This window comes from Sphingobacterium phlebotomi, assembly GCF_008180195.1.
GTDB classification, from domain to species: Bacteria; Bacteroidota; Bacteroidia; order Sphingobacteriales; family Sphingobacteriaceae; genus Sphingobacterium; species Sphingobacterium phlebotomi.
Genome location: NZ_VTAV01000003.1, coordinates 115,344 through 173,014 on the forward strand (window position 1 = coordinate 115,344; position 57,671 = coordinate 173,014).

At 42.4% G+C, this 57,671-nt stretch carries 55 protein-coding genes (2 of these 55 cut by a window edge); 34 read left to right on the forward strand and 21 right to left on the reverse strand.

Annotated features, from left to right (window positions below):
• The 15 genes from FXV77_RS06810 to FXV77_RS06880 form a co-directional block, all read left to right on the forward strand.
• Window positions 1–148, forward strand: the 3' end of a protein-coding gene (locus FXV77_RS06810) for a lipopolysaccharide biosynthesis protein (RefSeq protein WP_148918470.1). The gene continues 1,262 nt to the left of window position 1, outside the view; only the last 148 of its 1,410 coding nucleotides appear in the window; the start codon falls outside the window, past its left edge; its stop codon occupies window positions 146–148.
• Between the two features lie 180 nt (window positions 149–328).
• A complete protein-coding gene (locus FXV77_RS06815; protein WP_187444039.1) occupies window positions 329–1,333 on the forward strand; it encodes a glycosyltransferase family 4 protein in 1,005 nt (334 codons plus the stop codon).
• Window positions 1,330–2,616 carry a hypothetical protein gene (locus tag FXV77_RS06820; RefSeq protein WP_148918472.1) on the forward strand — a complete coding sequence of 429 codons (1,287 nt, stop codon included), beginning with the start codon at window positions 1,330–1,332 and terminating at the stop codon, window positions 2,614–2,616. The genes FXV77_RS06815 and FXV77_RS06820 overlap by 4 nt, the downstream gene beginning before the upstream one ends.
• Before the next feature lie 77 nt (window positions 2,617–2,693).
• On the forward strand, window positions 2,694–3,878 hold the full coding sequence (locus FXV77_RS06825; RefSeq protein WP_187444040.1) for a glycosyltransferase family 4 protein: 1,185 nt from the start codon (window positions 2,694–2,696) through the stop codon (window positions 3,876–3,878).
• A 33-nt stretch (window positions 3,879–3,911) separates the two neighbouring features.
• Window positions 3,912–5,252, forward strand: coding sequence for a polysaccharide pyruvyl transferase family protein (locus tag FXV77_RS06830; protein WP_148918474.1), 1,341 nt, complete (start codon window positions 3,912–3,914; stop codon window positions 5,250–5,252).
• Between the two features lie 2 nt (window positions 5,253–5,254).
• Entirely contained in the window at window positions 5,255–6,409 is a 1,155-nt protein-coding gene (locus tag FXV77_RS06835) for a glycosyltransferase (protein ID WP_148918475.1), read from the forward strand.
• The gene (locus FXV77_RS06840; protein ID WP_222867730.1) at window positions 6,336–7,862 is read left to right on the forward strand and encodes a right-handed parallel beta-helix repeat-containing protein; all 1,527 of its coding nucleotides are present in this window, start codon (window positions 6,336–6,338) and stop codon (window positions 7,860–7,862) included. The genes FXV77_RS06835 and FXV77_RS06840 overlap by 74 nt, the downstream gene beginning before the upstream one ends.
• Before the next feature lie 91 nt (window positions 7,863–7,953).
• Window positions 7,954–9,033 carry an acyltransferase family protein gene (locus FXV77_RS06845; RefSeq protein ID WP_148918477.1) on the forward strand — a complete coding sequence of 360 codons (1,080 nt, stop codon included), beginning with the start codon at window positions 7,954–7,956 and terminating at the stop codon, window positions 9,031–9,033.
• Between the two features lie 64 nt (window positions 9,034–9,097).
• On the forward strand, window positions 9,098–10,006 hold the full coding sequence (locus tag FXV77_RS06850; RefSeq protein ID WP_148918478.1) for an NAD-dependent epimerase/dehydratase family protein: 909 nt from the start codon (window positions 9,098–9,100) through the stop codon (window positions 10,004–10,006).
• 145 nt (window positions 10,007–10,151) lie between these two features.
• Window positions 10,152–12,089, forward strand: coding sequence for a polysaccharide biosynthesis protein (locus FXV77_RS06855; RefSeq protein WP_148918479.1), 1,938 nt, complete (start codon window positions 10,152–10,154; stop codon window positions 12,087–12,089).
• Window positions 12,086–13,066: an MraY family glycosyltransferase gene (locus FXV77_RS06860; RefSeq protein ID WP_148918480.1), complete on the forward strand. Its 981-nt coding sequence runs from the start codon at window positions 12,086–12,088 to the stop codon at window positions 13,064–13,066. The genes FXV77_RS06855 and FXV77_RS06860 overlap by 4 nt, the downstream gene beginning before the upstream one ends.
• Before the next feature lie 2 nt (window positions 13,067–13,068).
• Window positions 13,069–13,503, forward strand: coding sequence for a WxcM-like domain-containing protein (locus FXV77_RS06865; protein ID WP_148918481.1), 435 nt, complete (start codon window positions 13,069–13,071; stop codon window positions 13,501–13,503).
• A gap of 167 nt (window positions 13,504–13,670) precedes the next feature.
• Window positions 13,671–14,366, forward strand: a complete 696-nt coding sequence (locus tag FXV77_RS06870) for a polysaccharide biosynthesis/export family protein (RefSeq protein ID WP_246162319.1) — start codon at window positions 13,671–13,673, stop codon at window positions 14,364–14,366.
• Between the two features lie 33 nt (window positions 14,367–14,399).
• Window positions 14,400–16,808, forward strand: coding sequence for a GumC family protein (locus FXV77_RS06875; protein WP_148918483.1), 2,409 nt, complete (start codon window positions 14,400–14,402; stop codon window positions 16,806–16,808).
• A gap of 89 nt (window positions 16,809–16,897) precedes the next feature.
• Window positions 16,898–17,095, forward strand: coding sequence for a hypothetical protein (locus FXV77_RS06880; RefSeq protein ID WP_148918484.1), 198 nt, complete (start codon window positions 16,898–16,900; stop codon window positions 17,093–17,095).
• A gap of 113 nt (window positions 17,096–17,208) precedes the next feature.
• On the opposite strand, the gene FXV77_RS06885 is transcribed toward FXV77_RS06880, so the two are convergent.
• The 5 genes from FXV77_RS06885 to FXV77_RS06905 all read right to left on the reverse strand — a co-directional run bounded on the left by FXV77_RS06885 (window position 17,209) and on the right by FXV77_RS06905 (window position 20,507).
• Window positions 17,209–17,670, reverse strand: a complete 462-nt coding sequence (locus FXV77_RS06885) for an Hsp20/alpha crystallin family protein (RefSeq protein ID WP_148918485.1) — start codon at window positions 17,668–17,670, stop codon at window positions 17,209–17,211.
• A gap of 18 nt (window positions 17,671–17,688) precedes the next feature.
• Entirely contained in the window at window positions 17,689–17,982 is a 294-nt protein-coding gene (locus FXV77_RS06890) for a hypothetical protein (protein ID WP_148918486.1), read from the reverse strand.
• Window positions 17,983–18,086: 104 nt separating this feature from the next.
• Complete coding sequence (locus FXV77_RS06895; RefSeq protein WP_246162320.1) at window positions 18,087–18,419, reverse strand: hypothetical protein; 333 nt, start codon at window positions 18,417–18,419, stop codon at window positions 18,087–18,089.
• Between the two features lie 12 nt (window positions 18,420–18,431).
• The gene (locus FXV77_RS06900) at window positions 18,432–18,983 is read right to left on the reverse strand and encodes an RNA polymerase sigma factor (protein ID WP_148918488.1); all 552 of its coding nucleotides are present in this window, start codon (window positions 18,981–18,983) and stop codon (window positions 18,432–18,434) included.
• Between the two features lie 318 nt (window positions 18,984–19,301).
• Window positions 19,302–20,507 (reverse strand): ATP-binding protein, encoded by a 1,206-nt coding sequence (locus tag FXV77_RS06905; protein ID WP_148918489.1) that lies wholly within the window; start codon window positions 20,505–20,507, stop codon window positions 19,302–19,304.
• 385 nt (window positions 20,508–20,892) lie between these two features.
• On the opposite strand from FXV77_RS06905, the gene FXV77_RS06910 reads away from it, so the two are divergent.
• Entirely contained in the window at window positions 20,893–21,264 is a 372-nt protein-coding gene (locus tag FXV77_RS06910) for a hypothetical protein (protein ID WP_148918490.1), read from the forward strand.
• Between the two features lie 60 nt (window positions 21,265–21,324).
• On the opposite strand, the gene FXV77_RS06915 is transcribed toward FXV77_RS06910, so the two are convergent.
• The 5 genes from FXV77_RS06915 to FXV77_RS06935 form a co-directional block, all read right to left on the reverse strand.
• The gene (locus tag FXV77_RS06915) at window positions 21,325–23,796 is read right to left on the reverse strand and encodes a phosphocholine-specific phospholipase C (RefSeq protein ID WP_148918491.1); all 2,472 of its coding nucleotides are present in this window, start codon (window positions 23,794–23,796) and stop codon (window positions 21,325–21,327) included.
• 15 nt (window positions 23,797–23,811) lie between these two features.
• A complete protein-coding gene (locus tag FXV77_RS06920) occupies window positions 23,812–25,251 on the reverse strand; it encodes a SusD/RagB family nutrient-binding outer membrane lipoprotein (protein WP_148918492.1) in 1,440 nt (479 codons plus the stop codon).
• A 14-nt stretch (window positions 25,252–25,265) separates the two neighbouring features.
• Window positions 25,266–28,607, reverse strand: coding sequence for a SusC/RagA family TonB-linked outer membrane protein (locus FXV77_RS06925; RefSeq protein WP_187444042.1), 3,342 nt, complete (start codon window positions 28,605–28,607; stop codon window positions 25,266–25,268).
• Window positions 28,608–28,799: 192 nt separating this feature from the next.
• Entirely contained in the window at window positions 28,800–29,990 is a 1,191-nt protein-coding gene (locus FXV77_RS06930) for a FecR family protein (RefSeq protein ID WP_148918494.1), read from the reverse strand.
• Between the two features lie 64 nt (window positions 29,991–30,054).
• A complete protein-coding gene (locus FXV77_RS06935; protein WP_148918495.1) occupies window positions 30,055–30,648 on the reverse strand; it encodes an RNA polymerase sigma factor in 594 nt (197 codons plus the stop codon).
• A 529-nt stretch (window positions 30,649–31,177) separates the two neighbouring features.
• Between FXV77_RS06935 and istA the strand changes: the two genes are divergently transcribed.
• Together istA and istB are read left to right on the forward strand one after the other, a co-directional pair.
• A complete protein-coding gene (istA, locus tag FXV77_RS06940) occupies window positions 31,178–32,746 on the forward strand; it encodes an IS21 family transposase (protein ID WP_246162322.1) in 1,569 nt (522 codons plus the stop codon).
• 22 nt (window positions 32,747–32,768) lie between these two features.
• Window positions 32,769–33,506 carry an IS21-like element helper ATPase IstB gene (gene istB / locus FXV77_RS06945; protein WP_148918496.1) on the forward strand — a complete coding sequence of 246 codons (738 nt, stop codon included), beginning with the start codon at window positions 32,769–32,771 and terminating at the stop codon, window positions 33,504–33,506.
• Window positions 33,507–33,537: 31 nt separating this feature from the next.
• On the opposite strand, the gene FXV77_RS06950 is transcribed toward istB, so the two are convergent.
• From FXV77_RS06950 to FXV77_RS22035, 3 genes are all read right to left on the reverse strand, one after another.
• Window positions 33,538–33,999 (reverse strand): hypothetical protein, encoded by a 462-nt coding sequence (locus FXV77_RS06950; protein WP_148918497.1) that lies wholly within the window; start codon window positions 33,997–33,999, stop codon window positions 33,538–33,540.
• A complete protein-coding gene (locus FXV77_RS06955) occupies window positions 33,981–34,361 on the reverse strand; it encodes an AlbA family DNA-binding domain-containing protein (RefSeq protein ID WP_148918498.1) in 381 nt (126 codons plus the stop codon). Before FXV77_RS06955 ends, FXV77_RS06950 begins: the two co-directional genes overlap by 19 nt.
• A gap of 202 nt (window positions 34,362–34,563) precedes the next feature.
• Window positions 34,564–34,710: a hypothetical protein gene (locus tag FXV77_RS22035; protein WP_187444043.1), complete on the reverse strand. Its 147-nt coding sequence runs from the start codon at window positions 34,708–34,710 to the stop codon at window positions 34,564–34,566.
• A 340-nt stretch (window positions 34,711–35,050) separates the two neighbouring features.
• Here FXV77_RS22035 and FXV77_RS06960 point away from each other — a divergent pair, with 340 nt between their 5' ends.
• Window positions 35,051–35,983 (forward strand): RpnC/YadD family protein, encoded by a 933-nt coding sequence (locus tag FXV77_RS06960; protein WP_148918499.1) that lies wholly within the window; start codon window positions 35,051–35,053, stop codon window positions 35,981–35,983.
• A gap of 143 nt (window positions 35,984–36,126) precedes the next feature.
• Here the strand turns inward: FXV77_RS06960 and FXV77_RS06965 are convergent, their stop codons facing one another.
• A complete protein-coding gene (locus FXV77_RS06965) occupies window positions 36,127–36,588 on the reverse strand; it encodes a helix-turn-helix domain-containing protein (RefSeq protein WP_148918500.1) in 462 nt (153 codons plus the stop codon).
• A gap of 954 nt (window positions 36,589–37,542) precedes the next feature.
• Here FXV77_RS06965 and FXV77_RS06970 point away from each other — a divergent pair.
• From FXV77_RS06970 to FXV77_RS06980, 3 genes are read left to right on the forward strand one after another with little or no spacing between them, the layout of a single operon-like run.
• Entirely contained in the window at window positions 37,543–38,094 is a 552-nt protein-coding gene (locus tag FXV77_RS06970) for a TlpA family protein disulfide reductase (RefSeq protein WP_187444044.1), read from the forward strand.
• The gene (locus FXV77_RS06975; RefSeq protein WP_187444045.1) at window positions 38,087–41,287 is read left to right on the forward strand and encodes a SusC/RagA family TonB-linked outer membrane protein; all 3,201 of its coding nucleotides are present in this window, start codon (window positions 38,087–38,089) and stop codon (window positions 41,285–41,287) included. Before FXV77_RS06970 ends, FXV77_RS06975 begins: the two co-directional genes overlap by 8 nt.
• Window positions 41,288–41,298: 11 nt before the next feature.
• On the forward strand, window positions 41,299–42,657 hold the full coding sequence (locus tag FXV77_RS06980; protein ID WP_148918503.1) for a RagB/SusD family nutrient uptake outer membrane protein: 1,359 nt from the start codon (window positions 41,299–41,301) through the stop codon (window positions 42,655–42,657).
• 41 nt (window positions 42,658–42,698) lie between these two features.
• On the opposite strand, the gene FXV77_RS06985 is transcribed toward FXV77_RS06980, so the two are convergent.
• The 4 genes from FXV77_RS06985 to FXV77_RS07000 form a co-directional block, all read right to left on the reverse strand.
• Complete coding sequence (locus tag FXV77_RS06985) at window positions 42,699–43,055, reverse strand: hypothetical protein (protein WP_148918504.1); 357 nt, start codon at window positions 43,053–43,055, stop codon at window positions 42,699–42,701.
• Window positions 43,056–43,381: 326 nt separating this feature from the next.
• Window positions 43,382–43,711, reverse strand: coding sequence for a type II toxin-antitoxin system RelE/ParE family toxin (locus FXV77_RS06990; RefSeq protein WP_148918505.1), 330 nt, complete (start codon window positions 43,709–43,711; stop codon window positions 43,382–43,384).
• Entirely contained in the window at window positions 43,701–43,910 is a 210-nt protein-coding gene (locus FXV77_RS06995; protein WP_148918506.1) for a hypothetical protein, read from the reverse strand. The genes FXV77_RS06990 and FXV77_RS06995 overlap by 11 nt, the downstream gene beginning before the upstream one ends.
• Window positions 43,911–44,108: 198 nt before the next feature.
• Window positions 44,109–45,020: a helix-turn-helix transcriptional regulator gene (locus tag FXV77_RS07000; RefSeq protein WP_187444046.1), complete on the reverse strand. Its 912-nt coding sequence runs from the start codon at window positions 45,018–45,020 to the stop codon at window positions 44,109–44,111.
• 363 nt (window positions 45,021–45,383) lie between these two features.
• On the opposite strand from FXV77_RS07000, the gene FXV77_RS22505 reads away from it, so the two are divergent.
• The 10 genes from FXV77_RS22505 (at window position 45,384) to FXV77_RS07045 (ending at window position 51,493) form a co-directional block, all read left to right on the forward strand.
• Complete coding sequence (locus FXV77_RS22505) at window positions 45,384–45,512, forward strand: hypothetical protein (protein WP_262713619.1); 129 nt, start codon at window positions 45,384–45,386, stop codon at window positions 45,510–45,512.
• Window positions 45,513–45,591: 79 nt separating this feature from the next.
• On the forward strand, window positions 45,592–46,566 hold the full coding sequence (locus FXV77_RS07005) for a hypothetical protein (protein ID WP_148918508.1): 975 nt from the start codon (window positions 45,592–45,594) through the stop codon (window positions 46,564–46,566).
• A 114-nt stretch (window positions 46,567–46,680) separates the two neighbouring features.
• Window positions 46,681–47,748 carry a LytS family sensor histidine kinase gene (locus tag FXV77_RS07010; RefSeq protein WP_148918509.1) on the forward strand — a complete coding sequence of 356 codons (1,068 nt, stop codon included), beginning with the start codon at window positions 46,681–46,683 and terminating at the stop codon, window positions 47,746–47,748.
• Window positions 47,714–48,553, forward strand: a complete 840-nt coding sequence (locus FXV77_RS07015) for a LytR/AlgR family response regulator transcription factor (protein ID WP_148918510.1) — start codon at window positions 47,714–47,716, stop codon at window positions 48,551–48,553. Before FXV77_RS07010 ends, FXV77_RS07015 begins: the two co-directional genes overlap by 35 nt.
• An 8-nt stretch (window positions 48,554–48,561) precedes the next feature.
• Window positions 48,562–48,849 carry a helix-turn-helix transcriptional regulator gene (locus FXV77_RS07020; protein WP_148918511.1) on the forward strand — a complete coding sequence of 96 codons (288 nt, stop codon included), beginning with the start codon at window positions 48,562–48,564 and terminating at the stop codon, window positions 48,847–48,849.
• 178 nt (window positions 48,850–49,027) lie between these two features.
• Window positions 49,028–49,318, forward strand: a complete 291-nt coding sequence (locus FXV77_RS07025) for a hypothetical protein (RefSeq protein ID WP_148918512.1) — start codon at window positions 49,028–49,030, stop codon at window positions 49,316–49,318.
• Window positions 49,319–49,473: 155 nt separating this feature from the next.
• The gene (locus tag FXV77_RS07030; protein WP_148918513.1) at window positions 49,474–50,103 is read left to right on the forward strand and encodes a fibronectin type III domain-containing protein; all 630 of its coding nucleotides are present in this window, start codon (window positions 49,474–49,476) and stop codon (window positions 50,101–50,103) included.
• Between the two features lie 75 nt (window positions 50,104–50,178).
• Window positions 50,179–50,565: a hypothetical protein gene (locus FXV77_RS07035; RefSeq protein WP_148918514.1), complete on the forward strand. Its 387-nt coding sequence runs from the start codon at window positions 50,179–50,181 to the stop codon at window positions 50,563–50,565.
• Complete coding sequence (locus FXV77_RS07040) at window positions 50,484–51,053, forward strand: CHAP domain-containing protein (RefSeq protein ID WP_246162324.1); 570 nt, start codon at window positions 50,484–50,486, stop codon at window positions 51,051–51,053. Before FXV77_RS07035 ends, FXV77_RS07040 begins: the two co-directional genes overlap by 82 nt.
• Complete coding sequence (locus tag FXV77_RS07045; protein WP_148918515.1) at window positions 51,050–51,493, forward strand: hypothetical protein; 444 nt, start codon at window positions 51,050–51,052, stop codon at window positions 51,491–51,493. The genes FXV77_RS07040 and FXV77_RS07045 overlap by 4 nt, the downstream gene beginning before the upstream one ends.
• A 63-nt stretch (window positions 51,494–51,556) precedes the next feature.
• On the opposite strand, the gene FXV77_RS07050 is transcribed toward FXV77_RS07045, so the two are convergent.
• A complete protein-coding gene (locus FXV77_RS07050) occupies window positions 51,557–52,072 on the reverse strand; it encodes an RNA polymerase sigma factor (RefSeq protein ID WP_148918516.1) in 516 nt (171 codons plus the stop codon).
• Between the two features lie 922 nt (window positions 52,073–52,994).
• Between FXV77_RS07050 and FXV77_RS07055 the strand changes: the two genes are divergently transcribed.
• Both FXV77_RS07055 and FXV77_RS07060 read left to right on the forward strand, forming a co-directional pair.
• Window positions 52,995–54,161, forward strand: coding sequence for an ATP-binding protein (locus tag FXV77_RS07055; protein ID WP_148918517.1), 1,167 nt, complete (start codon window positions 52,995–52,997; stop codon window positions 54,159–54,161).
• A 155-nt stretch (window positions 54,162–54,316) separates the two neighbouring features.
• Entirely contained in the window at window positions 54,317–55,309 is a 993-nt protein-coding gene (locus FXV77_RS07060; protein ID WP_148918518.1) for a TolB family protein, read from the forward strand.
• A gap of 53 nt (window positions 55,310–55,362) precedes the next feature.
• On the opposite strand, the gene FXV77_RS07065 is transcribed toward FXV77_RS07060, so the two are convergent.
• Both FXV77_RS07065 and FXV77_RS07070 read right to left on the reverse strand, forming a co-directional pair.
• Window positions 55,363–57,117, reverse strand: coding sequence for a RagB/SusD family nutrient uptake outer membrane protein (locus FXV77_RS07065; protein WP_148918519.1), 1,755 nt, complete (start codon window positions 57,115–57,117; stop codon window positions 55,363–55,365).
• A 15-nt stretch (window positions 57,118–57,132) separates the two neighbouring features.
• A protein-coding gene (locus FXV77_RS07070; protein WP_222867731.1) for a SusC/RagA family TonB-linked outer membrane protein crosses the window boundary here: on the reverse strand, window positions 57,133–57,671 show its 3' end. It continues 3,022 nt past the right edge of the window; only the last 539 of its 3,561 coding nucleotides appear in the window; its start codon lies off the right edge, out of view; it ends in the stop codon at window positions 57,133–57,135.

Below are 57,671 nucleotides of genomic sequence, written 5' to 3' on the forward strand. Positions count from 1 at the left end.
TGCTTTGTATTTGGTATTTCTTCTCGATGACTTATATGGACTGATTACGTTCGCTATTGTTTCAACGCTTGTTTTTATTTTTATGAATAAATCACTTATTAAATCGATTCTATTAAAAATCCGAGTCGGGGTGAAAAAGGTCGCTTAATGTTGGGGGCATGAATAAGAAATTTTCTGTAGCGAGGTCAATAAACTATTTTTGTAAGGCGTGGGCTGAATATATTAATAATTAAAGTAATTTTAAAAGATAATGACAAAGATTTCGCTGGTTACTTTTACCGCAATTCCACACCATTCTGCGGAAAGCATACACATGGTCATGACTGCTATGGAATTAGCAAAAATATGTGACTTCGAATTAGTCTCGCCAGCTAAGATTTGGCGTAAGCAAACCTTTTCTAAGAATTTGTCGTCTTATGACGTAAATGGAAAGGAAATACGACACCGTAAATTGATACAATTGTATCCTAATGATACTTTCTTCTTGAGAACTATTGGGGGAAGTAAAAACAGAGTTATTTATTGTAGACAAGTTGTCGTTGCCGATTTCTTCTTGAAAAGAAATTTTTCGGTTTTGTTAGAGATACATTCTCTTCCAATAGAAGAAGATTTTAAATTTCTGAAAGATACCTTCGTCAATTCTAGATTCGTTGGATTGATTGTTATTACAGAGGCGTTAAAAGAAGATATTGTTCAAGTGGTGGGTGCAGAATATAAATATGCAATTCATGTATTGCCGGATGCGGCTGATGTTGACCGATTTCATTATAATGTGGCTAGTCCAGAAAAAGAGGAGCTTACAGCAGGCTACATTGGAAGCAATTTTCCTGGCAAAGGGTGGGAAATAATCGAAAAATTACCACAGAAAACAGAAACGAAATTTCATATCTATGGTTTTTCCAATGACAGTAATGCCTCTCCGAATATAACTTTCCACGGCAAGGTTCCTTTTTCGAAAATTCCTGATGCTTTAGATTCCTTTGACATAGGTTTACTTCCGAATCAACCAAGTGTTGTTGTTGCAAATCAATCTGAAATTGGGAAATATACGTCACCAATGAAATTGTTTGAATATATGGCTTCCGGGAAAGTAATCGTAGCATCCGATATTCCGGTCATTAGAGAGGTACTAAAAGATGGTGTTAACGCATTACTAGTGCCGCACGATAAGCCTGCAGCATGGATAGGCGCTATTAATAGACTTAATACTGATCGAGATTTATTTGCACGATTACAACGACAAGCATACAGAGACGTTTGTAGTTTATATTCTTATCAGGCACGCGCGCGGCAATTGGTTGACATTATTAGCGCGCATAAAGCTCAGCTATGAAAAATTTGTTGCCAGTATGTATGTTTTTGTTGATCTATTCGCCCAAAATAGGAGGAAGTATCGACTCTATGTCCATATTCTGTTCTTTGACATTCGTTATGTCTTTCTTAGTTGACCAACGAACAACAATTTTTAAAAACATTGGTAGACCAACGTTAATGTATATCTTATTTGGTGCTGTGATGGTTGGCTATGTACTCATACTTAAAGCCTTTTATGGTCTCACAGACAACTATCAGGTATTACGATTTGGTCGGGTGATCATCAACGTTTTGGGTATCTTTGGTTTAGTGCGGCTTTATATCTTTTATTTTCGTGGTGAAAATTATGGAGAGAGATTAATTTTTCACTTATGGTGTTGTGTTATAGCTCATAGTGTTTTAATGCTTTTAATGTTCTTGATTCCTGCTGTTAATAATTTTGTTCTCACCCAATTGGTCCAATTGGATGAGAATAATAGAACCTTTGAGACGAGGTTGTTGGGTCAAAGAATAGGTGGTCTGACAAGTACCTGGGACGCAGCTTCTGGGATTCAATCGCTAGGGATATTGTTGTTACCATTTATTCTTCATTACAAAAGACATTCCAAGAAGGCTAGAATACTTATTTATTTGTCGATTCCAATTAGTTTCATTGCGATTTTCGTTTCGGGGGTAACAGGGCTTGTAAACATTGTCGTTGTGTCAGTTTTATTGTTGTTATTTAACTTTCGTTATCTACAAAAATACATTGGCCGAGCAATAAAATTAGTTGTTGTTTTCTTACTACTAGCAATTCCAATCGTTACTTTTCTCAGGGCTAATGCAGATGCTGACTGGGTTCGTAATTCTTCGATAGGAAGGACTTTGTTTATGATTACACAAGATGAAACGATGTATCAAAGATCTAATAGATCTGTTACGGCAGATGAAACGCTAGAGCGCATTTCAAATAATATGTACTTCATTCCGGACGAGGACATAGTTTTTCTATTCGGAAAAGGGGGAAGTGGAAGAAGTGAAGATTACAGAATAAAAGCTGATCCTGGGCCTACATTGAACTTGCACAACTTAGGGATCTTTTTTGTTCTCTTAGTTTATGGTTACTGTTTTTCCATGCTTCTTAAAGCAATTCGTGTCACAAGGTCTGTTCGTTTACTGGGTATGGCTACTACAGCTATCTTATTGACGATTATGATAATTGATGCTAAAGTAATGTATCTTTTGGCACGACAATCACTCTCTATTATGTTGATTGCTTATTATACAATATTTGCCTGTTTATCCAGAACAAATAAAGCTTAGAACTAGATAAAATGATAGTGAAAATTGGTTTTTCCTCAAAATCTCATAGTTATATTATACAATAGATGTCACATACAATGGAAAAAAAAGCCCTATTTATACACGATCACCCATTTATAAAAGATAAAGCCACTGGACTATTATACACCTCTGGCAACTTAAATTCAGTTTTATGGGAACGTTATCTAAAACATTTTGATAGTGTCACCGTAATGGGCCGTTGTAAAACAGAAGAAGATGTATCGCGCTACCATCCCGCTGAGAGGGAGAAGGTGACTTTTAACCTTTTTACAGATGTAAGCGGTGGTGCAGATTATTTTAAGAAAAGAAAGAAAATTGAAAAGCAGTTGATTGCCGAAATCAAAAAGCACGATGTGATCATTATGCGTTTTCCAGCTACAATATCCGTATTTGCAGCAGAGTACTGTATAAAGAAAAATATAAAATACGTAGGAGAAGTCGTAGGTTGCTCTTGGGATGCGAATTGGAATTATGGCGGATTAGCTCCGAAAATAATGTCACCATATAGCTACCTAAAAATGAAAAAGGCTGTTAAGCACGCAAGTGCGGCTATTTATGTAACGGAAGCATTTCTGCAAAACCGCTATCCTACAAGCGCGAGTATAATTGCACATGCATCGAACGTAATTATCCCAGAGGTAGAAGCAGAGGCGCTGCCTAAGCGTATCTTTAAAATTGACCATTCTCAAAGTTCGGATATAATCAAACTCGGCATAATAGGGAATATCGCGGTCCGCTATAAAGGGTACGACGTCTTATTAAAAGCTGTTTCAGCACTACCTGCTCGGGTTAGGGAGCAGATACGATTGGATTTCGTCGGCGGTGGAGACCCAACGTATTTGAAAGGATTAATTGATCATTATCAGGTTGAGAAGCAGACTACCATTCGCGGAAAGCTAAAAGCCGGTAAGGAGATATTTGATTTTCTGGACAATCTGGATCTATATGTTCACCCCTCCAAACAAGAAGGTTTGCCGCGGGTTGTTATTGAGGCTATGAGCAGAGCTTGTCCTATATTAGCTTCTAGCGTTGCAGGAACGCCAGAATTACTTCCAATAGATTTCTTGCATAGACCTGGAGACGCAAAAAAGCTATGTCAAGACATCTTGAGGGTCACACAAGACACGGCTCTCCGGAAAAAAATGGCCGCAACGAATTTCGAACGATCTAATAAGTATGTCTTTTCCGTTCTTGAAAGACGAAGAGAAGAATTTTTCAAAGAAGTAAAAGAAGTGTTTTAGAGACTAAAATACGTAAAATTTAAAGATATTAACATGAAAAAAGCAATTATCGTAAACGGTATTACAGACATGAACAAGGGCGATCAGGCTTTAGTTTGGGAAAGTTACCGAATTATTCAAGATACGGGATTATACGACGATATAAAAGTGATTTCTTTAGGAGATACGCCTGAAGAGTTTGATGCTCTATGTGGCCAAACGATTAATCGAGGAATGTACGTTATCCAAAATCTGCTGCAGCATCCGAGACGGGGCAAGCACCACAAAGATCAGTTGCAAAAAGAGGGCTTGGGATATTTGCTTTTTCAAGTAAAAAACGCGGTCGGTGATTATTTACACCTCACCCGTCTGAAGAAGATTATTTATGATGATCAGAAGATAAAAAGGTATTTTAATCCGCGCGAGATAGAAACTATACAGGCTTTTCGTGAAGTAGATACTGTATTTGTTAAAGGGGGGGGGTTTTTGCATGCCCACGGAGAAAAAACAGCTCCTTATGTGATGTGGTACTTTTTGTACTATATGAATTTAGCAAAACAATTGGATAAGGAGTTGGTGTTGTTGCCAAATTCTTATGGACCTTTTGATGGGTGGACTGTCGAGAGTCAACTAAAGAAAGGATTGGAGCAAAGTGATCTTATTTTTGCGCGCGAGCATGTCTCTTCTATAGCACTTGGCAAGTTATTGAAAAGAGATATACCTGTCGTGCCTGATTTGGGTTTCTACCTACAAATGCAACCAAAGGAGGTCGGTTTTGCTATTTTGGAAAAATATGGCTTTAGAAAAGCAGATAAAATCGTAGGGATGACTGTTCGTCCTTGGCGATTTCCAGGGAGCGATAGTCCTGAGCAGTTATTTGATCGATATTTAAATTCGTTAAAAGACCTCATAATATATCTGAAGGGGCAAGGGTATAAGGTTGCGCTCTTTAATCAATCCATCGGCCCGAATGTGCATGAAGATGATCGGAATGCCATAGAACGTTTGATTCAAATATGCGATAACGATAAAACGAAACTTTTCACCTGGGTAAACGAAGATCCAACCTGTGATGTATTAAAAGCGGTATATGCCAATATGTACTTTTTCGTAGGAACACGCTTTCATTCTTTGATATTTTCGATGACTTCAGAAGTGCCTTCAATTTCCATCGCTTATGGTGGAAATAAAGGTGTCGGCATTATGGAGGAGTTTGATTTGGGAGAATATGTAGTGAAAATAGACGACGTAACAACAGAAAAATTAATACGGCTGTTTGATAAAGCAATCGCAAATTATGAGGGAATCAAAGGGAAGCTGGCGGCAAAATTACCGTATTTGGAAGAACAGCGGCAAGAAACCATTGAAATGATTAAGAAGGCAGTGAGGCATTAAGTATGAAGATCGCATTAATAATAACTGATTATGGAAGCTTTAATAATTTCTTGGGTGACTTGGCGATTCGTCTCGTCAAAGACAAACATGAAATCTCGGTGATAACCTCCGAACTTCGGGTTATTAACATTCAGGATAAGTTTGATTATGAAAAAGAAGGTGTCCGGTTCTCTTATGTGGATTTTCCACGGGGATTTAACCCATTGGCGCATTACAAAGCTTCGAAGAAAATACGGCATGCTTTAGCTGGCATAGCACCAGATTTGGTGCATATCCATTTTACAACGGGTATTTTCACCACTTTGTTTTCCCGCCGCTTGCCGTATAAAACATTAGGGACATTTCACGGATTGGGATTTCCGGTATTAAAGGGCATAAAGAAAAAGATATTCGGTGCAGTGGAAAGATTTTGCTTTAATCGATTAGATACGATTTATGTGTTAAATGAAGTAGATTTCCAAGCTGTGCGCGAATTAGGTTACGGGAACGTGGAAAAATATGAAACATTGGGCCTGGGGTGTGATTTGGAAGTGTTTGATCCAAAAAATTACTCTCAAGAACAAAAATTAGCACTAAAGACGGAGCTTGGCATTTCACAGGATGATTTTGTTTTCGCCTACACTGGTCGGTTTGTCGAATTTAAAGGGTACGACAAGGTTGTTCGTTCTTTCTTATCCCTCTATCAAAGATACCCTAATGCAAGATTGTTATTGATTGGCGGAAACGATCCTATTCACCCAACTGGTCTAAATGAGCAAGAGGAACAAAAAATGAAAAGCTGTTTAGGAATTGTGCCAATAGGCTTTACAAAAGACGTTGCTAGCTATCTGTCTATTACGGATGTGTTTGTGTTCCCGAGTGTCAAAGAGGGCATGCCTGTATGTATTATAGAAGCCCTGGCAATGACAGTTCCGGTAATTACGGCGGATTCTAGAGGATGTAACGAAATTGTCGAAAATGAGCGGAATGGCTATGTAGTCGATGTAGGTGATGGTTGGCAATCCGTCGCCGATAAAATGGAGAGTTTGTTATTGGATAGAGAACGTATTAGTAAATTTAAAGCCCAGATCGGGCAAGATAGGCATGAATATGATAGAAATAGATATGTTATTTGTGAGAAGAATCGATATGAGCAATATTGTTCCACAAACAAATAAGACAGAAATGAAAAAATCCACTTTATTAGTAGTTGCTGCAATTGTATTATTGACGGTTGGTAGTTTTTTTTATTTTCGTTCAGGGACAGAGGTCGAAAGTACCCGATTCACGGAGCAAAATACTAACGTCGACTCTGATATTGAGGAGCAAAAGCCTTTAAATGCATACGGAAAATTGGACGATTCTTGCGATGTTAAAGGAATAAATGGGGGGGGCGAGCTCGTCAGCGGGTCACAAGTTGCAAACCTAGCCCAGGGAGATACAATTAATTTGCGAGATTTTGGCGTCATTGGTAATGGGAAAAATGAAACTGTTGGTTTCCAAAAAGCATTAAATGCGGCAGTTGGCAAAGTATTATTTATCCCTAAGCAAAAAGGCAGCTATTATCTGACAAGACAGCTGCTGATTCCTAGTAATTCGACTTTAGTGTTCGAGTCGGGAACCATTGTTCAAGCTACCGATAACTTAAAGCAATCTCATGCAAATTTTGAGGCGCTTTTTAGAATCCAGAATGCGGATAACGTGATAATTAAGGGTAACAGTGCGTTATTGCGAATGAACAAGTCCGCGTATAAGGGTGAGCACAATCATATTTTTATGATTAATGGATCTTCAAATGTGACTATAAATAATGTAAAGGCCAATAACAGTGGTGGAGATGGATTTTACATCGGTGCATACAAAACAAAAAGAAGATTTTCCGAAAATATAAAGATACGCAATGTTTCTGCAGACAACAACAGACGACAAGGAATAAGTGTTATATCCGCAAGAAATTTAATTGTTGAAGACTGCGAGTTTTCAAATAGTAATGGAGCTCTTCCTGAGGCTGGGGTAGATGTAGAACCTAGTCTTCCGTCTGATATAATTGAGCAAGTCCGTTTTATTAACTGTATTGCTAAGGGCAATAATGCATGGGGCTTTTGTGTCGCTTTAATAAAAGCAGATAATACTAGCAAGCCCGTAGATATCATATTTGAAAATTGTAAAGCTATTGATAATAAGGTTGGGTTCACTAATCGGTATTTTAGTGAAGCGTCGAGTGGGCTTGTTCGCTTTATTGACTGCGTGGCGGAAAACTCGCATGAAGCGGGATTTTGGGAAGTAGCATGCGCGGCTTCAGGTGCAGCGAAAGAATATAACCGCTGTATCACGATTAACAGCAACATAGGCAGTACAGCGACTGATATGTATAGACAATATGCTGGTTTCAGGATCTCAAATTTGAAAAGTAGGACAAAAAAAGTCCTTGGTAATTCAACATTCACGGATTGTCGGGCAATAAAATCTAGTAAGAACTCAAGGATGGATTACGGGATAAGTACGTTAGATAAGGCTTCTTACCAAAAGGTAAGGATTAGCAATTTTGTTTCTCAAGGACACGACAAAAAAGATATTAATCTTGGGGTAAAGGATTTTGTTTCTAAAGAAGGTATATCTGTTATACGGTAATAAACATTACATAATTTACTCAGGCTTTCATCTGAATTTTATTGAAGGCGAGATAGGTAGTAATATAAAATAAAGTGTAATAATAAAAAAAATGAGTAAGTTACGTTTTGATTTCTTGGACGGTTTTAGAGGTCTCGCCGCCATGTGGGTTGTTTTTTTTCACTCTTTGCATTTCAATGGATATTCCATTGACAAGAAACTGCAGTTATCGGAGGACATTTTGTTGTTAAGATACTTTGAAACATTCCTGTCTCTAGGCCAGCTGGCTGTTGCTATCTTTATAGTACTTTCGGGATTTTGTTTAGCTATACCTGTTGTAAATAGTAATCTTGAACTAAAGGGGGGCTTCAAAAGGTATATATCAAGGCGAGCAAAGCGACTAATTCCGCCGTATTACATCGCTCTGGTAATATCATTAGTAATGATAGCAGTGTTCCCTTTACTACAGGTTCCACAAAATACAGCTTGGGATAGTAAGATTCCCGTAACAGTACAAGATATAATAGTACACGTTCTGTTAATTCACAACCTCGATTCGTCCTGGATTCATAAGATAAACGGAGCACATTGGAGCATAGCAACAGAATGGCAAATATACTTTCTTTTTCCAGTAATGTTATTTTTATGGCGAAAATACTCTATGTACCTATCACTGTTAGTTTTTGTCGTTATAACGTTGATATTACAGTTTATAGTCCCCTTTGCTGTTCCTGAATTTATTTTATTGTTTTTTATGGGAGTTATTAGTTGTTATTATTCATTTAAGGCGAATAAGTCCAGAAAAAAACTAATTTATATGGCGACGTTAGTTTTTATCGGTAGTCTGGCTCTTCAAATAATCAAACCGATGGGGGGATTTGCTTCTAATATAATTGTGGGATTTGCGTTCTCATTCTTAATATACACATTGACTTCTTACAAGAGGCTTCATGCAGAAGTCCGTTATTTACTATTAGAAAATCCCTCAACCCTTTTCTTAGGAAGGATTTCTTATAGTCTTTATTTAATTCATGGTCCTTTTCTTGCTTTAGGAAACCTTTACTTGTTAGAAAACTTTGAGATGTCGCGAGATAATAGACAATTGTTGTTATTTGGGTTTATCCTATTTGTAATTTTACCTATTACCACAGTATTCTATCATTTAGTGGAAAAGAAATTTTTAAATAAATAACTTATAGTCACTTCTAAAAAGCGTTGTTCGCAATTATATAGATTCTATTTGAAATCTTAGAAAAATGAAAATCACCATCACCGGCGCCTCCGGCTTTGTAGGGCAAAACTTGGAACAATATCTAAAGGAGAGACGATATGACATCAATAAACTTTCGCTGCGTAATATCAACTGGCATAATCATATAGAACAGGGTGCCATTGCTATTGTTCACCTCGCAGGAAAGGCACACGATACCGCCAATACATCCGCAGATGAAGAATACTTTAAAGTCAATCGGGATTTAACGGTAGAACTGTTCAATCTTTTCCTAGAATCGAATATCCGTGACTTTTTTTACTTCAGTTCCGTAAAAGCGGTGGCCGATACGGTAGAAGGATTGCTGAATGAAGAGGTACAAGGCAAGCCCTATACACCATATGGAAAATCGAAGCTGGAAGCAGAGCAGTATCTTCTTGCACAAACTTTGCCAGAGGGCAAGCGTCTGTTTATTATTCGCCCATGCATGATCCACGGTCCAGGCAATAAAGGTAACCTAAACTTGCTATATAAAGTGGTAAGAAATGGTATTCCTTGGCCATTGGCGGCATTCCATAATCAACGCTCTTTCTTGAGTATAGACAATCTTAGCTATTTGTTAGAGCAGATGTTGGTAGATGAAGAATTACCTTCTGGCGTGTACAATTTTGCAGATGACGATGCCTTGTCTACGAATGAGCTGGTAGCATTGATTTCCGAAACCTTGGGTAAGAAACCCAAACTCTGGCCCATATCCGCGGGATTGATCAAAGCTGTGGTGAAAACCGGGGATGTGTTGCCCTTACCCTTAAATTCCGAACGACTAAAAAAGTTAACAGAATCGTACGTGGTTTCTAATGCTAAAATCAAACAAGCTTTAGGAATCGATAAATTACCTCTGACAGCAAAAGAGGGATTAGCGAAGACGATTAAAAGCTTTGCGATCCGTGAATAGTGATTACACGATAGGTAGCAGTGTTCTAGCAGGTGTTTTTTGATGGTTGTTTAATTAATTAATTAACTAAAGTAATGTTAATCTGATTTCGCGCCAAATTGGTGTGAAATTTGCTTACAACAAAGCAACCTTTTGAAAAAAATAAATGCTTAAAGACAAACTGAGAGCCGATAAGCCACGATGGCTCATTCTATTGATCGATATGTGGGTGGTGTGGAGTACCTATGTGTTGTGCTACTATCTGGTGTTCAAGCAACGAGGGGATATTGTTTGGGAACCATTGTCGGCCCAACTAATAACTACAACCATTGTCTATTTCATTTTCTTTTTAGTTTTTCAACCCTATCGTAGTATTATACACCGTACCGGGCTGCGTGATCTGCAGCGTATCGCCAGTACAGTATCCTGTGCATTTGTCATCTTGGCCATGATCGGCTGGTTGTTTGAGCTAGCACCGTTACGTAATTCCCTTTCTCCCATTTTTGGAAAGTTTTCCCATACACAATTGCTGCTACATGCTTTCATGGCAGGTTTTTTCCTTTGTTTTATGCGGATTATCTACCGTTCCCTTTACCATGCGCTTTTTTGGAATAATAAGGGGAATGCTATTCCGGTTATTCTTTTCGGAGCGGGTAATATGGGAAACACCACGTTTTACTTTCTGCGTGCCAGTACGCGTAACAAATACCGGGTAGTGGCTTTACTGGATGATAATCCTTCGCGTATCGGCAAGCGTATACAAGGGTTCAAAGTACAGCACATAAGCGCCTTGGATGTGGACTTTATGGAGAAGCATGGGATGCCGCGTGAACTGATCATCGCTATCGATGACCATCGACCCGACCGTCTACAAGCTGTTTTTAAACAAGCGGAATCTTTACCCCTAAAGGTTAAGATTATTCCGAACTCTGCACGCATGCTGGCCGGCGAGGTAGCTACGCGGCAGATACGGACGCTGAAAGTAGAAGATTTACTAGGGCGTAAACCAATCGAATTAAATAACGCTACGGTTGCACAGGAATTGAAAAATAAGGTTATACTCGTTACCGGTGGAGCAGGATCGATAGGGTCCGAGTTGGTCCGTCAGATCGGCCGTTCGGCGTGCAAGCAGTTGGTGGTACTGGATCAGGCAGAATCGGCGCTATACGATGTGCAACAGGAGCTGAAGCCTTATGGTGGCTTCGAGCGCTTCGAGTTTATTGTTGGCAACGTGCGTGACGAGGTGTTTATGGAATCCGTTTTCCAACAATATAGGCCACAGTTGGTCTTTCATGCAGCAGCTTACAAGCACGTACCACTGATGGAGGCGAATCCTTACGAAGCGATCCTTACGAATGTGTGGGGCTCTTATAATGTGGCATCGTTGGCAAGTAACTATCGTGTGGAAAAATTTGTGATGGTATCGACCGATAAGGCTGTGAATCCCACCAATGTGATGGGGGCTACGAAGCGTATAGCAGAGGTTTCGGTGGCTGCGCTTAATAGGATTTCCAACACGAATTATATTGTAACCCGTTTTGGAAATGTGTTGGGCTCGAATGGATCGGTCATCCCGTTGTTTGAAAGACAGATCAAGGCGGGAGGCCCCTTGACGTTGACACACCCCGATATTACGCGCTACTTTATGACCATACCCGAAGCCTGTCAATTAGTGCAAGAAGCGGGTGCAATGGGGATCGGCGGAGAGGTATTCGTATTCGATATGGGGAAACCGGTCAAGATTATTGATCTAGCGAAACAGATGATCCGATTGAAGGGATTGGAATACCCTGCCGATATAGACATTAAGATCGTGGGATTACGGCCTGGAGAGAAAATATTTGAGGAATTGTTGGCGAACGACGAGAATACAGCGAAAACCCATCATGAGAAAATCATGATTGCAAAAGTGAATACCGCAGATGTGATCGATAAGATGAAAAAGATCGAAATGCTTTGTGCATTGGTAAAACAGCTGCATCCACAGGAACAAAAACAACAATTGGTGTCTTTAATGAAGGAAATTGTACCCGAATTTAAATCACAAAACTCTATTTTTGCAGCATTAGATAACGAAAAGATAGAAGTTAGTAACGAATCATGATCTATATACTTATACTCCTTGCCTTGTTTATTCTGGAACTGCTGTATTTTAGAGTAGCCGATCGTTTTAATATCATTGATAAGCCCAACGAACGTTCCTCCCATACAATGATCACCTTGCGTGGGGGAGGTATAATCTTTTATTTGGGAGCTTTAGTTTACTTTTTTCTTTCGGGTTTTCAATACCCTTGGTTCTTCCTCGGTCTGACCCTGATGACCGTCGTTTCTTTTATGGACGATATCTTCACGCTTTCCAACAAAATACGTTTGTTGATACACTTCTCGTCCGTATTACTGATGGCCTATCAGTTGGATGTTTTTGAGATGCCCTGGTATTTTCTACTGATCACTTTTGTTGTCGTCGTGGGTGTAATCAATGCCTATAATTTTATGGATGGCATTAACGGCATTACGGCCTGCTACAGTCTGGCGGTCGGAGGTTTATTGATGCTGGTGAACAGCGAAGTAGGCTTTGTCGCGCAGGATTTATTAGCGTATACAATGTTGGGCGTGTTGGTATTCACCTTTTTCAATTTTCGAACCAAAGCGAAATGCTTTGCCGGCGATGTAGGTTCTGTAGCTATCGCTTACATTTTGCTTTTCGCTTTAGGAGCATTAATTATTAAGACGGGTAATCTGCTTTATTTCCTTTTCCTAACCATATACGGTATCGATGCAGTATGGACGATCATCCGTCGCTTATATCTAAGAGAGAATATCTTTGAAGCACACCGCTCTCACCTGTACCAATTCTTGGGTAACGAAGCCGGTGTCAATAAATTGTTAATCTCTTTTTTATATGGAGTTATCCAGTTTCTGATCGGTCTGGCTGTTATCCACTTCGCCGATAAGGACATTACCACGCGATGGATATTTGCACTTGTGCTATTAGGTGGGTTGAGTATATTGTATCTGGTTATCAAAACGTGGGTGATCCGTAGGTACTTCCGTGTCGAAAAGATAACCTTAAAAGCATAAACATGGAAGACAATATTATAACATCCATCATTGGAGGAATCGCTAAGGACCATCGAGGACAGATCAGATTTGTTAATGATTTTGACATGACGCAAGTCAAACGTTTTTACATCATTAAGAATACAGATACAGAGTTGATTCGCGGTTGGCGAGCACACCGTATGGAACAGCGGTGGTTTTATGTATTGTCGGGATCGTTTGCAGTGGACTTGATACAGATAGACAATTGGGAAAATGCGTCGCCGGATTTACCTGTCGAAAAACGAATATTAAAAGCAGAGAAACAACAAGTGTTACATGTACCGGTAGGCTATGGTACCGCTTTTCAGGCGCTTGAATCGGAGAGTGAGCTGTTGGTCTTTGCGGATTATGGCATCGAAAATGCGAAGAATGACGATTACACTTGGTCGGTGGATTATTTTAAAAATAGGACTTAGTAAAAAAAATACTATTTTTGTGCAAATTTGAATATATTGTGGAGAGATTTTTGCTTATGCAAGTTCAACGAAATAAAAATTCTATGTCTAAACATATCTCTGGTGTGCTTCTTTCCTTGCTCACCATAACTGTATTATTTTGCACTTCCTGTGCGAGCAAAAAAAATATGGTTTATTTTCAACCCGATTCGTTGGAATTGAATACCCTTTATGAATTGAACGCCCCAAAATTACAACCGGGCGACATTTTGGCTATTTCGGTAACGGCGGATGATGTCAGAGCTACAGTACCGTTTAACCAAGTCTCACCATATCAGGGTGGAAGTGGAACGATCCAAGCGACAAATCCGTTTATTCCCACATATGCCATAGATGCCAATGGTGAGATTGATTTCCCTAAAGTGGGTAAGATTAAGCTTTCAGGAAAGACACGTACCCAGGCCATGGATGTATTGCGGCGGGAAGTGGGTAAATTTATAGTCGATCCGGGTATCTCGATGGTGGTTCGTAATTTCCGCGTGACGGTGTTGGGTGAAGTGGCCCGTCCAGGAACTTTTACGATTGAAAACGATCGGTTGACTATTATGGAGGCACTGGGTTTAGCTGGGGATATGACAATTTATGGTGAACGTAACAATGTGTTGGTGATTCGGGAGCAGGATGGCAAGAAAGAAGAGTTTCGATTGGATTTGAGAAAGAGAGAATCGATGAATTCGCCGGCTTATTATTTGACACAAAACGATGTGGTGTATGTGGAACCTAATGGTGCACGTATCCAGAATTCAAAATATACGGCCACGACATCTATTTTTGTATCGGTCGTCGGTTTGATCGTCACCGTGATATCCGTCGTGACCCGCTAACTAATTTATCGAAGAGAAGAAGCAAAAGCATTTATGGAGAATAACGCTTATCCCCAAGTAAAAGAATCGGACGACCAGGAACTAAACCTCAAGCAAATTTTTGAACAATATGCCTTTTATTGGAAATGGTTTGTCTTTTCCGTTTTGGCATGTTTATTTGTAGCCTTTGTCTACTTACGATATGCACAAAAAATCTATAACACTAGTGCAAAAATCCTTCTGCAGGATGAGAAGAAGGCATCAGGTGATATGGCGGGGCTTGCTGAGTTAGCCACGATGACCGGTATGGGGAGTTCTTCTGCTGCTTTCGTAAATGACCAAATGGAGGTGATTCGCTCTAGACGTTTGATGCGTAAAGTGGTCGATACGAACCGGCTTTATCTTTCGTATTACATGAAAGGGAATATCAAGTCGGCTGAAGTACTGGAAAGTCAGTCTCCACTAAAAGTGATGTTATTAGACCCAACCCATACACGTTTGGATTCGGTAGGGTATTCGTTCACTGTAACCAAGAAAGGCGAGACGTATAAGATCAAGGATGAGGAGGAGGGAACAAGCGAGTATACGTTAGGTAGTAAGCTTGTGACACCAATCGGCCCAATTAGTTTAGTGCCGCAGGAAAGCAATAAGTTTTGGGAAGGTGATTTGCAGATTACCTACCGCCCGGCGGATTATACGGTAGATATTTTACGCAGTGCAATACAGATAACACCGAACACAGACGCTCAATCGTTTTTGGTCAATTTCTCGATGGATTATCCGTTGATTGCGAAGTCGGAGTTGATTTTAAACTCGCTTATCGATCAATATAACCAAGATGTCACCTATGATAAAGCACAGGTAACCCGAGCTACCTCCAAGTTTATCACGTCTCGGCTAGACCTGATTTCCCGGGATCTGGCAGAAGCAGATTCCAAGGTAGCTGATTTTAAAGACCGAAATAGCTTGATGGATATGCAAGAGGAAGCGCGCTTGTATATGCAGAATGCGACAGAAAATGAGCGGAAATTGGTGGAATATCAAACGCAGTTGAGCATTGCCGATATGATCCGAGAGGAAACTGCGTCATCAGATTTTAAGCTGTTGCCATCCAATATCGGTCTATCAGATCCGTCCATACAGGCGAATATTGAAAATTACAACGCTTTAGTCCTAGAACGCGATGACCTGTTAAAATCGGCTACACCGGATAACCCAGTCGTACAGCAGTTGAACAACAATATTGCCCAAATAAATAAGACCCTACAAATTTCGCTCGACAATTATAGAAAAGTATTGCAGGGTAATGTAGATGCACTACAAGGGCAGAAAAGCAAGTTTGAGGGCAAGCTCAACCAGTTACCAAACCAAGAGCGTGGTTTTAAGGATATTTCTCGCCAACAGCAGATTGTGGAAACACTGTATTTATTCTTGCTACAGAAACGGGAAGAAACAGAGATTAAAGCAGCGGCTACGCCCGCAAACTTAAAAATCGTCGATGAAGCTTATGGCTATAAATTACCAGTTGCACCACGGAAAGTGTTAGTGATGCTTGGAGCCTTGATAATGGGTTTCTTAATTCCTTTCGGTATTCTATATATTCGATTCCTGTTGGATAACAAGATACACTCGCGCAAAGATATCGAAGAGATGTTCCATGCACCGATTTTGGGTGAGATACCGACTTCGGAGCATCCTATTATCGAAGATAATGATCGATCATCTTTGGCGGAGGCGATTCGTATTCTGCGTACCAATATTGCTTTTATGCTTGGAGCCGGCAAGAAGGATGAATCCTCGGTTATTTATGTCACCTCTACGACGTCTGGAGAAGGAAAATCTTTTATCGCAACCAACTTGGCGAAGATTCTATCCATGTCGGGTAAGAAAGTCTTGTTGATCGGTGCGGATATACGCTCACCGAAGGTCTTAGATTACTTAGGGCTATCGCATTTACAGCATACAAATATCGGTATCACCCAATATTTGGTGAATCCGGAGATGTCCGTGTCGAATATTGTGATCCAGAAACCGGCTCCGTATAACTTCGATATTATTTACTCGGGATATATCGCACCGAATCCGGCGGAATTACTCATGAATGGCCACTTTGCGGATCTAATCGCTTATGGTCGTATGCAATACGATTTTGTGATTGTGGATACAGCACCGGTCAGTATGGTAACGGATACCCTGCTGATTGCTGAGCATGCGGATATGACCATTTACGTAGCACGTGCGAATTATTTAGATAAACGCTTATTAAATATACCGAAAGAGCTTTACGAAGACGGAAAATTGAAGAATATGGCCGTTGTGATCAACGATGTGGACTTCAAGCGTGGTTATGGCTATGGTTACGGATACGGCTATGGTTATGGCGAAACACAGGAGGTTTCGTTACGCAAACGTCTTTGGAATATTATTAAAGGTAAGAGCAATAAACCGAAGCTCAGAGGCTAAAGATAAAAAATCATATAAATAAATACCATCCCGATGTTTTAAAGGCATCGGGATTTTTTGGCAAGCTGTTTTATTAATGAAAGAACCGTATGCTTAACGATAAACAAATCAAAGAGATTGCTGATTCGCTTCTGCCAACTTTTATTCCGAAGAACGAAGTAGAGACAGAATTGACCTTTAATTTCACCGTCCCGCCAAAGCACACATACAAGGTTTGGTACGAAAAACGCCAAAAAGCTTGGTCGTTTGTTAAATCTGAAAAAGTGCAGATTTTGGATACTTTATAAGTTCAATAAAATGGACTCGGTATTCTATAGTAATCGTCGAGGAACATTCAAATAGAAATACCCGCACGCTGTTCTTATGGGAAGCGATACGAGTATTGTTTTTAGTTTATGTGTTAGGACACTAAAACTTCTTGTCCCGCAGGCATTTTATCCGGATCTTTTTTCAAAATAACCGTCAAGATCCCTTCTTCATAGCTCGCGTGCACATTTTCAAGTCGTAAATCGTCTTGTAATCGAAATGCACGTTTAAAAGCACCTAGGTGTTGTTCTTGGTAAACATAGTTTAACCCAGGTTCTATTTCCGCTTCTTTGCAAGTAATCGTGAGCACCTGCTCGGTGATATTTACTTGAAACTGATCTTTTTTTCGACCTGCGGCAAATACTTGTATTTGATAGAATTCATCATTCTCCGCGATATTTACCGGAATATAAGCTTTCTGATCATCTTTGCTGGCAAAAGGAGCTGAATCGTTGAATAGGTGATGTTGTATTTTTTCAAACTTTCTTCTAAAATCGCCACGGCAGTCCCTGCCTAGGTCTTGATTTACGCTGTGGTATGCATTTTTTCTAAACATTTTTTTTCTTTTAATACGTTAATAAATAGGAACAATTTTCGGGGTATTCGCCGGTAAAGAATTCTCTAATGGCGTAACTGCATGTTGCGGATTGCTATGCGCATATAAGCCAGGCTGTATTGCTCCTTGTGGCATAGAAGCCGCTCTCATTCTGCGCTTCTGGATCCGTGTGTACACTAAAGTACCGATTGTAAATAATGCCGTTGCGAGCAGGAGAATTTTAAATATCGCCCCTATCACGATGGTAACTAATCCAGCTACTGCCGTTATGACGAGTAATCTGGGGAGCAAAAATTGAAATTTATTTTTCATGTTTTTTAAATTATTTATTTAGTAAAGGCCTTTGTCGTAGTAGACGTACAATAGGAAGCTTTTACTTTAAACTTTTTGAAATTTTTTCCAATTTTTTTCCAAGCCTAAAATTTACAATGTGAATCAAAGCGTCGCTTCCACTCCTCACGCAATCGCTGACGGTCTTCTTCCGAAATGTCTTCCCTATTCATATTGCGATTTTTAAATCTCCTTCTGAAACCACCCGGCCTGCCGAATCCCCGTCCAAATAATAATTTAGATAATAGGAATAACCCAAGGGCTTGCCAGTAACTAATCGCTTTAAACCCAAAGATTTCAGGGACTAAAGTATTCCATAAAAATTGGAGCAGGGCAATTACCAGGAAGAAGAAGACTACGATGGCGAGTCCTATAAAAATCTTTTTACCCTTTCTTTTACTATTCATAAATCTTTTCATCACTGTTTAATTTTAAGCATTTAACTCCTCATACAACCCTCTCAAGCGAAGACGCAAATGTTTAACAGCATAGCTTTTTCGACTGATAATGGTTTTAAGGTTCTCATTTTCTTGATTTGCAATCTCTTGGAGGGTCATATCCTCGATTTCATTCATTACAAAAACTTTCTTTTGCTTCTCCGGCAACTCTTCCAGGGCTTTCATCAACTCATCCCAAAAAATCTCTTTGAACATCTTGATTTCCGGATTACTGGATTCATCAGCCATTAGGAGATGGGCAATGGGGAATGATTCATCATCTCCTTCATCAGTGAGTTCTTCTAATGATTCATTCTTCTTCTTTCGATATGAGTCTGTAATTTTATTTCTAGTTACCGAGTACAGCCACGCCCCAGCATTGCCCAGATCGTCTATATTGGTAACCCTAGAAAACTGATACCAAACTTCTTGCAGAATGTCTTCAGCTTCAGCAGTACGCTTGACTCTCGCTTTCACGAAGCGCAGTAATTGGGCACTATAAGTCTTGACGGTTTCTGTAAAAGATTTTGTATCTCTTGCTGACATTATTTGTTGCTCTGCCCGGTCCATGTATACGTAGACGAATCCAAAAGCATTTTACTTTAAATAAGCTGCATATTATTTAAATATATAAAATTTATGGTGGGCATTTCAAAAATTATTCCCATAACTATAACTTTCGGCATTTCTAAATAAGTTGTAGGTTTGATTATAATTCTATACATTTTTTGCTAAAGTTAAACTTATAACTATAGAAAATGGATCGCACACAAGCTGATGTTATTTCAAGGCCAATATATCGCAACCGTATTAAACCTTTTATCGGTAAAAACTTGATAAAGGTCATGACTGGGCAGGAAGTGACTAAAGCTCCGTCATTAAAAAATCGATAAGGTTTTTTTGTAATATCCCGCCGTGATTGTTTCCTAGTATAGGATCGTTAAACGTAACGACATATTTTGGATAATTGTCGTCAATCTCTCTTAGATTTCCGAACTCACGTGCTATTGTATCTTCGTGCATAAGTGTTAAACAGGCCTGCACATAGACCTTTGCTCCATTTCGCTCGCCCATGAAATCAATCTCTCTGTTCCCTAATTTACCGATATATACCGTGAAACCTTGGTGGATGAGATGCAGGTAGACCACGTTTTCCAATAGTTTATGCAGGTCTGCTCGTTGGTTGAAGCCAATGACGGCGTTCCGTAAGCCTATATCCTCAAAATAATATTTTTCGCCTATCTCAAATATTTTTAAACCTCCTATTTCTGACCGCAATACTTTATGAACAAAAAAAGCATTTGCTAGTGCTTTGAGATAATTGATGGTCAATTGGGGCGAGATATCTACACGCTGTGATTTCAGATATTTACTGATGTTGCTGGCTGAGAAGAGCGCTCCAATATTGTTCGATAGGTACGATACTAAATTTTCCAAGAAGGAAACGTTGCGTATATTTTCTCGCGCAATAACGTCTTTCAGTAGAATGGTTGAATATACATTCCGCAAATATTCAAAAGGTATGTCTTCTTGTAAACCTATGTTTGCCAAAAATGGCATACCTCCATATTTCAGATATTTCACCAAGCTTTCTATTGAGTTTTCAAGTGAATGAAACAGTAAAAATTCTTGATAGTTTAAACTGTGGATATGGAAGGCGACATACCGCCCTGATAGATGTGTCGCTAATTCTCCAGATAGCATATTGGCATTACTGCCTGTGCAGTATATATCACAAGTTCCTTTTGCAAGTAAACTGCGTAGCGTGCGTTCAAATGAAGTAACTTCCTGTACTTCGTCAATAAAAAAGTAATTCGGTTTATCATCAATCCACTTGTCTTCCAGGTACTTGTTTAGTTCGATGTTGCTTTTGATGTGGGCGAAGTCCTCCATCTCCATATTAATATAGACGATATTGGCTTCTTGATCCGTTTCCCGGATATGGTTCATCAGTTGCATCATAACATAGCTTTTTCCAACCCGCCGCTGTCCGGTTAATACTTTTATTACCGGTTTATCGATAAACGGTAGGATACGACTAGTATAGCGGGGACGATCTATTAGTTTCATGTATATCGTATATTTATAGCAAAAATAACAAAAGTTTCATGTATATCGTAAATATGTTTTGTTTTTTAACAAAGTTTCATGTATACCGTAATAGTAATAGTCTTCTTCGGCAACCTGTGTTAGCCAGAAACCGACATCGGTAATGTGCGAAATCTGACATTTCGGCTGTGAGACAATTTTATTGTCTATAAGTGTTAAAATTGGTGAAAAAGATTACTCTCTGGAAATCTTGATGAGCAAATATGGACTAATTGAAGAACTCCCGTCAAGCATATATAGCAAAGGGAACTTCGGTTCTATTTTTTTGGAAAAAATATTTGTTAGTTGTAAATAGCAACAATATTTTTAAAATAAATCCCATTTCTTTTGGCATAATAGAAAAGACGTGCAGATAGAGGCTGTGAAGGCTATTGTTTCGGGAGAATTGCTTCTGGAAGAAGCTATGAAAAAATATGACGTAAAAGATAAACGGACTATTTTGAGCTGGATGAAAGCCCTTTCGCCCTTAATTGAGCATGATGCAGGATGCCGGGATACAATAAAAGAAGAAATTGAACCCCCTCCCTATGTTCACGAATATGTCGTTAAAGAAAATCAACTATTAAAAAGGGTGATCGTTCTACAAGATCAATTGCGCGAGCTTGAAGAGAAAAATGCGCAGATTCAAGCGCATCGTAATCTCTTGATCGACAAAGTAACCCGATTGGAGCTCAAATTACAAACTCGAGAAAATAGGGAAGCAACGCCGGATGTTTAGCTTGATCTATTTATTAAACTTCTTTAAAAGCATCCGTTGGTGAGCGGGCGAACTGGTGTATTACGGGCTTGTAGGGCCAATCAAAGGATCGCTCTTACCTTGTTTGTCAACCTCAATGCGGCCTGCGAATTGCTCTGAGAACGCGGAAAAGTCTGCACAGCTAACTCGAAAATCATACCAGTAATCTTGTTGGGCGATATCAAAATAAAGGGTAATAGTTTCCTTTGCGTCCAACTTTTGCATTCTAATACCCTGTCCGTAACTGAGGTCTTCGAAAGAAAGGTGTAAAGTCGTATTATCTTGATTTTTACAGTAAAAAAACAGCCGCCCGGTAAAGGATGTTTTCGACTTGTTTGTCTCATACCCACATTGTATTTGAAGTCTCGGATTATTCGTATCCCCCTGGAAAGCGCGATAAAAGCCATTGGGGCCATGTACACGTAAATCATATTTTCCTGCGTCGAAAGCGTTAATCGGCCAGCTATCCGTCAGGTGGTCGCCGGCAGTTACGGCGTAATTGCGCGAAGTTCCTGCTTCGCAGAGATAGGGAGTTCCATGGTAAACAATAAATGGCGCACCGGCAGCGTGTGTAGTAAAGACGTTGTTGGCAGCCTCGAAGCGAATCTGGTAGCTTCCTTCCTGCCATTTGCCATCCACATAGAGCTCGTAGGGAATACGACAGGATGCGCGTTGGCCAGGCTCTTGTTTTGGGAAGTAGGGCGAATTGGTCGGGTGGGTAGCGATCATGCCGATATCTTTCGCCGTCAAGGCTTTGTAACCAGCTGGCAAATCCTTAAATTTCGCTTCATGGATTTTTTGGATGAATGCGCGTTGTTCCAACACGACAGGTTTTTCTATAGGCTCACCACGGTAAGGTCGAAAGGCAGAGGTTAGGTCGCCACAGACTGCCCGGCGCCAAGCACTTACATTGGTTTCCCGAAGCTCTTTTTTAACTTTATGCTGCACGAATTTTTCCAGAAATTGTAAGCTGGACGTATGATCGAATACTTGGGAATTGACCCAGCCTCCTCGAGACCATGGTGATGCGATGATCAGCGGTACGCGATAGCCTAGACCGATCGGCCCTTCGCGACCGCTCTCAGGATGGTATTGCTGGTCTCGATCAACGAACTCCTCTTTGGGGTCTATGGCAGGCGATACGCGGCCATTATCAAGCTTATGCGGATTGGGCACGGTAAAAGGGGGGATATGATCGAAATAACCGTCGTTTTCGTCGTAGGTTAGGATAAAGATGGTTTTCTTCCAGACCTCCGGATTTTGCGTCAAAATATCCATAATCTCGCTGACGTACCAGGCCCCAAACCAAGGGGAATCCGGATGGTCGGAAAACAGCTGCGGTGGAACAACCCAAGAAACGAGAGGTAACGTGCCGGATTCGACATCTTTGCGGAACTGATACAGGACATCGCCCTTGGGTACCTGTAGCATCCTCGATGCGGAACCCGATTGATACGCCATGGTTTCCAGCGCCATGTAGTCTCCCTGACCACTGTTGGTCACGAAGGCACGGCGATGTAGTTCTTTGGTTTTTTCGTCGAGTTTATCGAAGTTTTCAGGCGAATATTGTTGCAATTCCTCTAGGGTATGTTGTAATTGTTGCTGGAGTTGGGTCTGTTCTTCCGGATTCGTCATCTGCGCTATTTTCTGTTCCAGCAGGCTTTTTTTTTCGTTTAGGAGATGCCGGTACCGGGGGCTGTATTTCACTTCGTATTGCGGGAAGTATTCCATCGGGTTGCAACCGAAATTGGTCAGCCAACTGTTCGCTTCGCCGCTGTATCCCGCACTGCTGGAGGAAATTTCGTTCTGGTAAATCTTCCAGTCAACACCGAGCTCCGTCAATCGCTCAGGAAAAGTCTTCCAATTGGCTTTGCCGCTGAACTCGGAATCTCCATTCCATACCAAGGCTTTACCAGTTTTGTTTTCCCGGATATTGCCGGTCCAAAAATAGAGACGGTTCGGATTAGTGCCAGTAATACTCGAGCAGAAATGCTGATCGCAGATCGTAAAGGAGTCTGCCAAGGAATAATAGAAAGGGATGTCTTCGCGGGTATAATAACCCATGGTTAAGGGAAGCTCGGCGAATTCCTTAAAGCCAGACTTTTTAACGTCGAGCCAACGGTTCATTTTGCCTTCGTTGCGGGCATCTGTTTGATCCGTCCAGTTATGGGGCAGACACCCCATCCAGGTGATTTTGGAGTCATTGATGTCCAAGCGGAAGGGTGCATAGGTTTCGCCAGATTGCTTTGTTTGAAACCAAACCGGTTGTCCGTTGGGTTGTAATATGGCTCTGGGGTCGCTGAATCCGCGGACGCCGCGCAAGGTGCCAAAAGCATGGTCAAATGATCGGTTCTCCTGCATCAACAAAACAACATGCTCGGCATCGTAAAAGGTACTGCCCAGTTTCGGGTTTATAGCTAGAGCCCTTGCGATAGGGGTTGGTAAGACGTGCGAGAGGGATGCGCCTCCGGCAAGCATTGCCGCTTTTTTTAGGAAATCTCTTCGTGTATCCATCGTTCTTCGTTTTTATTATTTGATCAACCACATGGTGGCATTTACATTGTCACCTTCGGGATACTGGCGTTTAATAGCGGCGTCCAGATTATCTTCATTGTATTGCGATTCGGCAAGAGGGTATTGCCAGCGTTTAGGAACTTGTCCCCCGTTCAGTGTTCCAGGCCCCACACGCAAGGATGGAACGCCCGTACGTCGTTGCTCTAAAAATGGCTCCCATCCCGAATTCATGTAAAACGCGATATATTTTTGCGTTAATATTTTCGTTAAGGCATCACCGCCGGATAGATCGACTTCGTCTCCTTGAAGATAGCTGTCCACAGCTTCGTCATTAATTTGGTAAAAGGCCATAGATGCGCGTACGCCGTTTTGGTAATGCGTATTCCTGTCGCCTGTGATCCACCCCCGCTGTATTGCCTCAGCAATAAGAAATTCCTGTTCGGCATAGCTCAAGAATATCATAGGTTCATTGACCGGGTTGAGCAGGTCTACGTATCGTCTGGCAATCAGCGAGGATTGTGCCGCGGTCGCTTGCTGGTCTGCCGGTGAGAGTCCCGCATCAACACCTTTGTAGTTGGAAAATACCCCGGCTGTCATGCCGGCAATAGGATCTGCGAAAGCAAATAAACGGGGATCTTTGCGCAGCTGCAACATTTCTACAAACGACTTTTCGAGCGATACCAGTGTCGATACACTGAGGTGTCCTGCGGTAGGATAGTAATTTGAAGGATCCGAATTATTAAATTCTAGTTGCGCATTATCATCGATTCCAGACATCAAGGGATATTTAGTCGGATCTTGGATAATTCGCTGAAATTGTTCTTGTACATCAATTGCGGAGTCTCCTGCTCTTCTGGAAAGATGGATCAAGAGACGTAGGCGAAACGCATTGATGAATTTCTTCCATTTGCTTACATTGCCTCCGAATACAATATCGCCATCCACTGGGCCATTCGCTTCATCCAACAGGTTGTTCGCGTCCTCCAATTCCTGTAGCAAGCCGATGTAGATATCTTCTTGTTTGTCGTATAAGGGGGTGCGTCCGTCATCTTCTGCCTGCAGGGCGCCCGCGTAGGGTATATCGCCAAAGGTTTCCGTCATCTGACTAAAATAGATGGCTCGGAACAGATGGGCAATCCCTTGGAGATTTTGGTTGTCCACACTAAGCTCTTGTAGTTGTTGGACTTGTCTCAGACCATCATAACCAGCATAGGAGCCTCTGTTCCAGTTGTAGTTTACCGATTCGCTAGGGCGTTCGTAGTAGGTCAGGTGCCTTGAAGCATAGGCCGCATTGATGGGGTTGTTGTTAAAGATATTTTGACAAATATACGTCATTAACAAGGCTGGAGTAGCTTTGGTAGGCTTGTTGGGGTTGTCTTGGTAGTAATCAAATTTTTTGCAGCCACTAATAAGTGCGGTCAAGCTAATGGTCAATATAATAACTATTTTTTTCATGGTATGTTCTCGATTTAGAATTGGAAATTGACATTGAAACCTATATTGCGCACGGTAGGCTCTGCAATCTGTAGTCCGCTATAACCATCAGGATCCATATAAGGAACTTTTGACCACAATAATAGGTTGCGGCCTACTAACGACACCGTGGCAGATTTTATGGGGGTGCGGGAAAGTAGCTTTGCCGGCATGCGGTAGCTTAGCGTCAGTTCTCGGAGTTTTACGAAAGTGCGATCATACAATACCGATTCGTCGATACCATTGGTATAGGTGGCAAAAACCCAATCGATGTAATTGACCGCTGTGGTGTTGGCTTCGAAAGTACGTGTGTCGCTAATGATATTTCCTTGCGCGTCGTAGCTTACATCTCCCCCCGTCTGTACAACTCCGCCGGCTAAGTAGGTTTTCTCACCGAGATACGCCTCGTCGCGGTAGTGGCTTGCAGTGGTGGGATGCATGCCTCCTTCAAACATTTTTGCTTCCAGTCCATTGTTCATCTTGCCGCCTATACGACCGTCGATGGCAAACGATAGTCCAAAGTCTTTGTATTGGAAGCTGTTGAGGAAACCGAATTCCCAGTCTGGCAAGGTGTAGCCTAAATTCACTTCTTGGTTGATATATTGCGGAATACCATTTTCATGGATAATTTGCCCATCAGGAGATTTCTGCCAGGCCCATCCACGGTAGATGTCCATACGCTCACCTACCTTGACGCCACCGCGTAGCTCTTCGCCGCCATAATATTCGAGTACTGTGTTGCGTAGTCGCGAGTAGTTAATTGTCGTATGCCATGTAAGGTCAGCCGTTTGTATCGGCGTACCTGTCAACACGACCTCTATGCCTTTGCGACGGTATCTGTCTCCGTTGAGTTGCAGGCTGGAGAAACCAGATGCTTGTGACAAAGGTACTTCGACGACATTATTGGTACGGTCATAACTGTAGTAGGTAAAGTCGACACCAATCTTGTTTTGGAATAGGCGTATTTCAGCACCGTATTCCTGGGATATGGTTTTATTCGGTTTCAATCCGGGCTGGCGCAACGTACCTGGTAGGTATAGGGACGGTGTTCCATTCCAACGGTTACCGATTTCGTAAGAGAACAGGGCACTATATGCGGCTATATCGGTGGTGGCATCGGTAACCGCACCCCGAAGCTTGAAAAACGAGATGGCTTTTGGAAAATGAAAGATTTCGGATAGAATGACACTTAATGATGCGGAAGGGTAAAAATAGGAATTATGAGGTGCTTGTAGAGCCGAGGTCCAATCATTTCTACCTGTCAAGCTTAATGTTGCCATGTTCCGGAAACCTAAGTCTACGTATCCGTACAATCCATAAACCTGCTTTTCTGTACGGCTATTGCTGGAACGGACCGGGTCTCGGGAATTGTCCAGATTGTACCACTCAGGAACAGAAAGACCTCCCGTTGTCTGAGATTCCAAACTATTATAGTGGTCGAGGCGAGCACTCGCTCCAACACTTGCAGTAAGACTAAAATCCTGCGAGACTTGTTTATCGTAGGTCAGCAAGGCGTCGCTGATGAAACGCATGCGATTATTGCGAGATACACTATAGTTACCATAAGGAGCTGCATCCGTTCCGTAGTTGATATAACTATATGGGGTACGGCTTTCGCTGTTTGCAAAATTACTCGTGATCCCTCCCCGGACGAGTAGTTTCAAGTCGTCATGGAAGGTGTAGTTGAGGTTACCTTGCGACACGATAACGTCGTTGTTGTATAGCCTTTCTTTTTCGTAGGCCAAAAACCACGGATTATTGTACCAACTGTAATTGTACGTTAGCTGCTCTAAGCCTTCACGGCCAGCTTTCCAATATTGGCGCATGTCGCGAATGTCCACATCCGGGCCCATCCACAAAACGATGTTGTAGAAGTAGTTGTCTGGGGAATATTCGCTGTTAGGGTAATTAGGTGAGTATTGTTTGTTGTATGAAAGGGTCGCCTCCGCGCTAAGCTTATCGTTCAATCGGAGCTTGCCCGCCAGGCTGACTGTGGTCGAATTGAGTTTGGTGTTGGGTACTTGGCCTTTTTGATAAATATGGGATACAGACATTCGATAGTCGGATTTTTCCGTCGATCCGGCGAGGCTAACGTTGTGTGTCGTAATAAGTCCCTTATCGAGGAAATTGTTCAGGTTGTCCTTACCGCGGCTGATCCAAGGGAGGGCTACCAATTCGTTGGTTTGAGGGTCTTCCGGGCTGTTATATTGCGTGATTTCGGTGTAGCCGCTGCCGGTCGTTGGATCCAGTTGGTCAAGTTTGGGACCCCAGACATAGCCATATGCATCATTGATGCCGCCTCCTTTACCGTCGACAAAAGCATACTGCCCGTTGAACCCCATTCCATATTGCTTCTGTGTTTCGGGAATGCGTAAGAAGCCCGCTTGAAATTCTGTGCTTGAATTGTAGTTGAGCTCTATGCCTGCTTGTCCTTTCCTTCCTTTTTTAGTAGTGATCATTATGGCGCCATTTTGTGCCACCGAGCCATAGAGGGCCGATGAAGCCGTGCCTTTCAAAACGGTTATATGCTCGATGTCGTCGGCATTTAGGCTCCACATATCGAAACCATCGGGTGCGGGTACGCCGTCGATAACTATTGTTGCCGTACCACCACGCAAACTGATTTCGGGGTTTTCAAATAGCGTACTTTTTGTTCTCACGGAGAGGCCGGCGACCTTTCCTACTAAGCTTGATGCAACATTGGCTTCTCGCGTAGTAGTGAGGCTTTCGCCCTGGACATCTTGAGCAGCGTAGGCGATTTTTCGCTTTTCTTTATTGATGCCCAGAGCAGTCACGACGACCTCTTCCATCGCGCTGCTTATTCGGCTCAACCTGACTTGCATACCCGTTGTGGTCGTTGGTATTTCCTGAGTCTCGTAACCTAGAAATGTAAACACCAACACGGAATTTGCAGGAACGGCAAGGGAGAAACGCCCTTGGTCATCCGTTTGGGTAGCGATATTTTTGTCGCTCTTTAAGTATACGCTGACACCGGCAAGGGGACCGTCTTCATCATGTACACTGCCCTGAACTTGTAATTGTGTTGCAGCCGGAATAACCGTAATGGTTCTGGCCATTTTCTTGTAGGCCATTCCTCGAGGAGTTAGTATTCGCGCTAACGTTTCCTCCAATGAAATATCTTTTACGTCAATATCTACAGGGGGTACACTTTTTACCAAATCGTTAGCGTAGAAAAATTTGTAATTCGTTTGTTTGCTTATTTGCTTGAATACCGTTTCCAATGGAGCTCGCCTAACGGACAGACTAATTTGTTGCCCAACGGTTTTGGCTTGAAGACCTATGGCAAACAACAGCAGGAATATGGCGGTTAATTTCATTTTTCGCAGCATTAATTGATTGACTTGACTGTAGTGACAGCGTCGCTTATTTTTTTTACGATCACAGTAATATTTCATAACTTTGAAAATAGGGTTGTTTAATTTTTTTAACAGCTTTGTTTAATCTTGGAGCGGAGGTGTTTCCACCACCTTCGCTTTTCATTTTGGCGTTATATCTTTGTCTTTGTCATTTTATCTATTGTTTTTTAGTTTAACAGTCAGGTGGTTTCCATTACGTTCGAAGTCAAGGCCTGCAACTGCAGAAAGCATGTTGAGTACACCGCTTAGATTGCTATTTCGGTCGATACTCCCACTATATCGCGTATCAGGAAGTGTACCGCCAATGCTGATCGTGAGATCATACCAATTAACTACGTCTTGTAATATTTTTGCTAGTGTTTCGTCCTTGAAATAGAAGTATCCTTCTTTCCACGCCGTTGCACTTTCTATATCTATACGGCGCAGCTTCAATCTGCCGTCGGAGGCAATAAAAACGTTCTCTCCGGGGCTCATCGTCAGCGTTTGCCCCTGATAATCAAGTTGTACGCGGCCTTCTACTAAAGTCGTAGCTATATGGGCTGGTTGATATGCGCGCACATTGAAAGATGTTCCCAAAACGGAAATATGGAGATCACCGGTTTGCACCTTGAACGGTCTTTTTTTATCTGGTCTTACCTCGAAAAATACTTCTCCTTCTATTTTTACAGAACGCTCGTTTTTCGGGAACCGGTTTGGAAAATAAAGTTTGGAATTGGCATTAAGCCATACTTTGCTGCTATCGGGTAGTTGCATCGCGAATGTTCCCGCTTTGGGTACATCCAATACGTTCCATTGTAAGGCTTCATCTTCGTTGCTTTCGCAGTAAACTAGTTTTCCATCCACGTAACGGAGTATAGTATTGTCTTTGCCCTGTATCGGATCATCGCTGTTGCCGAATTCATATTGCTCGCCGTTATATAGGGTTAGTCGCGCTTGTTCTTTTCCAGGAAGAATTTCTCCTGTGGAATCCGGTATTCCCTGCGCTACGAGTGGAAGAGGTGATTGCTTTTCTGCGTTTTGCCAGAAGGCAATGCTCGCGAATAGTAAGCATGCAGCGGCCGCACTCCAACGTATTATGTGTAGGTTTCTCTTCTTTTTTTTCTCTTCATTCCGCAGGGCTTCAAAGGTGCTGGACATACGGCGATCGACCTTATGGACAATTTTATCGATAGACCGGGATGATGAAGAGTCGGACAGTACAGCAAGTTCCTGTTCGATCATTTTTCGGAGCTGGGCATAGCTGGACGGATGACCGAAATATACCATGAGACGGTCAATCTCGTGTTCAGTGCAACGATTGTCGACGAATTTTTTAAAGAGCTGATGTATGTTTGTCTTTTCCAATTTGTGCTTTTATAGGTATTACGGTTTCATCGCAAAAAGTCACTACAGGAAAATGATTTTTTTTTTATCCGGCCATAGAAAGAAGGATAAAATAGGTAAGATTTGCCGGATTTTGTAGGAATAGCTGAATTTTCTTGTTGGCTCTCGCCAGGTGATTACTGATGGTGTTGGGGGAAATATGGAGCAAATCAGCTACTTCTTCATAGCTGCGACCCTCCATTTTGCATAGTTCGAATACCGTTCTGCATTTAGGAGGCAGGTCCGCGAGTGCTTTATCTATTAATTCTCGCTGATGTTTGTTTTCCAAAGCCTCTTCAATGTGCGAGTAATCTGTTTGTTTTAAGGTGACAAGGTATTGTCTATAATTTTGGTCGTTACTGATCTGCCGATAAAAATCCGCCACACTATTGGCTGCAATACGGTGCATATAACCTTCAAGCGAACGATTGGCATCGATCTTCGTACGGTTATCCCATAATTTGACAAATATATCGTGAAGTATGTCCTCTACTATATCGGGTGATTTCAATAGGCGAAGCAGTTTTTTGGCAAGCTGATATTTGAACGAGTTGTACAGCCATTCAAGAGCAGCAACGTCACCCGCATTTAGACGATTAATCCAGGAGCTATATTCTAAGTTTTCTTTGTTACTCTTCATGCCGCGAAACTATTGACTGCATATAAAATGGTTATTATGTTTTTGTCATCATTTTCTTAAGCTATGACATGTTCAAATCAAGGCCGGAATCGGTTGAATGGATCTTTTGGATCTTATCAAGTAGTAATTGTAACAATATTTTTTTAAAAATGCAAAAAAATACGTTTTCTTCATACATAAGTATTAAACAGGTCCGGCACCAGACCTTCGCTCCATTATGCCCACCCATGAAATCAATCTCTCTGTTACCTAATTTACCGATAAATACCGTGTAACCCTAGTAGATAAGATACAGCTAGACCACGTTTACCAACAATTGTCGCTGGATACTACGGTTCGATTTGTGCCAGTCATTTCGGTCAGATGATGCCAGCTGTTACGGTTCAAAAGATGCCATTTTAGTTTGATATTTATGGTTACCGTTACGGTTCGAATGGTGCCAATATCAATCAGGTCTTTTGCAGAACAGTGGTTTTAAGTAAATGATTACGTTTCGATTTGTGCCACTATAAGAGATCAAGAAACTACCTTGCCGCTTGAAAAAAAATATAGCGACATTGCCCATATCCTTGATCCGATGGACTTAAAACAAATAATTACATTACACTTAGACGGAGCGAGCAACCGAAAGATAGGCTCGACGCTTGGGATCTCCCGTAATACGGTAAACAATTATATGCAGCTGTTCGCAGCATGTGATTATTCGCTGGAAGAACTGCTTGCCATGGATACAGCAGGGCTATCCGAACTGTTTTCCTCGCATACGACCGTGGATACGGCACGGCACAACGAACTGATGCTTTACTTCGAAGGGGTGAACAGATCGCGGGACCATCCCGGCTTCACATTCCTGCACCATTACCAGCAATACGTAGCCCAGGCCCGGGAACCGTACAGTTATACACAGTTCCTGGAACACTACCGCCGTAAATATCCGCGCGAAAAAGGCTCGATGAAACTCGATCACGTTGCCGGCGATGAGATGTTCATTGATTTTGCCGGCAAGAAGCTCCATATTACCGACAGGGAAACGGGGGCACTTACCCCTGTGGAGGTATTCGTAGCGATCCTTCCCTGTAGCCATTACACCTATGTGAAGGCCTGCATGAGCCAGAACCGGGCCGAGCTGATTGCGTGCTGCGCAGATGCGCTGCACTTTTACGGGGGCGTTCCCAAAGCGATCGTTTCGGACAACCTGAAGTCTGCGGTCAACAGGGCCAGCAGATACGAAGCGGATATCAACAGAAGCTTCAAGGACTTTGCCCGCCACTACAACTGTGTGATCAGCCCCACACGGGGATATTCCCCACAGGATAAGGCCCTGGTGGAGAATGCCGTACATCTGGCCTATCAACGTATCTACTATCCCCTGCGGGAGATGGTCTTCTTTTCGCTGGAAGACCTCAACAGGGAAATCGGCATACTGCTACAGGGATATAATAACCTGCTGCTGCAGCGGAAGGAGTCCAGCCGGACTGAACTTTACCAGTCGATCGAGCGGCAGTATCTCAAACCGTTGCCCGGTACACCTTATGAGCTGAAGGACTATAGGAGGGCGAAAGTACAGAAGATGGGCTATGTCTATTTTTCGCCGGACAAGAGCTATTACAGCGTTCCCCACCGGTATAAGGGCAAGGAGACGCTGATCCATTACACAGCGGGCAGGATCGAGGTATTCCATAACCACCAAAGGATAGCGCTGCACCCGCGTAACCCTGTCCGGGGAAGCTATACCACCCAGAAGGACCATCTGGCCAGCACACATCGCTTCTACGCCGATTGGAACCCGGAGTTCTTCAAAAGAAAAGCTGCGCGGCACGGCGAACATGTGGTGGGATGCGTAGAAAAGATACTGGCATCACAGGACTACCCCGAGATCGGCTACAAACGTGCGCTGGGGGTCATCCAGCTATACCGCGCCTACGGATCCCAGCGGCTCAACGATGCCTGCAAAAGGGCACTGGATACGGATGCCTGTTCGTACACGCGCATAAAGAACATCCTGAAAAATAATATGGACAGGGTGCCACAGCCGGAACAGGGTGTACCCCATATTCCTTACCATGACAATATACGCGGCGCCTCCGCTTATGAATGACAATAACAGATAAAAAATAAAAATGAACAATCAGACAATTGAAAAACTGCGGAGCCTTCGCCTGGGTGCGATGGCTCGCTTACATCTGGAACATGTCCAGCAGAACAGGTTTGGGGAGATGACATGTGATGAATACCTCTCCCTACTGACCGACCACCAATGGGAAGACAGGGAAAACGCAAAGATTGACCGCCTGCTGAAACAGGCTGCCTTCAGGCAGAATGCCAGCGTTGCGGACATCAGTTACTCAGGCGATAGAAATCTGGACCGGAATATGTTCGCCAGGCTCGCTACCCTTGACTTTATCTCCCGGAAGGAGAATATCATTGTATGCGGGGCTTCCGGTACAGGAAAGAGTTACCTCTGCCAGGCATTGGGGCATCAGGCATGTATGACGGGGACAAGGACGTTATATGCCGTTACTGCAAGGATCTTTAAAAAACTTAGGTTGAGCAAAGTAGACGGAACTTACCTCAAGGAGCTGGAGAAACTGACAAAAGTGGACCTGCTTATTCTTGATGACTTTGGCCTGCAGGCGTTCGATACCCAGGATCGGGAAACATTGATGGACATTATAGACGACCGACATGCTAAAAGATCAACGATAATATCCTCTCAGATCCCCGTATCGGCCTGGTACGAAGTTATCGGTGGAGAAGGAACGATTGCCGATGCCATATTGGATCGGATCGTCAACTCTTCACACCGCATAGACCTTAAGGGCCAATCGCTCAGAAAAGGAATATTGAAACAGGAATAATAATAACTTTTTTATATAATTGTATGGTCTTTTATAGTGGCACGGTTTGACCGAAATCGCTGGCATGGTCCCTCCGAAATATCCACGGATATTCTTTACTGGCGCCCGCTTTGTTTTTGCCTTCATATTTGATTATCCTAATTGCTTTACGGGCAAGACCATCAAATTTAGATAAGTCCTTAGCAGCAGATATGGCTCCAAAGTTGGTTATGTAATACCCCTTACCATCTACATCTATGATCATTTTTTCATCCTCCAGCCATTTTAGGATTTCTTTAAGATCACCAGGGACCGGCCTTCCTAGAAGCTCTAGAATTTTGTCATATTCTAGTAATGTAATTACTTCAATATCATTGAGAAGTTTTGATGCGTGCAGCTCTTCCCAAGGGGGAGATTTACTATTTAACATTAGAGCACCAACTTCCTGACACGATGCTTTCCGAGTTGTACCTCCACTTCTAATAAAGGTGTCTTCTATGGTTTTATTTGCCAAGTGCACAGTTTAATTGCACTCTCATAAATATGAATGAAGAGTAATGATTGTTCCTTATACGTCTCGATACTGTGATCTATCCGTACAAGAGGGCTTACTCCATCTCTACATAAAGAGGAAAGTTTGTCTACAATTTCTGTAGCCTTAATCCTATCTATACCGATGAGTTCGCCAGTCTTATCATTAACCCCAAATACTAAAAAACCACCCCCCGGAAGATTTGAAAAAGAAGATATATGTTGGCATAATTTGTCGTTTTTTGGAGATAAGCTTGCTTTCCAATCTATTTCGTTCAATTCTAAAGCAACTTTACCCAAAGATTTATCTAGATATGTAATAGCCTTATTAACCCAGTTTTTCATTTTTTTTAACTCTAATTGGTTGTCTTCTTGTTTTCTATGATACTGCTCAATATCATCCCCCTCCCCTTAAATTTCCTCTTTCGTTCTCTCGATTTGTCATTGCTAGCCGTTCTTTCGCTCTTATTTCAATGTGGAAGAGGCCTTAATCCTACTCTGCTATAGCTGTCATTTTATAGAATTAACTGTCTGTAAAGATATTTTTTTACTCTCCTCCCCCCAACTGCAAGACTTTCTTGCCTGCTTCTGTAGTGTAATATTTTTGATCGTTAGAATTCGGTTGATCCTGTTTTTCGCGTTCTACCTTGAATTGTTCTAGCCTAGCCTGTAGGCGGGTTAGTTTATTCTGCATAGCTAATAATTTTAAGCTTCCAAAAACGAAGAAGCCCGCATTACGGGCGCTCTGCAGGCTTCTAACTGAATTATGAATTCCTAATGTCGTGAAATTTTTTTAAAGATGCAAGTTTTGAGGCGAAAAAGATACTTTTTATCACTAAACGCCTACTACCGGACGCTCGCCATCGCTATAAAAGTACTCGAAAAGTTGGCTGGGTTTTAGATTTTGCCACTTCCTTTCGTAATTGTTAATATCAATAAAATTCCGTAAGGATTTCCCTGATATTTGCTAAAATAATTAGCTTAATTAAGTATTGTTTGTTATCTTTGGTTTCTAATCATAAAATAACAGAATTATGGCAAATTCATCAAGGCGTATCGACGATCCGCTATGGAAATCAATTTTGGAGCAGACCTTTTCCCATTTTTTGAAGTTCATCTTTCCAGACGCGGAAAATGTCTTTGACCTAAGCAAACCGTTTGACTATCTGGACAAGGAATTTGAAAGTTTGTTTCCTCCGGCGCCCAATGGCAAAGGCGTGCGCTATGTGGACAAGCTGGTCAAGGTATTTCTCAAAAATGGAGGCGCGCAGTTTGTGCTGTGCCACGTTGAGGTACAGTCCAGTAAAGGCAAGGGCGACCTTGCCGAACGGATGTTCCGATATTTTTACAAAATTTCTGACCGCTATAAAGTACCTGTAACAGCCATAGCGATTCTGGCCGATGGTAACCGGAATTACCGTCCTACATTGTATATTCAGGAGTTTATGGGTACTAGTCTTCGTTATTCTTTCAACAGCTATAAGATTCTAGATCAAGATGAGTCGGCATTGCGGAGCAATACGAATCCGTTCGCCGTGGTGGTGCTTACGGCATTGCTTGCTATTGTGCATAGGAATTTGACGGATGAAGAGCTGAAAGAAATGAAGCATGACCTTTATGAGGAGATGATGAAGCGTAAAATGGACAAAAAGACGCGTCAGGGCATATACGACTTTTTAACATATTATGTTAGTTTTCAGAATCCAGAAAATTTCTATAACTTTGAGAAAGAGGTTGAAACAAAATTAGGTAGGAGTAATATCATGGGAACAAGAGAATATTTATTGGACAAAGCAAAGAAGCAGGGCTTGGAGAGAGGCAAACAGGAAGAACGTGCCAAAGCCGAGGCTGAAAAGTTAACGGAAAAGCAAAATTCTGCTAGAAAGATGCTGAGAAGTGGCTTTGATGTCGAAATGATCTCCGACATTTTGGGTCTATCCGCCAAAGAAATCGAGAAACTGAGATAGCTATTTTTAAGTGCATTATATAAAACAGGCGCTTTCCGATAAAGAAGGCGTCTTTTTTGTTTGAACTTTGATTAGCTTCGGTGCGCTCCCTCCGGTCGCTTTGTATGATTAACATATCGTCAGAAGCGGCGTAAAATTTCCTTCTAAGCTCCAACCACCGGACGCTCGCCATCACCGTAGAAGTAGTCGAAAAGTTGGCTGGGTTTTAGGTTTAGTGCTTTTGCAATTAGATATAATTCTGCGGCATAAGGTCTCTTCTTTTTATCTGTTAGCAACTTGTTAAGACGAACACCATCAATCCCCGTTTTCTCCTGAAGATAGCTAAGGGGCTTAAAATATCCGAATAGAAAAATTCCCAACTCCGATTGCCACTTGCTTTCGTAATTGGTAATATCAATATCTTTAAAAATCTCCGCACAAGAATCATCAAAATCAAGCGATGTGCATTTTATTATTTTATAAAACTCGTCAGCGTAAACCAATGTTCTATCCTCAATATAGTAGTTACTAACTTTTTCAGCAGAAAAACCAGTATTTTCGACAATATACTTCTGATTTATTTTATTCCTCACCAAATATCTGCCCAACTTCGTGTAATGACCCATCAATATTATTTTTCAATTATTTGTGTAAATATTTTCAAATCGTTGATTTAATTCATATATTTGTCTCAGAGCCATTAATTGGCTTGAGTCTCGTCAACAAAAACCAGCAAATTTTTACGACGCGAGACCTTTAGGAGCTATTTATCCCTATTTTGTATATTTGCAAAATGTGGGAAAGGCTCCTACTGGATACCGTGTCGGTCCTTGCTGGTTCCGTGTTGACGGTTGAAGGTAGGAGCCTTTCCTTTTTAGAGACCTCCTTTCTTCTCCATCAGACTCTTATTTCTTAACCACATTGATATATGATTATGAAAAGAAAAGAGTTTAAAACCGAAAACAAAGCACCAAACTCCGTAGGAGAGCATAAACCTCACCTTAGCCGAAAACTGCTTTTTAAAAATATAATCCGATCGCCGGAGTAGCGAATCTAAAGACATGGTGGGAGCGGTGTGCTAAATAGCAATGCCCGGTAGCACAAAACATTGCTCAAGGTAACGCCTTCCCACCTTTACCGACCACCATCAAAAGCCCCTAACCGGATTTTGGCAAATGGTCAGTCTATCTTTGAAATTCGCACTTTAAATGTAGATATATTTTGCCTAATTCCATAATCAAGGATGCATTTGATTGTTGTAACACAACAAATAGTGGTCGGTTTTGATAAAGCCGATTTAGGGATACGCCATGCAGAACCGATTATCGAAGGATTATGAAGACCATCTCTAGCGTATTCTTTTTCACCTTATTTACTAACCGCGATGCGGTAAAAGCTAGGACAGTGGGATAACTGCAGAATCTTGCTCCCATAGTTTTCAACCGTTTTGCCTAACACTTAAAAGAATGCAGAAATTATGCAATAGGGAGAGGTATTGCCTTTTCAAATCCAGCTATATCCGGAGCCGAACGTTGTTCAGCTTCGCGCTACCAGTATGTTTTTCAATGACCTTATGTTTCATGTTGTTTAATCTATCAACAGCCCAGGCGCAGTCTCCCGAGAACGGGGAGGCTGCCGAAGGGCAAACCGAAATTAAGCCTTTATTAGTCGGTCAAAAAGTGCCGGAAGAATTTTGGACGCGAGAGCACCTGTTTTATGTCGATGGTGATACTGTACGAAAGACGCTGGAAGAATATAGAGGTAAGCTACTGATCGTAGACTTTTGGGCAACATGGTGTGCTATATGTTGGTATCAGATGAAAGATAACCATCATCTCTCTGATCGATATAATGGAAAGATCGATTTCCTATTAGTGAGCCCACAATCGACCAAGGATAATTTTGAGAAAATCTCGACCACACATCACACGAGATTAAGAAATTTGGGTCTGAAGTCCCTTTCTTCCGTCTTCGCTGACAACTATATCTCCAACCTCTTTCTATTTAAAGGCTATCCCGCCTATATGTGGATAAGCCCGAGCGGGCATTTCATTGCCCATACGGGGCGCCAGAGCGTGACAGATGGGCACATCGAAGGAGTTCTTTCATCATATAAATCAGGAAATGAATAGAAAGCAAATTGTTATATGGATATGGCTTGTACTATGTACAGGTCATATAGTACGAGCCCAATCTGTTGTCAGGGTTACAAATTCCGAGACAAGAGAACCTATTGAGAATGTCAGTATCCACTTTATGGAGGACAATGTTCGTGGCCGAACGGATAAAACGGGCGCTTTTTATGTGACGGCAGATATCAAATCAAATAGAGCCCGATTCAGCCATATTGGATATCGGGACACCGTCATGTTGTTGGATTTAGAGTCCCCATCGATTATGATTGAATTGCAACCGGCCGAGAGATACATCGAACAAGTGTATGTAAGCACAGGTTACCAAACGCTACCCAAAGAGCGGGCGACAGGGTCATTTTCTATCGTTGATAGCGAAAAGCTTGAACAACAGGTCGGCATGAATATTTTGGACAGATTGCCCGCAGTAGCAAACGGGGTGTCGGTAGATCGGGGGACCGGTCCTGAGGGAAAGCTCATGGTGAGAGGATTAAGTACTATCCGCGGAGAAAGAGCTCCGCTAATCGTCGTTGACAATTTTCCCTACGAAGGCGATATAGAAAATATAAATCCGCAAGATGTAAAAGATATAGTTGTACTGAAAGATGCGGCTGCATCTTCCATCTGGGGAGCAAGGGCTGGCAACGGTGTCATCGTGATCACAACAAAAAAGGGGACGTTCGAGAAACCTATTTCCATCAACGCAAGTGTCGGAACAAGGATCGGTTCAAAACCAGATCTCCGTTACATCCCGCAAATGAATTCGGCGAGTTTCATAGGTGTTGAGGAGATGCTTTTCGGTAATGGACATTATCAGAGCCGGATAGACGGTGTTGCAAAATCCGGATTGAGTCCGGTGGTGGAACTATTAATAAAGAGGGAAAATGGCGAGATCGACGAGCGTAGATATCAGGAGGAAATCCAGCGGTATGGGGAGAAAGATATCCGAAATGATTTTGATCGATATGTTTATAACCCTTCTTTTGAAACCCAGATGCAGGCCGGGCTGACAGGGGGAAGCGGTAAGCATGCTTGGCGAGGGACGCTGGGATATGACCGCACCAATTCTACGCTTTCAAGCAAAAATGATCGTTTGAGCATGCGTTTGTCGAATACCATCAAGCTGCTTCCGTCTGTTGAACTGCAGGCGGACATTCAATACACGAGACGCAATAGTACCTCGGGGCGTCAAGGATATGGTGATGTATTGTTTGCGGGTTACGATCTTTATCCTTACGCATCCTTGAGGGATGGGAATGGAAGGAATCTGGATATCGAGCAGCGTCGAGGTCAGTATATGGATGAGGTGGAGCAATTGGGTCTGCTTCCATGGAGATACTATCCGTTGGAGGATTACAAAAATAGGGTAACTACCACATCAACCAACGATATCCTACTCCATACAGGGATCGATTGGAAAATATGGCGCGGCCTTAACTTGGGGCTTAAATATCAATATGAAAGTCAATCAGGTGACGGGAGACTGCATAATACAATGGATAGTTATTTTACGAGGGATCTGATTAACAAATATACATCACTCGAAAACGGTAATCCGGTACGCCATATCCCCCTAGGAGGAATTCTGGACCTTTCTCATACCAGGTTAAATAGCCATAGTTTAAGGGCACAGTTGGGTTATAATGAGAACTGGGGAGACAGTGAAATAAACATGCTTGGAGGGTTTGAGGCCCGGGATGCGAACACTAGGAATAACTATTATCGGACGTATGGTTATCACGATGAGATTCTCTCCTTTAGTCCTGTTGACTATAGGGTACAGTATGAAGATTTCGTAACAGGCCAGTGGATGTTCATCCCACAGGCACAGGGTTTTGCCGATAGAACCGCACGCTACGTATCCGCATATGTTAATGGTAGCTTTGAGTACAGGAAAAAATACATACTTTCTGCCAGTGCCAGGCGTGACGCTTCTAATCTTTTCGGTGTTTCGGTGAACAGTAAATGGAACATGCTATGGTCTGTTGGCGGCAGCTGGGAAATGAGCAGAGAATCCTTTTTCCCTTCCGGCTATCTTGACTATGTCCGACTGAGGGCGACATACGGGCATAGTGGTAATATCGACCCCGCCATGAGCGCGGTAACGACTATCCGGTATATGGGTACGAGTCTAACCGTGCCGGGAGCAGCTATCGCGAGGCCGAATAATTATGCTAATCCGGAGCTTAAATGGGAAACGGTAGCCATGACGAACGTCGGGCTGGATTTTGCTTCCAAGGATAAGCGGCTTTCGGGTTCACTGGAATATTATCGAAAAAATGCTTTTGATCTTTTTGGTTTGGAACAGATGGATATAACGGCTGGTGTATCGGAAACTTTGGTGAAGAATGTGGCTAAAATGACAGCAAAAGGTGTCGACCTCCATTTAAATGGCACGGCTATCGAAACAGGTTTATTTAGATGGCGTGCTGAACTGAATATCAATTACAACAGGGATGAGGTACAAGATTATTATCTGGCCAATAGGAATGCAAATGTATTTGTCGGTGCGTCGACTATTTCCGGTGTTGAAGGAGATCCTGTCTATAGTATGTATTCCTATCAATGGGCCGGTCTCGATCCGGAAACGGGCGATCCCCAGGGATGGCTGGATGGCGAGATCAGTAAGGATTACACAAGATTGGTTGGAAGTGGTACACAGCTGGAAAACCTGCGGTCCCATGGAGCTGTTTTGCCAACCTCTTTCGGATCTATAGGGAACACATTTGACATCGGGCAGTTTTCTTTATCTGTTAGGCTTACGTATAACATGGGGTACTATTTTAGAAGAAGCACCATTGATTACGGAGCTTTATTCACGCGTTATACAGGGCATTCAGATTTTGAAAACCGTTGGCGGACACCGGGCGATGAGAAAACAACGAATATCCCATCCATGATCTATCCTAACCCAAGTACAAACAGAGATTCCTTTTTTAGAGGTTCGGAGGTTACGGTCGAAAAAGGGGATCACATTCGTTTTAATTATGTTTATTTCGCCTATCGACCAAAAATTCAGAATCGAAAGGGATCGAGTAGAGTAACGAATCTTGAGTTTTATACGAATGTATCAGATCTTGGATTGTTATGGCGAGCTAACAAAAAGAATCTCGATCCCGATGTGGGGCGTAGCCTATACGGGACACCCCGCCCCACGATCTACACAGTGGGTGCACGTATAACTTTAAATTAGGAGAATGAGCAATGAAACATGATATAAAATTTACTGGAATTATAGTGTTAGCAGGATTGTTATCTTCCTGTACGGATTTCTTGGAGAAAAAATCAGATAAACAATTGGCAGTGCCATACACACTCCAAGATTTTCAGGCGCTGATGGATGATGGTTCCTATATCGGGACAAAGTCTGCGATGGAAGGCGAGATGAGCACAGACGATTATTATCTGTCGGAAAATGACCTGGGACAGATGGTGGACAGTGACCGTGGCATTTACAATTGGTCTGATTATGTTGCGCACGATGACCGAAGCTTTACGGGATGGTTGCACGCGTATCGGGAGATATACTATTGTAATTTGGTTATTTCGGGGATCGCTGATTTGGGTGAAAGAGAGAAGAACTCTTCAATGGGCCGAGATATTTTAGGGCAGGCCCTTATGCACCGCGCGGCGGCGATGCTTAATATTGCCGAAATATGGACGGTCGGCTACAGTCCCGAACAGTTGGATGCTCCTTATGGCCTTCCTCTCCGAAGGAATACCAATTTTAACGAGAAATCCGTTCGTTCCACTATCGGAGAAACTTATGCTATGATCGAAGAAGATCTGTTAAAGGCAAAGGAGCTGCTTCCGTTACAAGTAATTTCCAAGTACAGACCATCACGGTCTGGGGCGTACGGATTTATAGCAAGATTCTATCTTTTCGTAAACGATTATGATAAGGCTAAAATATACGCTGATTCCGCTATTCATCTGCACAGCGGCGGTTTATTAGATTATGCTACGTTGGATAAAGAGGCACGTTATACGATGCCTATCCCCGAAAATAATCCAGAAGTGATATTTTACAGATCGTTGGCTTCTTCACCAGTACTGGATCAAAGTAGGGCTAAAATGGCAAAAGATCTTCTGGATCTATATCAATCAAATGATAGCAGAAGGGAACTGTTCTTCCTAGAAAACCCGGACGGGTCAGAACGTTTTAGAGCAGGTTACCGTGGTTCGAGCGCCATGTTTAGTGGCATTGCTCTTGATGAGATGTACCTCATTAAAATGGAGGGACTTATTCGGGAGGGAAAAGAAGAAGAGGCGTTGGGAATGCTTAAAGAATACCTGCCGACAAAATACGGTGTTGATTTTGGCGAAATCCAAATGAAAGGTGATCTGCTCGATTTTGTTCTTACAGAGCGAAGAAGACAATTGACGATGAGAGGGATAAGATGGTCGGATATTAAGCGCCTAAATCGTGAAGGTCATGGCATAAGCTTGCAACGGAAGGAGGGAGCAACGACAGACGTGCTTCCCTCCAATGATTTCCGGTTTGCTTTGCCGGTTCCACAACAAGTTTTGGATTTAACCGGGATTCAACCGAACCCCAGATAATTAAAATAATTTGATGTTAATCTCCTTTCGCTGGGGTTTATTTACTGATTTTCCCTGCGAGAAGGAGATTCATTCAATACATCACCTACATTGTTCGCCGCTTGGAGTTTGCTGTTCAAACTAGTTTCTGAATCTGCCATGATAAAGCACGGAATATCAGATTCTTCTCCACACGTATGGTTCGGTTCTTGGCTTGTAGACCAATTTCCCAAATTTTGGAGGTCAGCAAGATCCGGGGCTTCCGGTCCTGTATAATAATAAGGAACTTCTGTGGGCTGATTTGCTTCAGTGGCTGCACCGCCATCCTTCTCCATCGCGTTCACGAACAAACCAAGTCCTAGCATTAACGTTAATACTGCTGCACTGGCGCGTAGCCAGTAAATTTTTAAAGTGCGCATAAGGCAATTTATTTTAATGTTTTTAACTAATTTATGTTTAATCTTGGTCAAACGGCATGCCCTACCGCCAGAATAGGCACCTGCAAGTGCCTTGGGCATTTATTCGCGTACCCGCCTGCCGGGGAATACCGCAAATTTTTTTCTGTAATGTGTTGTGCTCATGATCCTATCCTTTACCTAAATTACATTTCAAAAGTAAAAGGTAGAATCAAGCGAGTGTTAGGCAGAAGTTGACATCAGTAAGGGGCAAAAGTTGATATTACGGCTTTGTCTTTCATGTCGAAAGGTTTTAGTTAGTATCGAAAATCAATATCGGCTAGGGATGATTATTGGTCGATTTGTTTTAAAAGGGTGATGATCTGCTTATCGGAAATATTAGCTTGTTCAGACTTATCGTAGATAGACAATAAAATTACGGTGTCATCTAATACATAAAAGTGGGAAATAACTCTGGCTCCACCGCTTTTACCTTTTCCTTTACTTGCAATGCCGATCCTAATTTTATAGCAGTTGTTCCCCAATTCTGTTCCGAGTACAGGATTATTTTTAAGGACGGTGGCCAATTCAATTAATTCTGTTTTCAAGGATGGGTACTTCTTTAACAATCGTTTGGCTTGTTTATCAAAGGCACGAATTGTAATTACCTTATAACTCATTTAAAAGCTCTTCTACGGGACGACCTTTTAATTTTCCTTTTTTAATGAGATTAACATCTTTGACAGCTTCTCGAATTTCGTCCAAGAAACGTCCGTCTTCCTCATCATTGATAGGCATGGCTTTCACATAGGGAAGGTCATTCAATAGAGCCAAAAGAAAATCAACCTTGCTCTCCTTAACTTCTAATACGATTTTCATTTTTAATGTGTTTAAAATACCTACAAATTAGTGTAATCAAAGATACACAATAATTTCTATATATCTATTAGACAGTCGGATGTAAAATAAGTTTGTTGACATTTCAAAAGTAAAGCGTATAATCAAGTGTGTGTTAGACAAAAGTTGATATTATTTTTAAGGTTAGTTTTGTTTTTGACCTCAAAATGGGGTGAATCTCTACCGCCGTCGATACTGCGGCGGCGTCATCCCCGTTTTTCGTTTAAAGTAGCGGTTCAATTCGCTGACGCCCGGAAATCCACAGAGATGGCTGATCTCTTGCGGCGAATACCGTTCGTCCAACAGGCCGCGTATTTTCTCCGTAACAAGGGCATCGCGGTAGTCGTTCAGTTTTTGCTGATAATACTGCTGGTGCAATCGGCTAAGATACTCGTGGCGGACATGCAGTTGGTTGGCGATATCCCTGATGCGCACCGCGTTGCCGTGCTCGGCAATACGGCCTGCCAGCAGGTCGCGGCAGCGTTGTATAAGCAATTCGGGATCGGAGGTACGTTCATAGGCATCATATATTTTTTCTTTTGCGAGTTTCAACAAGCCGATCAGCTCTTGGAGAACAAACTTTTCATTTTCGATATCGCCCTTTTTGATATGTTGGCAAAAGCGCCTGATCTGGTTAAGCGTGTGCTCACCGGCAGGGAAATCGATGCTCCCTACAGGTTCGGGAAGATTTGCCCGATAGGCTTCGATGACATCGTGCAGAAAGCTGAAAGGGCGCTCGTTACCGTCACGGAATAGGCCACCATCAAAATAGAAGCCAAAAAGGCAATAGCTGCCGGACGCTAAATGGAGATGATAATGTTCGCTGGGCAAATACACGAAACGCGCCCGTTTGGGCGAAAGCGAGGTAAGGGGTTCGCCTGTATCGGCATGCAAAGTAACCGCCCCATCACCTTGAAGGAGATAAAACACGTGTAGATCCGCCATATCTGTTCGGATAGGAATAGTTAATTTTTCTAAGAGGTAAATGTCGTAGCTGTATAGATAACAATCTCGAGCGTCAAACTCTTGTGCGATGGCGAAATCGGTCCCTTGACGGTAATGCTGCGCGGTAGCATGGCGTATGCTGATCATAGGGAGGGGGGCGTCTGCTGGCGCCGCGTGCCTCGGCATGCCAAAATGGATAGATAGTTTAAGTTGTAGACTTTTTATCATGTCGTGTCTGTCAGTTTACGCCGCTAGACTAACGAAAATCCCTGTAATGAAAGAATAAATCCTCGGATCACACCCAGATGTACTTGAAGTGCATCAAATCGAACCACAAGTGCGTTTTTGGCTATTGAATGCAGTTCACGATAAATAAAATGCTATCGGTGTTTTTTTTTCTCAGTCGTTTAAATACTCATCAGATTTGTTTCCGTGATCACAAACCTATAGGTGCGGCGATCTATCTGGGACCGATAGATGCTTTTTACGAACCGCGATAATGAAGATAACATGGAACAATTTATTTTCGAAGTCCAGTACCTAGCAGACGCAGCCGTTTCTGCTTTCGATCAGATCGATACCTTTCAGCTGTTGGCTGCAGATGGTGCAGGCAGTAAATGTAAGCTGTATTATATCTAGGATAATAAACGTATAGCGAGGAAGGGCGATCCGGACGCCCTTTTTTTTAATGATAGACCTAAAATGATTAAGATAAACGATGAAAGCAAATCAGAATCCAGAAATAGATGCTTCCGCATGGAACAGGAGCGTAAAGTGCATAGCATTATTATACCAGTGGAAATTGCTACGGGGCTACACCGAAGCCTTCCGCTTATTGGCGCATCATCAGCAGTGGATACGACAGGCGCAATTTAAGACAGGCAATAGTTTATTGTCCGAATTGGAAGCCTTGTTACCTATCTGCGAAGGCCCGCGTATATGGGCTTGTTTCCATATTGGTCCTTATGCATTGTTGGCCCGGGCATTGATCAAGAGAGGCCATGGCGTGGCTGTCTTACTAAAAGATGAAGTTTTTGACGAACAGTATCCCCGATACATACAGCAGTTCGAACAAAACTTCGGAAGGCCACCAGAACCCGATGAATTGCAATTTGTTCGCAGCGGGAGTACGCGTTCACTAATCCACTTAAAGCAACTTTTGAAAAAAGGATTTCATGTGATCTGTTATGTTGATGGACGGGAAGGAGGCAACAGCCAAAAAGGTTGGACAACGATCCGGCTGCACAATACACCGATGGAAGTGCGTATCGGTATGGCGATACTAAGCTATTGGACAGGTATTCCGCTCTCTCCGCTAATACTGACAATAAATAGAGAAGGAAAGTTGGATATGCATAAGACAGAAAGTATCGCTGTAAAAGGCAAAGACCACTACCAGCAGGCTATCGCTGCATGCTACAAACTCGTGGAAAAGCGAACAGCGGAAGAACTGCTGCAATGGGAACTTTTGCCCGAGCTATTTGATCACATTGGACCGGAAGGGTGGTCTCCAGGAGAAGCTGATCCATTATGGATCCCTTTGGAAAGTGCAGGGAGGTTCCTCTTGTTCGATTTGGCATCTAAGCAATCTGTAACTGTAACCAAAAGTGAGTTCTTACACCTCATGAAGTGGCGGGATAAATATGTAATGCATATAAACAAGGAGAAAGAAAAATCGAAAATCGATAAATAATTTATAAATTTAACATTTCCTTTATCAAGCGGATTAAATCACCTAGGGATAACGCCCATATTTACCAACCTACGCACTGCGGCCCGGATTGCGTTTCCCAGTATTGGAATATATATGAGAAGACGACATTTACTTAAACCTTTTCCTGTTTATGTTCACGTAATTTTACTGAGCATCTACTTTATCTGTATCACCAGTATCAATATTTTTAAGTTCGGCTTGGGGCATTTGCTGGTGGCGAGCGTTATGATACCTGTGATGGTAAGCGTGATAATGCGCAGCAGGAAATTGCTTCGGGATGTGTTGAGCGGGAAATCAGCAAAGCATTGGTGGTGGTACGGGGCCTTTTGTGTAGGATTGTATAGCTTAGGCTACGTGGTGCTGTATGGTTTCAACAACATGTTTGCGGAGGAGATCATAGACAGTTCGAATGCTTCTCAAAAAGGCTTGATCCCCTATACCGTGGACTTCCTCGGCTTTTACCTAAGTTTCGCATCTAAAGGAGCTGGTCTGGCGTGTGTAGAAATGTTGGTAAGCGTCGGGAAGCACCAGTTTAATTTGCGACGGTTAGATCGCACGCAGGGGATGGCGCGACGGAGAGATCTTCGGATGCGTGAGTGGATTTCGCATTTTATGGGCAACCTTACACAAAGCTTGTTGTATGCCCTTCGTAAAGCAAAGAATCCCTTTATGATATTTGAAGCCTACGCGGTGATACTCGCCCACGGAACTAGATTGATGTCTGCTCAGGGGCGTCTACTTGTCTCGCTTAAACAGGAAACTTACTACCTCGGGTACCTGCAGAAGATATATAAGGAAGGCAAGATAAAGCTGGATGTTCCTGCTGATCTGGGCGATGTACAGATCATTCCGCTACTCTTATTGTCTTTGTACAAAAACATGTATAAACATGGGAATTTCGAAGATGGACGGTTGGCGTTATTACGGGTCAGACGGGTGGGGAACTACATCCATATCAGCACCACCAATAGCATAACGGATAGCGCCATGTGGCTCTACGGAGATGGAGGCTCAGGCTTGGGACAACTTGAGCATATTTTGAGAGACCAATTCGCCAACTTGGTTCGCATATCTTATGGCGTGCAAAACGAAGTGTTTAATCTGAATATAGAGATTCCAATAACATATGAGAGCAAGCAAGAGAATTTTAGCCTTACATAAAAAAAAGACCGAATTGCGGTTAGCGATATTAGATGACGACCCGGAAGCCATAGCCTATGTTAAACCTTTCGTAGACATGACAGACGGTGTAAAACTTATCTATTCAACCACAAATCCGGAGGAAATGCTCCAATACGTAAAAGCAAACGAGCTTCATATCCTATTGCTGGACATGGAGATGCCCAAGATGGGCGGGATGGAACTTCTTCCTCAGCTTAAATATTTGAAAGAGACAAACCCGCAAATCGCCAAGCTACAGGTGATTATCTGTACGGCGCACCAAAAATTTGCCGTGGACAGCTTCAAGCATAAAGTCGCAGATTACCTGACGAAGCCGATTACGTTTGATCGCTACTTGGAAGCTATCCATGAAGTGAAGCAGCGCTTTCTCCCAGCGGGACTCCATACGTTGGATACCGACAATGAATGTCTCACCATCGTGTTGCCAAGGGGCGAAATTAAAAAAATACCCTACAGAGAGATCATTTATGTGGAAGCGATGTATTCCAACACGCAGGTATGGCTTGATTCGGATAGGTATTTTGAAGTCAAAGAGAAGTTTTATAAGTTTTTGCCGCGTTTACCGAAATCGAATTTCGTCCGGGTGCATCGTAGCTACGCGATTTCCCTCGCTCATTTTAGAGGCTTAAACAATGGCGGGATACAGCTCCATGGCACGGATACACTTGTTAAGTATGCCCGTCGGGGTGGGTATGAATTATTTGACAACTGGCTGGCGGAAAACGTTGTGAGAGGAAATTTAATCGATAAGCGAAAAAATAATAATCTAAATGAACAAAAATAAACCCTAATATGATGTTAATGAATGTTTTACGCGATATCTTCGCTCTTCTGCAGGAGATATATTGGTTAATGAAGGCGATGGTGAAAACGCAGCAGCATTTACAACCATCGCTCATAGAACGGAAACTCTGGTCTAAACAGGAGATCATGGATAAACTGGGGATGAGCGAAACCACCTATAAACGGCACTTGAAGTCGAATTTACTGAGGCCCATCCGGCTCGGAGGGACTGATCTCTATTTTGAGGAAGATATCGTGCAGGCGATGGAAGAAAGCCGCCGGAAGGGACGAATTTAATCCGTCTGCTATCCCGAAATATGCGTCAAGCGATTTGTCGTCTGCGTCGTCGGGTTTATCTTCTAAGGCTGCTATAGTCTAGTTTAGCCTAAAGGCAGAAGCCGCTGCAACGTATGGATACGGGCTTGGAATACACACTGGTTTGTTCCTTGTATATGCATCTCCGTTTGCAAGAAACGTGTTAGCATTTGCGGTAACCATGACCGTGTATTTAGTAAACACGGTGTTATTTTCCTTAAACGCGTTTACATTTGTGCCCCATGTCAAGGCTCCTCCTGAAAACGACAAACCATTTCAAAAAAATGTGCAGCCGTTTGCTGTAACGGCGAAAGCAAATGCGACAACCGCGAGAGCGTTTGGGCCATCGGGTATATCGTTTGGTGCCAATGAAATTGCGTTCGCATCAAACGCTATCCCGACCGGACCAAAAGAATTCCCCTGCGGGATAAATGGCAAGTCGTTTTGGTGAATGTAGCCATCAGAAAAGGGCCAAATCGGATCAATTTGGTTCAAATCGGGTCAATATTCTCTGGTGGCTAAGGCTCTTTTTTACGTTTGTGCTGTTCGAGATACTCGCGAGGAAAAAACGGACGTAAATAAAGTTCAAATTAAAAAAAAGAAATCATGGCAATTAAACCAAGAGCTCTCGTCGGTTTTGGCGAGATGAAAGACAACGAAATTTTAGTGGCGGCAAATACTATTTTGGCTGCTATGGGAGAAAATCCAAATTTTCCTACTCCGATACCCAGTCTGGAAGAGGTTGGGACCTTGACAGATGATTATGCGAACAAGCTCGCTGCAGCCAGTAAACGCGGATCGCCCGAAGACAATGCCTTGAAAAAGGAGAGCAAAGAGGCTCTGGCCGAAATCTTACAACAGCTAGGGCACTATGTGAACTCCATCGCAAAGGGACATTTCTCGAGGGTTTTGAGCTCCGGCTTTCCGACGCAGGGCTCGAAAGTTCTGCCACAGGCACCCGGTGTCGTCGACGGTTTAAAACTAGAAGACGGTCGACAGTCTGGGCAGGTACAGTTGGGTTTTAACACGCAGCCAAACATTCGGCTCTACGAATACCAGTACCGTAAGGCAGACGTTCCAGACGAACCTTGGAGCGAGCGATTTATAACAACCAGTAGTCGGGGTAACGTGATTGCACCTTTGTTACCCGGTGTATATTACGAAGCGCGCGTCCGCGCAATCAATACGCATGGTATTGGCGACTGGAGCCAGATTGTACGAACAATGGCGAGGTAGGACCGTTGTGTGCTAGTTAGAAATGATAAAAGCCCCCGAAAGGGGGGCTTTTTAAGAAATATAACACTTTTAAAAATGAAAGCATTACAAACGAAAACACCTTGGCTTATCGAGGATATAGCCATGGAACTCTCTGCAAAACATAAAATGGGCTTGGCATTACTGATCTTATTAGCCTTATTTCTATTCGCAGGCACCATCTTCCAAATTATCGATCCGACAGCAGCGGTATTGGACATCGGCATCCTATCCGTGCTTTTACTCGGTTTGCTGGGCGGAATCGCTGCGGTATGCTGCAGCCTATGGCTACAGGAAATCCTTTGGAAGCCTTTTAAGCTCTTCCGCAGGAATCTATTTTATCACATTGATCAACTAACATCATGGCAACAATGTATTCTTTACTTTTCGGTATTCTTTTTACTGCTGTATGCGGCAATCTGGATGCTATCCATCATATTGTAAGTCCGCCAACATCGTTAGGTCAAGAAAATGACGCTCATTCTATGCGCGTACGGATCATCGAAATCGCTACGGCCGAGATCGGTGTTCGTGAAGCAACGGGCAATAACGATGGAGAACGTGTGGAAGTATACCTCGCCTACACTGGCTTAGGGAAAGGACATGCCTGGTGTGCAGCTTTTGTATCATGGTGCTATGCGCAGGCGGGTTTCCCTGAGCCTCGAAATGCATGGAGCCCGGCGCTATTTCCCAATGCCCGGACATATTGCAGGGGCAATGCTTGTCGTGATTCGAAAACAAGCGTCCGGATAAAACCCGCTGACGTCTTTGGTATCTATGGCTATGGCGCCAAACGGATCAATCACGTGGGGCTGGTGCAGGGTATAGAACCCAATTATATCCTGACGGTAGAGGGCAATGTAGAGAATAGGGTGCTAGCCAAGAGAAGGCATCTTTCTACTATTAATGCATTTTCAAATTGGATAGAATGAGCAGGTATATACTAATTTGGTGTTTGGTGGCGCTGGTGTTGTCTTGCCGCTCGTACCGAGAGAGAACAAAGCAGGAAGCGACTCGGATACGTTTAACGGATGCCAGCAGTGGTATCCGCTACGGTTTTCAGCTGCTGGGCAAAGATAGTCTGGAGCGTAGCTGGTCTTTCGTGACGGACAGTGTGCTGTTTTTCCACCCCGAATATGGATTGATCAGCAACGGCGGGCATCTCCATTTCCTCGAAAGTCAACTCGGCCTGCAGCAATGGCAGGTCGAGGTTGATTCGCGGGAAAAGCAGCGGACGGAGATAGCCACGCAGATACAGGAGCAGGAATCGCGAACCCGGTACAGCACCCCATGGTGGATTTGGGGACTGGGTGGGTTAAGCATTGTCGCAATCTTACTCTATCTAAGGGTTTACCGTAGAGGCCAGAGATAAGAAAGGTGCAGGCTATCGCGTGTCTTACTGCTGTGTGTGCCAGTGAAAGCCAGTTAAACATTTTTAACTGGCTGATTTATATATAGACAGCTGCGCTTGTAGAAATTTTCGTGCATGGTGTATACGGGTTTTGACCGTACCTTCAGGCATATTAAAGTACTCCGCTATCTCCCTGTATTTATAGCCTTCGATATGCATATTAAAAATTTCGCTGCTTTCAGCTGGTAATTTTTTCATTGCTAATTCAATATCATTCATGGTAAACTTCCCTTCGCTATTATTTCGGCTGAAAGGTTCACTATAGCCCATGTCACGCACATCGCTTAAACGGGAGTTCTCATAAGCCAATCTTTTCTGGTCACGACGGTATTGATTTATAAATACGTTTTTCATGATGACGTATAACCAAGATAAAAACTTAGGGTTATTTTCATATTCGTCTATGTACCTAATAGATTTGACAAGAGTTTCTTGAACCAAGTCCTGGATATCATCGGGATCCTTTGTAAACTTTCTGGCAAACTGGGTAAGAATTGATTTGCTTTGCTCGATCTGCTGTTGTAATTGAATAGACGTCATAGGTAAAATTTTTAAATTTAAACTTGTTCCATAGTGTTATAACTGTTACAAAAGTGATGCAAAAAATGAGCGATTTCGGCGTTTCCGGGTGCATTATAGCGATTGTTGCGGCAAATACTTGTTTTCACGTATTTGTACGTTTTTTTCCGCTTTTTTTAGTCAATATTAAACCTTAGGGTTAATTTTTAGTCCAATTTTAAGTCATTTTAAGATTTAAAAATTTGTTGTTTTTCAGTATAAATATTTATCCCTGAGCATATATCTGTGTACTCAATTTGTTGGCAAAAAGATATAATTACAGCAAAAAGGTGCCACGTATTTCCGATTTGTCAGCATTCAAGGATAAGATCCTAAACATTTCTTGGAGTGATGACGGCCGTGATTATTGGGGAGAGCGTGTTTAAGATGGACTTGCTCCATTAAATTTGGACATGCTTCTTAGCCATTCCAATGACAGTCTATTACCCCCGCTGCCATGTGAGAATAGTATTAGCGGACGCTTGGCTGTGGGAAAAGTCGCGTCTCTGACTGTAAACTTTCTTTTGAATGGAGAGAAGGTTTTATCGCTTTGCTTTATATCATCATTGGTTGGATACCAAATCTCCGTGGTCAGTTTTCTGTCCCTCGTATCATCAGAGAAATTAAGTGTTCGTTGCCCAATATTTTTTATTTTAGCTACAGGCAGTTGCCCTTGCGCAACAGCATTGACTTTTAATTTCACCGTCCCGCCAAATCACACGTACAAAGTTTGGTATGAAAAGAAACAGAAGGCTTGGGTGTTTGTGAAATCTGAGAAAGTAAAGCTACAAAAGTAAGTTTGCTAAACTACCGTTTTAAGAAACGCACTCTTACAGTGCGATTTTTACGAAAAAATGCACTATAAGAGTGCAAAATTTAGTATTTTTGATGAAAAGAAAATACCATGGATACTTTATTTGCATACGCTAATCAATTGGTTTCTGAAACAGATGTAGCATTTAAACGCTATATGTATGATCAAATTAATTGGGAAAACAGACTTGTTGGGCTTATCGGTCCTCGAGGTGTTGGGAAAACGACGCTGGTGCTGCAACACATCAAAAACAATCTGGATATTCGTCACACCCTGTATGTAACAGCCGAAGATTTTTATTTTGCTAAAAACCGTTTGACAGATCTGGCAGACACTTTTGTAAAATTCGGAGGGAAATATTTATTTATAGATGAAATACATAAATATCCCGATTGGTCTAAAGAATTAAAACTAATTTACGATTATCACCGTGGATTGAAAGTTGTTTTCACCGGCTCTTCGGTCCTCGATATAAAGAAAGGCAGTTCTGATTTAAGTCGAAGAGCAGTGGTTTATATAATGCAGGGATTGTCTTTTCGTGAATATTTAATGCTGTTTCATCAGATCGAAGTTCCAAAATTCAGTTTGGAAGAAATCTTGAACCATCAAATAAATGTATCGGTGCGACATCCACTACGCTTTTTTAGATCTTACCTAGAGCGAGGATATTATCCTTTCTCCATGGAAGATGATTTTGATTTGAGATTGCAGCAGGTGGTAAACCAAACATTAGAAAGCGATATTCCTACGTATGCAGACATGAATGTCTCGACGGGCAGAAAGCTGAAACAGTTGTTGGCCATTGTGGCAGAAAGTGTACCATTCAAGCCTAATATGAGCAAGATTGCCGAAATGCTTACCATCAGCAGAAATAATATTGCTGATTATCTTTTGTATATGGAGGAAGCCGGAATGGTGGCGCAATTAAGAGAAGAAACAGGCGGTATCCGAGGTCTAGGGAAGGTAAATAAAGTGTATTTGGATAATACAAATTTAGTTTATGGTTTGGCTAAAGAAAAGCAGAATATCGGAAATGTTAGAGAAACCTTTTTTATCAATCAGTTGAGAGTGGGGCATGAGATTTCTTCTTCTTCCTTAGCTGATTTTAAGATTGATGGGATAGATTTTGAAGTAGGGGGGAAGAACAAGGGACGGGAACAGATCAGAAATGCCGAAAAAGCCTTTGTCGTTAAAGATGATATAGAAAGTGGTTTTTTGAATACGATTCCGTTATGGCATTTTGGGCTGCTGTATTGATCGTTATTCGTTTTCCCAGTCATCGTTGTCACCCATAATCATAACTGCTAGAATAGGACAAAATGCTATGAAAATGTAATTATCCTAGTTTTCGTGGATTGATTGATGTTCTTTACACGCCTAAATTTGGGTTAGTATAATTTAAAATGTAAATCATGAAGAGACATTTTTATTTCTTATCAACTGCGATCATCTTACTTTTGTTCCATATAGGCTGCTCAAAATCTGACGATACGGGTGGAGGCAACGATGGTGGTCTGCCAAATATCGGCTATCCGACTGATTTGCAGGGCACAATTTATTATAAATGGGCGACAGAAGGTGTTTTAAAGATGGGCCTTCCGGATGGAACGGGTGGTTCCTTCATTTCGGATGACCGCAAACTCAATAGTTTTGATATCTCCTATGACGGAAAATACAGGCTGACGGCAGAAGACGCAAGCTCCTTTGGAAAATACATAGTAAAAGTAACCCTAAGCAATCTATCTGACGGCGCTATTATAGAGCAGTTTGACTATACGAGCCCGGGTAAAAATATTTACGCTAAAGCTTTCCTCTCGCACGACAACGCATTTATAATGATGCTTTCAAAAGATAAAGACGACGGCATTACCATTTTAAAAAGAAATGGAGAGTTTGTCACGCGTTTGATTGATTTCAATGGGGAGCCTATAGATCCCTTTAACGCTATCTGTAAGTGGTTGCCTAATAATGCGCTACTTGTTACACACAAAAACTACATTTTTAAAATAGAAGCACCGTACCAATCCGGCACATTGATCAAGGAGATGGAATACCAAGATTGGGATGAGTTGACGGTCAATGATAAAGGGACGCAATTAGCCCTGCGTATTGATAAACACATTTATACCATGCGTATGGATGGTTCCAACCTAAAACAAGTGACGACAAGCAATTTTAAGGAATCTGTACCTGTCTTCTCTCCCGATGGAAAATATCTTCTTGTCGGTACCCATTATAGACAAACAGGTCCTTTTGGATTTAGTTGGTATATGAAAATAATTCCTAACGACGGCAAAATATATAATGTAGATCCGGTAGAAACTAACTCGCCTGGGGTGATACCCGTCATATGGAAAGGAAAGGACAAAATAGAATCGGCCGGAGGTCAAGTGATATGGCGTTAAATCCGCCCTTTCATTTTAGAAAAGGCGGATTATAAACGGTTACACCTTTACTGCTATTCTATTGTTGGGTTAAATGTACCTCCCCAATTATTATTTTGCTGTATCTTCGGGTTTTTGTCGATGACCGATTGTTGGATAGGAAAGAAGTAATACGTTTCAGGAATCGCATTATGTGTGACACCGGTCACGGGCACTTGCCGCAACACGTAACGGAAATCAGTCTCCACTAATTCATTGTTTTCTGCTTTTGCTACCAGCTGATTCCATGCGGCGTCACCAGTCACATCACTTCCATCCGCATTGATCGGCTTCGCTTCCACGCCATGTTCGGTAGTTCCGTTCAGTCGGTCTAACAAACGTAGTCGACGTAAGTCCCAAAAACGGTGTCCTTCAAAGCAGAATTCAACGTGGCGTTCCTGCAAAATCGCTTCGCGCATCTGTGCTTTATTGCTCGCTTTGATGCCATAGTTTCCATCTGTACCCGGCTCAATCCCGGCACGCTCACGGATCTGTTTTAATAGATCCAACGCTACATTCAACTGATCTTTTTCATTCGCTGCCTCTGCATAATTCAGCATGATCTCCGCGAAACGCATCAATACAAAATCGACATCGTATTGTGTATCCACCGTACTTTGGGCCAAGGACAACTTGCTGTTCTTCAAGATAAAAAATCCGCTATATCGGTTATAATTGGCTGAAGAAGTAGCAAAATAATCCAAGGTATGCGCGATTCCCTCCGCAGTATATTGCCTATTCCCCACTTTGCCGGAGACAGGATATAGTTTTCCATTCCAAACAATAGACTTTTCGAATCGAGGATCACGATTTTCCCAATAGTGCTGCAGAAAATCAGATGCAGGCTGATAGTATGCGCCACTAGGATCGTCGTATTGCTTCCCATCAAGCATAGGGAAAGATTTGACCATTTCCCAGGTTGGCACCGCTCCCGCAACACCTCTACTTTCTGATCCGGGCCTCACCGCTGAATCCCAGATCCCCACCTTGTTTGGAAATGCGTTCAGCACAGCAAACACGACTTCCGGCCCGCGTTCTACCAGAGCGATATCACTATAGTCCTCTGTCAGCACAAAACCGTCGGCTAAAAGCTGCTCATAAGCTGCTTTGTTCGCTTCATAGGCTTCATTCCAGTAAGTATTTGCATAAGGATTATTCGGGTTGAATTGTGGAGATGCTTTGTAAAGCAACACTTTAGCTTTGAAGGCCGTAGCAAAGTTACCGTCAATTTTCCCGTAATCTCCCGATGTTTTTTCCAGTTTTTGTGGCAAAAGACTAATCGCCTTATCCAGATCTTCCACCATATAGTTAAAACACTCCAGCGTCGAATTACGGGGGACGTTTAGCTCATCAGAGAGTTCTTGAGGTACCTTGACATAAGGCACACCACCATGATACTTCACCATGTCAAAATAAGCGTACGCACGCATGAAATAAGCTTGTCCTAAGATGTTGTCTTTGGTCAATTGGTCCAAGTTACTCGCTTCTACCTTTTGTATAGCGGTGTTTATTTTCCGAACCTGTGTATAGTTCCAAGATTTAAAATTCGCATTTGCAATGGTTACATGGTTAGGCTCGAAAACTATTCCGATCACCTGATCATTGTTGCCGTCAGCGCCTGCGCTCCAGTTTCCAAACATGGTGTAAAGGTCTGCGAGATAGGCATTGATCAAGTTAGGATCATTCCAAACCCGCTCCTCATCTACTGCACTGTAATTTTCGATATCTAAGGTATTGCATGCCTGCAACATTCCAAATGCACATGCGATCAATATGATTGACTTTTTCATTTTTCTACTGTTTTACTAAAATTTAACATCAAGTCCTAACGAAAAGGTTCTCATGACGGGGTACGAATCATAGTTTTTTTGTTCGGGATCGTGAAACGCTGTCATCGGTGAGATCACGAAGAGGTTTGTTCCATTCGCAAACACCGATACATTATCCAATTTAAACCTACTCGCCAAAGTTTGCGGCAAGCGATAAGAGACATTAAGATCCCTTAGCCTTAGATAAGCCCCACTTCGCATCCAATACGATGAAGATAACACTTGATTTTCAAAGGTATAGCTACCTCCTGATTCCAACCAGTTCGACCCCACGGGTCTCGGATATTTCGCATTTGGATTTTCGTACGTCCAGACATCATCTGTCCAGATCGGATAATATGGGCGAGCATTTCCACCATGTTGGCGTATACCATGCCCTTCTTGTATAGAGATCATGCGATCATATCGGAACACGCCTTGTAACAAGGCAGATACGCTCAACCCTTTCCAGCTTCCGTTCAGACCCAATCCGTAATTAAAACGAGGATCTTTGTTAAGAGACAGTAGCTGCAGAT

Bases quoted from the DNA above. Each gene is read 5' to 3' on its own strand.
- FXV77_RS06975 (WP_187444045.1), top strand. From the start codon at position 38,087: ATGAATAGAAAGCAAATTGTTATATGGATATGGCTTGTACTATGTACA.
- FXV77_RS06825 (WP_187444040.1), top strand. From the start codon at position 2,694: ATGGAAAAAAAAGCCCTATTTATACACGATCACCCATTTATAAAAGAT.
- FXV77_RS06925 (WP_187444042.1), bottom strand. From the start codon at position 28,607: ATGAAATTAACCGCCATATTCCTGCTGTTGTTTGCCATAGGTCTTCAA.
- FXV77_RS06870 (WP_246162319.1), top strand. From the start codon at position 13,671: ATGGTTTATTTTCAACCCGATTCGTTGGAATTGAATACCCTTTATGAA.
- FXV77_RS06920 (WP_148918492.1), bottom strand. From the start codon at position 25,251: ATGAAAAAAATAGTTATTATATTGACCATTAGCTTGACCGCACTTATT.
- FXV77_RS06905 (WP_148918489.1), bottom strand. From the start codon at position 20,507: ATGAAACTAATAGATCGTCCCCGCTATACTAGTCGTATCCTACCGTTT.
- FXV77_RS07010 (WP_148918509.1), top strand. From the start codon at position 46,681: ATGAGAAGACGACATTTACTTAAACCTTTTCCTGTTTATGTTCACGTA.
- FXV77_RS22505 (WP_262713619.1), top strand. From the start codon at position 45,384: ATGGAACAATTTATTTTCGAAGTCCAGTACCTAGCAGACGCAGCCGTT.
- FXV77_RS06815 (WP_187444039.1), top strand. From the start codon at position 329: ATGGAATTAGCAAAAATATGTGACTTCGAATTAGTCTCGCCAGCTAAG.
- FXV77_RS06890 (WP_148918486.1), bottom strand. From the start codon at position 17,982: ATGAAAAATAAATTTCAATTTTTGCTCCCCAGATTACTCGTCATAACG.
- FXV77_RS06875 (WP_148918483.1), top strand. From the start codon at position 14,400: ATGGAGAATAACGCTTATCCCCAAGTAAAAGAATCGGACGACCAGGAA.
- FXV77_RS06995 (WP_148918506.1), bottom strand. From the start codon at position 43,910: ATGAAAATCGTATTAGAAGTTAAGGAGAGCAAGGTTGATTTTCTTTTG.
- FXV77_RS06850 (WP_148918478.1), top strand. From the start codon at position 9,098: ATGAAAATCACCATCACCGGCGCCTCCGGCTTTGTAGGGCAAAACTTG.
- FXV77_RS06935 (WP_148918495.1), bottom strand. From the start codon at position 30,648: ATGAAGAGTAACAAAGAAAACTTAGAATATAGCTCCTGGATTAATCGT.
- FXV77_RS06915 (WP_148918491.1), bottom strand. From the start codon at position 23,796: ATGGATACACGAAGAGATTTCCTAAAAAAAGCGGCAATGCTTGCCGGA.
- FXV77_RS06880 (WP_148918484.1), top strand. From the start codon at position 16,898: ATGCTTAACGATAAACAAATCAAAGAGATTGCTGATTCGCTTCTGCCA.
- FXV77_RS07060 (WP_148918518.1), top strand. From the start codon at position 54,317: ATGAAGAGACATTTTTATTTCTTATCAACTGCGATCATCTTACTTTTG.
- FXV77_RS06885 (WP_148918485.1), bottom strand. From the start codon at position 17,670: ATGTTTAGAAAAAATGCATACCACAGCGTAAATCAAGACCTAGGCAGG.
- FXV77_RS07000 (WP_187444046.1), bottom strand. From the start codon at position 45,020: ATGATCAGCATACGCCATGCTACCGCGCAGCATTACCGTCAAGGGACC.
- FXV77_RS06835 (WP_148918475.1), top strand. From the start codon at position 5,255: ATGAAGATCGCATTAATAATAACTGATTATGGAAGCTTTAATAATTTC.
- FXV77_RS07040 (WP_246162324.1), top strand. From the start codon at position 50,484: ATGGCAACAATGTATTCTTTACTTTTCGGTATTCTTTTTACTGCTGTA.
- FXV77_RS06860 (WP_148918480.1), top strand. From the start codon at position 12,086: ATGATCTATATACTTATACTCCTTGCCTTGTTTATTCTGGAACTGCTG.
- FXV77_RS07045 (WP_148918515.1), top strand. From the start codon at position 51,050: ATGAGCAGGTATATACTAATTTGGTGTTTGGTGGCGCTGGTGTTGTCT.
- FXV77_RS06965 (WP_148918500.1), bottom strand. From the start codon at position 36,588: ATGGGTCATTACACGAAGTTGGGCAGATATTTGGTGAGGAATAAAATA.
- FXV77_RS06845 (WP_148918477.1), top strand. From the start codon at position 7,954: ATGAGTAAGTTACGTTTTGATTTCTTGGACGGTTTTAGAGGTCTCGCC.
- istB (WP_148918496.1), top strand. From the start codon at position 32,769: ATGAACAATCAGACAATTGAAAAACTGCGGAGCCTTCGCCTGGGTGCG.
- FXV77_RS07035 (WP_148918514.1), top strand. From the start codon at position 50,179: ATGAAAGCATTACAAACGAAAACACCTTGGCTTATCGAGGATATAGCC.
- FXV77_RS07020 (WP_148918511.1), top strand. From the start codon at position 48,562: ATGATGTTAATGAATGTTTTACGCGATATCTTCGCTCTTCTGCAGGAG.
- FXV77_RS06955 (WP_148918498.1), bottom strand. From the start codon at position 34,361: ATGAAAAACTGGGTTAATAAGGCTATTACATATCTAGATAAATCTTTG.
- FXV77_RS06900 (WP_148918488.1), bottom strand. From the start codon at position 18,983: ATGTCAGCAAGAGATACAAAATCTTTTACAGAAACCGTCAAGACTTAT.
- FXV77_RS06840 (WP_222867730.1), top strand. From the start codon at position 6,336: ATGAATATGATAGAAATAGATATGTTATTTGTGAGAAGAATCGATATG.
- FXV77_RS07065 (WP_148918519.1), bottom strand. From the start codon at position 57,117: ATGAAAAAGTCAATCATATTGATCGCATGTGCATTTGGAATGTTGCAG.
- FXV77_RS06980 (WP_148918503.1), top strand. From the start codon at position 41,299: ATGAAACATGATATAAAATTTACTGGAATTATAGTGTTAGCAGGATTG.
- FXV77_RS06830 (WP_148918474.1), top strand. From the start codon at position 3,912: ATGAAAAAAGCAATTATCGTAAACGGTATTACAGACATGAACAAGGGC.
- FXV77_RS07050 (WP_148918516.1), bottom strand. From the start codon at position 52,072: ATGACGTCTATTCAATTACAACAGCAGATCGAGCAAAGCAAATCAATT.
- FXV77_RS06820 (WP_148918472.1), top strand. From the start codon at position 1,330: ATGAAAAATTTGTTGCCAGTATGTATGTTTTTGTTGATCTATTCGCCC.
- FXV77_RS06970 (WP_187444044.1), top strand. From the start codon at position 37,543: ATGTTGTTTAATCTATCAACAGCCCAGGCGCAGTCTCCCGAGAACGGG.
- FXV77_RS22035 (WP_187444043.1), bottom strand. From the start codon at position 34,710: ATGCAGAATAAACTAACCCGCCTACAGGCTAGGCTAGAACAATTCAAG.
- FXV77_RS06855 (WP_148918479.1), top strand. From the start codon at position 10,152: ATGCTTAAAGACAAACTGAGAGCCGATAAGCCACGATGGCTCATTCTA.
- FXV77_RS07015 (WP_148918510.1), top strand. From the start codon at position 47,714: ATGAGAGCAAGCAAGAGAATTTTAGCCTTACATAAAAAAAAGACCGAA.
- FXV77_RS06985 (WP_148918504.1), bottom strand. From the start codon at position 43,055: ATGCGCACTTTAAAAATTTACTGGCTACGCGCCAGTGCAGCAGTATTA.
- FXV77_RS06960 (WP_148918499.1), top strand. From the start codon at position 35,051: ATGGCAAATTCATCAAGGCGTATCGACGATCCGCTATGGAAATCAATT.
- FXV77_RS06865 (WP_148918481.1), top strand. From the start codon at position 13,069: ATGGAAGACAATATTATAACATCCATCATTGGAGGAATCGCTAAGGAC.
- FXV77_RS06990 (WP_148918505.1), bottom strand. From the start codon at position 43,711: ATGAGTTATAAGGTAATTACAATTCGTGCCTTTGATAAACAAGCCAAA.
- FXV77_RS07005 (WP_148918508.1), top strand. From the start codon at position 45,592: ATGAAAGCAAATCAGAATCCAGAAATAGATGCTTCCGCATGGAACAGG.
- FXV77_RS07055 (WP_148918517.1), top strand. From the start codon at position 52,995: ATGGATACTTTATTTGCATACGCTAATCAATTGGTTTCTGAAACAGAT.
- FXV77_RS07030 (WP_148918513.1), top strand. From the start codon at position 49,474: ATGGCAATTAAACCAAGAGCTCTCGTCGGTTTTGGCGAGATGAAAGAC.
- FXV77_RS06895 (WP_246162320.1), bottom strand. From the start codon at position 18,419: ATGAAAAGATTTATGAATAGTAAAAGAAAGGGTAAAAAGATTTTTATA.